Origin of the sequence: Mesorhizobium sp. AR02, from assembly GCF_024746835.1 — a bacterium.
In the GTDB taxonomy this organism is placed as follows: domain Bacteria; phylum Pseudomonadota; class Alphaproteobacteria; order Rhizobiales; family Rhizobiaceae; genus Mesorhizobium.
Map to the genome: position 1 here is coordinate 5,472,688 of NZ_CP080531.1, position 52,255 is coordinate 5,524,942.

The 52,255-nt window shown below is 62.9% G+C and carries 66 protein-coding genes, 1 tRNA gene, 1 pseudogene and 1 riboswitch (2 of these 69 running past the window's edge); of the genes and pseudogenes, 41 read left to right on the forward strand and 27 right to left on the reverse strand.

The annotated features are described in order from the left end of the window. Nucleotides 1–104, forward strand: partial view of a LuxR C-terminal-related transcriptional regulator gene (locus tag DBIPINDM_RS30645; RefSeq protein WP_258582708.1) — the 3' portion only. 1,324 nt of this gene lie to the left of the window's left edge; 104 of the gene's 1,428 nt are visible here — the last part of the coding sequence; its start codon lies beyond the left edge, outside the window; it ends in the stop codon at nt 102–104. Nucleotides 105–145: 41 nt separating this feature from the next. Here the strand turns inward: DBIPINDM_RS30645 and DBIPINDM_RS30650 are convergent, their stop codons facing one another. Beyond that, nucleotides 146–1,558 (reverse strand): PLP-dependent aminotransferase family protein, encoded by a 1,413-nt coding sequence (locus DBIPINDM_RS30650; RefSeq protein ID WP_258582709.1) that lies wholly within the window; start codon nt 1,556–1,558, stop codon nt 146–148. Nucleotides 1,559–1,617: 59 nt separating this feature from the next. Here DBIPINDM_RS30650 and DBIPINDM_RS30655 point away from each other — a divergent pair, with 59 nt between their 5' ends. The 3 genes from DBIPINDM_RS30655 to DBIPINDM_RS30665 all read left to right on the forward strand — a co-directional run bounded on the left by DBIPINDM_RS30655 (nt 1,618) and on the right by DBIPINDM_RS30665 (nt 4,437). Then, nucleotides 1,618–2,346 carry a pyridoxamine 5'-phosphate oxidase family protein gene (locus DBIPINDM_RS30655; RefSeq protein ID WP_258582710.1) on the forward strand — a complete coding sequence of 243 codons (729 nt, stop codon included), beginning with the start codon at nt 1,618–1,620 and terminating at the stop codon, nt 2,344–2,346. Between the two features lie 306 nt (nt 2,347–2,652). Further along, nucleotides 2,653–3,105: a GNAT family N-acetyltransferase gene (locus DBIPINDM_RS30660; protein WP_258589384.1), complete on the forward strand. Its 453-nt coding sequence runs from the start codon at nt 2,653–2,655 to the stop codon at nt 3,103–3,105. 132 nt (nt 3,106–3,237) lie between these two features. Next, on the forward strand, nt 3,238–4,437 hold the full coding sequence (locus tag DBIPINDM_RS30665) for a PLP-dependent aminotransferase family protein (RefSeq protein WP_258589385.1): 1,200 nt from the start codon (nt 3,238–3,240) through the stop codon (nt 4,435–4,437). Nucleotides 4,438–4,455: 18 nt separating this feature from the next. Here DBIPINDM_RS30665 and DBIPINDM_RS30670 read toward each other — a convergent pair whose 3' ends face one another. Both DBIPINDM_RS30670 and DBIPINDM_RS30675 read right to left on the reverse strand, forming a co-directional pair. Continuing rightward, nucleotides 4,456–5,349 carry a protein-L-isoaspartate O-methyltransferase family protein gene (locus DBIPINDM_RS30670; RefSeq protein WP_258582711.1) on the reverse strand — a complete coding sequence of 298 codons (894 nt, stop codon included), beginning with the start codon at nt 5,347–5,349 and terminating at the stop codon, nt 4,456–4,458. 268 nt (nt 5,350–5,617) lie between these two features. Then, nucleotides 5,618–5,890: a hypothetical protein gene (locus DBIPINDM_RS30675; protein WP_258582712.1), complete on the reverse strand. Its 273-nt coding sequence runs from the start codon at nt 5,888–5,890 to the stop codon at nt 5,618–5,620. Between the two features lie 424 nt (nt 5,891–6,314). Between DBIPINDM_RS30675 and DBIPINDM_RS30680 the strand changes: the two genes are divergently transcribed. From DBIPINDM_RS30680 to DBIPINDM_RS30705, 6 genes are all read left to right on the forward strand, one after another. After that, nucleotides 6,315–6,830, forward strand: a complete 516-nt coding sequence (locus tag DBIPINDM_RS30680) for a hypothetical protein (RefSeq protein WP_258582713.1) — start codon at nt 6,315–6,317, stop codon at nt 6,828–6,830. Nucleotides 6,831–7,282: 452 nt separating this feature from the next. Next, a complete protein-coding gene (locus tag DBIPINDM_RS30685; RefSeq protein WP_258582714.1) occupies nt 7,283–7,900 on the forward strand; it encodes a C39 family peptidase in 618 nt (205 codons plus the stop codon). 14 nt (nt 7,901–7,914) lie between these two features. Then, nucleotides 7,915–9,033 (forward strand): D-alanine--D-alanine ligase family protein, encoded by a 1,119-nt coding sequence (locus tag DBIPINDM_RS30690; protein ID WP_258582715.1) that lies wholly within the window; start codon nt 7,915–7,917, stop codon nt 9,031–9,033. After that, on the forward strand, nt 9,030–9,419 hold the full coding sequence (locus tag DBIPINDM_RS30695) for a DUF4279 domain-containing protein (RefSeq protein ID WP_258582716.1): 390 nt from the start codon (nt 9,030–9,032) through the stop codon (nt 9,417–9,419). Before DBIPINDM_RS30690 ends, DBIPINDM_RS30695 begins: the two co-directional genes overlap by 4 nt. A 229-nt stretch (nt 9,420–9,648) precedes the next feature. After that, nucleotides 9,649–10,140, forward strand: a complete 492-nt coding sequence (locus DBIPINDM_RS43700; RefSeq protein WP_258582717.1) for a helix-turn-helix transcriptional regulator — start codon at nt 9,649–9,651, stop codon at nt 10,138–10,140. After that, complete coding sequence (locus DBIPINDM_RS30705; RefSeq protein ID WP_258582718.1) at nt 10,140–11,492, forward strand: HipA domain-containing protein; 1,353 nt, start codon at nt 10,140–10,142, stop codon at nt 11,490–11,492. The genes DBIPINDM_RS43700 and DBIPINDM_RS30705 overlap by 1 nt, the downstream gene beginning before the upstream one ends. A gap of 37 nt (nt 11,493–11,529) precedes the next feature. Here the strand turns inward: DBIPINDM_RS30705 and DBIPINDM_RS30710 are convergent, their stop codons facing one another. The 3 genes from DBIPINDM_RS30710 to DBIPINDM_RS30720 all read right to left on the reverse strand — a co-directional run bounded on the left by DBIPINDM_RS30710 (nt 11,530) and on the right by DBIPINDM_RS30720 (nt 14,029). Beyond that, on the reverse strand, nt 11,530–12,477 hold the full coding sequence (locus DBIPINDM_RS30710) for an SDR family oxidoreductase (protein WP_258582719.1): 948 nt from the start codon (nt 12,475–12,477) through the stop codon (nt 11,530–11,532). Beyond that, complete coding sequence (locus tag DBIPINDM_RS30715) at nt 12,474–13,343, reverse strand: oxidoreductase (protein WP_258582720.1); 870 nt, start codon at nt 13,341–13,343, stop codon at nt 12,474–12,476. Before DBIPINDM_RS30715 ends, DBIPINDM_RS30710 begins: the two co-directional genes overlap by 4 nt. A gap of 116 nt (nt 13,344–13,459) precedes the next feature. Beyond that, nucleotides 13,460–14,029 carry a TetR/AcrR family transcriptional regulator gene (locus DBIPINDM_RS30720; RefSeq protein ID WP_258582721.1) on the reverse strand — a complete coding sequence of 190 codons (570 nt, stop codon included), beginning with the start codon at nt 14,027–14,029 and terminating at the stop codon, nt 13,460–13,462. A 172-nt stretch (nt 14,030–14,201) separates the two neighbouring features. Between DBIPINDM_RS30720 and DBIPINDM_RS30725 the strand changes: the two genes are divergently transcribed. The 9 genes from DBIPINDM_RS30725 to DBIPINDM_RS30770 all read left to right on the forward strand — a co-directional run bounded on the left by DBIPINDM_RS30725 (nt 14,202) and on the right by DBIPINDM_RS30770 (nt 23,607). After that, entirely contained in the window at nt 14,202–16,190 is a 1,989-nt protein-coding gene (locus tag DBIPINDM_RS30725) for an AI-2E family transporter (protein WP_258589386.1), read from the forward strand. Nucleotides 16,191–16,310: 120 nt separating this feature from the next. Continuing rightward, nucleotides 16,311–16,694, forward strand: a complete 384-nt coding sequence (locus tag DBIPINDM_RS30730; protein WP_258582722.1) for a VOC family protein — start codon at nt 16,311–16,313, stop codon at nt 16,692–16,694. 195 nt (nt 16,695–16,889) lie between these two features. Further along, complete coding sequence (locus DBIPINDM_RS30735; protein ID WP_258582723.1) at nt 16,890–17,420, forward strand: dihydrofolate reductase family protein; 531 nt, start codon at nt 16,890–16,892, stop codon at nt 17,418–17,420. 333 nt (nt 17,421–17,753) lie between these two features. Continuing rightward, on the forward strand, nt 17,754–18,659 hold the full coding sequence (locus DBIPINDM_RS30745; RefSeq protein ID WP_258582725.1) for a tyrosine-type recombinase/integrase: 906 nt from the start codon (nt 17,754–17,756) through the stop codon (nt 18,657–18,659). A 3-nt stretch (nt 18,660–18,662) separates the two neighbouring features. Beyond that, nucleotides 18,663–19,856 carry an IS91 family transposase gene (locus tag DBIPINDM_RS30750; RefSeq protein ID WP_258582558.1) on the forward strand — a complete coding sequence of 398 codons (1,194 nt, stop codon included), beginning with the start codon at nt 18,663–18,665 and terminating at the stop codon, nt 19,854–19,856. A gap of 693 nt (nt 19,857–20,549) precedes the next feature. Next, nucleotides 20,550–20,906, forward strand: coding sequence for a nuclear transport factor 2 family protein (locus tag DBIPINDM_RS30755; RefSeq protein WP_258582726.1), 357 nt, complete (start codon nt 20,550–20,552; stop codon nt 20,904–20,906). A 135-nt stretch (nt 20,907–21,041) separates the two neighbouring features. Continuing rightward, nucleotides 21,042–21,917 (forward strand): SDR family oxidoreductase, encoded by an 876-nt coding sequence (locus DBIPINDM_RS30760; protein WP_258582727.1) that lies wholly within the window; start codon nt 21,042–21,044, stop codon nt 21,915–21,917. Further along, the gene (locus tag DBIPINDM_RS30765; RefSeq protein ID WP_258582728.1) at nt 21,914–22,846 is read left to right on the forward strand and encodes an NAD(P)-dependent alcohol dehydrogenase; all 933 of its coding nucleotides are present in this window, start codon (nt 21,914–21,916) and stop codon (nt 22,844–22,846) included. Before DBIPINDM_RS30760 ends, DBIPINDM_RS30765 begins: the two co-directional genes overlap by 4 nt. Nucleotides 22,847–22,890: 44 nt before the next feature. Beyond that, nucleotides 22,891–23,607: a helix-turn-helix transcriptional regulator gene (locus DBIPINDM_RS30770; RefSeq protein ID WP_258582729.1), complete on the forward strand. Its 717-nt coding sequence runs from the start codon at nt 22,891–22,893 to the stop codon at nt 23,605–23,607. 376 nt (nt 23,608–23,983) lie between these two features. On the opposite strand, the gene DBIPINDM_RS30775 is transcribed toward DBIPINDM_RS30770, so the two are convergent. Together DBIPINDM_RS30775 and DBIPINDM_RS30780 are read right to left on the reverse strand one after the other, a co-directional pair. Next, the gene (locus DBIPINDM_RS30775) at nt 23,984–24,985 is read right to left on the reverse strand and encodes an aldo/keto reductase (protein WP_258582730.1); all 1,002 of its coding nucleotides are present in this window, start codon (nt 24,983–24,985) and stop codon (nt 23,984–23,986) included. 192 nt (nt 24,986–25,177) lie between these two features. Then, nucleotides 25,178–25,483, reverse strand: a complete 306-nt coding sequence (locus tag DBIPINDM_RS30780; protein WP_258582731.1) for a hypothetical protein — start codon at nt 25,481–25,483, stop codon at nt 25,178–25,180. Between the two features lie 273 nt (nt 25,484–25,756). On the opposite strand from DBIPINDM_RS30780, the gene DBIPINDM_RS30785 reads away from it, so the two are divergent. From DBIPINDM_RS30785 to DBIPINDM_RS30795, 3 genes are all read left to right on the forward strand, one after another. Further along, nucleotides 25,757–25,996, forward strand: a complete 240-nt coding sequence (locus DBIPINDM_RS30785; RefSeq protein ID WP_258582732.1) for a hypothetical protein — start codon at nt 25,757–25,759, stop codon at nt 25,994–25,996. A 96-nt stretch (nt 25,997–26,092) separates the two neighbouring features. Next, nucleotides 26,093–26,524: a PAS domain-containing protein gene (locus DBIPINDM_RS30790; RefSeq protein ID WP_258582733.1), complete on the forward strand. Its 432-nt coding sequence runs from the start codon at nt 26,093–26,095 to the stop codon at nt 26,522–26,524. Next, nucleotides 26,524–27,213 carry a sensor histidine kinase gene (locus tag DBIPINDM_RS30795; RefSeq protein ID WP_258582734.1) on the forward strand — a complete coding sequence of 230 codons (690 nt, stop codon included), beginning with the start codon at nt 26,524–26,526 and terminating at the stop codon, nt 27,211–27,213. The genes DBIPINDM_RS30790 and DBIPINDM_RS30795 overlap by 1 nt, the downstream gene beginning before the upstream one ends. 47 nt (nt 27,214–27,260) lie before the next feature. Here DBIPINDM_RS30795 and DBIPINDM_RS30800 read toward each other — a convergent pair whose 3' ends face one another. The 4 genes from DBIPINDM_RS30800 to DBIPINDM_RS30815 form a co-directional block, all read right to left on the reverse strand. Continuing rightward, nucleotides 27,261–27,494 (reverse strand): DUF378 domain-containing protein, encoded by a 234-nt coding sequence (locus DBIPINDM_RS30800; RefSeq protein ID WP_258582735.1) that lies wholly within the window; start codon nt 27,492–27,494, stop codon nt 27,261–27,263. Between the two features lie 119 nt (nt 27,495–27,613). Beyond that, nucleotides 27,614–27,859 carry a DUF982 domain-containing protein gene (locus DBIPINDM_RS30805; protein ID WP_258582736.1) on the reverse strand — a complete coding sequence of 82 codons (246 nt, stop codon included), beginning with the start codon at nt 27,857–27,859 and terminating at the stop codon, nt 27,614–27,616. Between the two features lie 682 nt (nt 27,860–28,541). Continuing rightward, a tRNA-Gln gene (locus DBIPINDM_RS30810) sits at nt 28,542–28,615 on the reverse strand. Between the two features lie 34 nt (nt 28,616–28,649). Next, nucleotides 28,650–28,946, reverse strand: a complete 297-nt coding sequence (locus DBIPINDM_RS30815; RefSeq protein ID WP_258582737.1) for a hypothetical protein — start codon at nt 28,944–28,946, stop codon at nt 28,650–28,652. A 593-nt stretch (nt 28,947–29,539) separates the two neighbouring features. Here DBIPINDM_RS30815 and DBIPINDM_RS30820 point away from each other — a divergent pair. Next, nucleotides 29,540–29,833 carry a hypothetical protein gene (locus DBIPINDM_RS30820; RefSeq protein WP_258582738.1) on the forward strand — a complete coding sequence of 98 codons (294 nt, stop codon included), beginning with the start codon at nt 29,540–29,542 and terminating at the stop codon, nt 29,831–29,833. Between the two features lie 90 nt (nt 29,834–29,923). Continuing rightward, nucleotides 29,924–30,058 (forward strand): hypothetical protein, encoded by a 135-nt coding sequence (locus DBIPINDM_RS30825; RefSeq protein ID WP_258582739.1) that lies wholly within the window; start codon nt 29,924–29,926, stop codon nt 30,056–30,058. An 83-nt stretch (nt 30,059–30,141) separates the two neighbouring features. On the opposite strand, the gene DBIPINDM_RS30830 is transcribed toward DBIPINDM_RS30825, so the two are convergent. From DBIPINDM_RS30830 to DBIPINDM_RS30855, 6 genes are all read right to left on the reverse strand, one after another. Then, entirely contained in the window at nt 30,142–30,387 is a 246-nt protein-coding gene (locus DBIPINDM_RS30830) for a DUF982 domain-containing protein (protein WP_258582740.1), read from the reverse strand. Between the two features lie 28 nt (nt 30,388–30,415). Then, nucleotides 30,416–30,652 carry a DUF982 domain-containing protein gene (locus DBIPINDM_RS30835; protein ID WP_258582741.1) on the reverse strand — a complete coding sequence of 79 codons (237 nt, stop codon included), beginning with the start codon at nt 30,650–30,652 and terminating at the stop codon, nt 30,416–30,418. Between the two features lie 119 nt (nt 30,653–30,771). Next, nucleotides 30,772–31,227: a GFA family protein gene (locus DBIPINDM_RS30840; protein WP_258582742.1), complete on the reverse strand. Its 456-nt coding sequence runs from the start codon at nt 31,225–31,227 to the stop codon at nt 30,772–30,774. A 216-nt stretch (nt 31,228–31,443) separates the two neighbouring features. Next, nucleotides 31,444–31,623 (reverse strand): DUF3606 domain-containing protein, encoded by a 180-nt coding sequence (locus DBIPINDM_RS30845; RefSeq protein WP_258582743.1) that lies wholly within the window; start codon nt 31,621–31,623, stop codon nt 31,444–31,446. Between the two features lie 519 nt (nt 31,624–32,142). Beyond that, entirely contained in the window at nt 32,143–32,328 is a 186-nt protein-coding gene (locus DBIPINDM_RS30850; RefSeq protein WP_258582744.1) for a hypothetical protein, read from the reverse strand. A gap of 143 nt (nt 32,329–32,471) precedes the next feature. Further along, complete coding sequence (locus DBIPINDM_RS30855) at nt 32,472–32,840, reverse strand: VOC family protein (RefSeq protein WP_258582745.1); 369 nt, start codon at nt 32,838–32,840, stop codon at nt 32,472–32,474. A 228-nt stretch (nt 32,841–33,068) separates the two neighbouring features. On the opposite strand from DBIPINDM_RS30855, the gene DBIPINDM_RS30860 reads away from it, so the two are divergent. Beyond that, nucleotides 33,069–33,494: a DoxX family protein gene (locus DBIPINDM_RS30860; protein ID WP_258582746.1), complete on the forward strand. Its 426-nt coding sequence runs from the start codon at nt 33,069–33,071 to the stop codon at nt 33,492–33,494. Between the two features lie 7 nt (nt 33,495–33,501). On the opposite strand, the gene DBIPINDM_RS30865 is transcribed toward DBIPINDM_RS30860, so the two are convergent. The 5 genes and pseudogenes from DBIPINDM_RS30865 to DBIPINDM_RS30885 form a co-directional block, all read right to left on the reverse strand. Further along, the gene (locus DBIPINDM_RS30865; RefSeq protein WP_258582747.1) at nt 33,502–34,098 is read right to left on the reverse strand and encodes a TMEM175 family protein; all 597 of its coding nucleotides are present in this window, start codon (nt 34,096–34,098) and stop codon (nt 33,502–33,504) included. 97 nt (nt 34,099–34,195) lie between these two features. Next, nucleotides 34,196–34,501 carry a hypothetical protein gene (locus DBIPINDM_RS30870; protein WP_258582748.1) on the reverse strand — a complete coding sequence of 102 codons (306 nt, stop codon included), beginning with the start codon at nt 34,499–34,501 and terminating at the stop codon, nt 34,196–34,198. Nucleotides 34,502–34,622: 121 nt separating this feature from the next. Next, the gene (locus DBIPINDM_RS30875) at nt 34,623–34,892 is read right to left on the reverse strand and encodes a hypothetical protein (protein ID WP_258582749.1); all 270 of its coding nucleotides are present in this window, start codon (nt 34,890–34,892) and stop codon (nt 34,623–34,625) included. A gap of 608 nt (nt 34,893–35,500) precedes the next feature. After that, nucleotides 35,501–36,118 carry a hypothetical protein gene (locus tag DBIPINDM_RS30880; protein ID WP_258582750.1) on the reverse strand — a complete coding sequence of 206 codons (618 nt, stop codon included), beginning with the start codon at nt 36,116–36,118 and terminating at the stop codon, nt 35,501–35,503. 468 nt (nt 36,119–36,586) lie between these two features. Beyond that, nucleotides 36,587–36,767 (reverse strand): annotated as a pseudogene (locus tag DBIPINDM_RS30885) (IS1595 family transposase); the annotation flags it as partial. Between the two features lie 22 nt (nt 36,768–36,789). On the opposite strand from DBIPINDM_RS30885, the gene DBIPINDM_RS30890 reads away from it, so the two are divergent. The 3 genes from DBIPINDM_RS30890 (at nt 36,790) to DBIPINDM_RS30900 (ending at nt 38,157) form a co-directional block, all read left to right on the forward strand. Continuing rightward, nucleotides 36,790–37,191 (forward strand): hypothetical protein, encoded by a 402-nt coding sequence (locus DBIPINDM_RS30890; RefSeq protein ID WP_258582751.1) that lies wholly within the window; start codon nt 36,790–36,792, stop codon nt 37,189–37,191. Continuing rightward, entirely contained in the window at nt 37,184–37,516 is a 333-nt protein-coding gene (locus DBIPINDM_RS30895) for a hypothetical protein (protein WP_258582752.1), read from the forward strand. The genes DBIPINDM_RS30890 and DBIPINDM_RS30895 overlap by 8 nt, the downstream gene beginning before the upstream one ends. A 170-nt stretch (nt 37,517–37,686) precedes the next feature. Continuing rightward, nucleotides 37,687–38,157, forward strand: coding sequence for a GNAT family N-acetyltransferase (locus tag DBIPINDM_RS30900; protein ID WP_258582753.1), 471 nt, complete (start codon nt 37,687–37,689; stop codon nt 38,155–38,157). A 99-nt stretch (nt 38,158–38,256) separates the two neighbouring features. On the opposite strand, the gene DBIPINDM_RS30905 is transcribed toward DBIPINDM_RS30900, so the two are convergent. Then, on the reverse strand, nt 38,257–38,964 hold the full coding sequence (locus DBIPINDM_RS30905) for a hypothetical protein (RefSeq protein ID WP_258582754.1): 708 nt from the start codon (nt 38,962–38,964) through the stop codon (nt 38,257–38,259). 198 nt (nt 38,965–39,162) lie between these two features. On the opposite strand from DBIPINDM_RS30905, the gene DBIPINDM_RS30910 reads away from it, so the two are divergent. From DBIPINDM_RS30910 to DBIPINDM_RS30970, 13 genes are all read left to right on the forward strand, one after another. Then, the gene (locus DBIPINDM_RS30910; protein WP_258582755.1) at nt 39,163–40,710 is read left to right on the forward strand and encodes a glycosyltransferase family 39 protein; all 1,548 of its coding nucleotides are present in this window, start codon (nt 39,163–39,165) and stop codon (nt 40,708–40,710) included. 171 nt (nt 40,711–40,881) lie between these two features. Further along, nucleotides 40,882–41,400 carry a peptide-methionine (S)-S-oxide reductase MsrA gene (msrA, locus tag DBIPINDM_RS30915; RefSeq protein WP_258582756.1) on the forward strand — a complete coding sequence of 173 codons (519 nt, stop codon included), beginning with the start codon at nt 40,882–40,884 and terminating at the stop codon, nt 41,398–41,400. A gap of 385 nt (nt 41,401–41,785) precedes the next feature. Then, a complete protein-coding gene (locus tag DBIPINDM_RS30920) occupies nt 41,786–42,763 on the forward strand; it encodes a formyltransferase family protein (protein ID WP_258582757.1) in 978 nt (325 codons plus the stop codon). A gap of 60 nt (nt 42,764–42,823) precedes the next feature. Further along, a riboswitch (TPP riboswitch) is annotated at nt 42,824–42,937 on the forward strand. Further along, entirely contained in the window at nt 42,928–43,536 is a 609-nt protein-coding gene (locus DBIPINDM_RS30925; protein WP_258582758.1) for a Ykof family thiamine-binding protein, read from the forward strand. It overlaps the preceding riboswitch by 10 nt. Nucleotides 43,537–43,579: 43 nt before the next feature. Beyond that, nucleotides 43,580–44,398 carry an ABC transporter permease gene (locus tag DBIPINDM_RS30930; protein ID WP_258582759.1) on the forward strand — a complete coding sequence of 273 codons (819 nt, stop codon included), beginning with the start codon at nt 43,580–43,582 and terminating at the stop codon, nt 44,396–44,398. Beyond that, entirely contained in the window at nt 44,395–45,162 is a 768-nt protein-coding gene (locus DBIPINDM_RS30935) for an ABC transporter ATP-binding protein (RefSeq protein WP_258582760.1), read from the forward strand. The genes DBIPINDM_RS30930 and DBIPINDM_RS30935 overlap by 4 nt, the downstream gene beginning before the upstream one ends. Next, complete coding sequence (locus DBIPINDM_RS30940) at nt 45,155–46,171, forward strand: ABC transporter substrate-binding protein (protein WP_258582761.1); 1,017 nt, start codon at nt 45,155–45,157, stop codon at nt 46,169–46,171. The genes DBIPINDM_RS30935 and DBIPINDM_RS30940 overlap by 8 nt, the downstream gene beginning before the upstream one ends. Before the next feature lie 172 nt (nt 46,172–46,343). Further along, nucleotides 46,344–47,039 (forward strand): methyltransferase family protein, encoded by a 696-nt coding sequence (locus DBIPINDM_RS30945; RefSeq protein WP_258582762.1) that lies wholly within the window; start codon nt 46,344–46,346, stop codon nt 47,037–47,039. Nucleotides 47,040–47,431: 392 nt separating this feature from the next. Then, entirely contained in the window at nt 47,432–48,061 is a 630-nt protein-coding gene (locus DBIPINDM_RS30950; RefSeq protein ID WP_258582763.1) for a hypothetical protein, read from the forward strand. Between the two features lie 350 nt (nt 48,062–48,411). Then, the gene (locus tag DBIPINDM_RS30955) at nt 48,412–48,960 is read left to right on the forward strand and encodes a hypothetical protein (protein ID WP_258582764.1); all 549 of its coding nucleotides are present in this window, start codon (nt 48,412–48,414) and stop codon (nt 48,958–48,960) included. Nucleotides 48,961–49,151: 191 nt separating this feature from the next. Continuing rightward, the gene (locus DBIPINDM_RS30960) at nt 49,152–49,316 is read left to right on the forward strand and encodes a DUF3309 family protein (RefSeq protein ID WP_095203871.1); all 165 of its coding nucleotides are present in this window, start codon (nt 49,152–49,154) and stop codon (nt 49,314–49,316) included. A 261-nt stretch (nt 49,317–49,577) separates the two neighbouring features. Beyond that, a complete protein-coding gene (locus DBIPINDM_RS30965; RefSeq protein ID WP_258582765.1) occupies nt 49,578–49,751 on the forward strand; it encodes a hypothetical protein in 174 nt (57 codons plus the stop codon). A 17-nt stretch (nt 49,752–49,768) separates the two neighbouring features. Continuing rightward, on the forward strand, nt 49,769–50,254 hold the full coding sequence (locus DBIPINDM_RS30970; RefSeq protein ID WP_258582766.1) for a pyridoxamine 5'-phosphate oxidase family protein: 486 nt from the start codon (nt 49,769–49,771) through the stop codon (nt 50,252–50,254). A 6-nt stretch (nt 50,255–50,260) separates the two neighbouring features. Here the strand turns inward: DBIPINDM_RS30970 and DBIPINDM_RS30975 are convergent, their stop codons facing one another. The 3 genes from DBIPINDM_RS30975 to DBIPINDM_RS30985 all read right to left on the reverse strand — a co-directional run. Next, on the reverse strand, nt 50,261–51,331 hold the full coding sequence (locus DBIPINDM_RS30975) for a sensor histidine kinase (protein ID WP_258582767.1): 1,071 nt from the start codon (nt 51,329–51,331) through the stop codon (nt 50,261–50,263). A gap of 185 nt (nt 51,332–51,516) precedes the next feature. Further along, nucleotides 51,517–51,810 (reverse strand): hypothetical protein, encoded by a 294-nt coding sequence (locus tag DBIPINDM_RS30980; RefSeq protein WP_258582768.1) that lies wholly within the window; start codon nt 51,808–51,810, stop codon nt 51,517–51,519. Between the two features lie 206 nt (nt 51,811–52,016). Continuing rightward, nucleotides 52,017–52,255, reverse strand: the 3' portion of a protein-coding gene (locus DBIPINDM_RS30985; RefSeq protein ID WP_258582769.1) for a hypothetical protein. 19 nt of this gene lie beyond the right edge of the window; only the last 239 of its 258 coding nucleotides appear in the window; its start codon lies off the right edge, out of view; it ends in the stop codon at nt 52,017–52,019.

Consider the following 52,255-nt stretch of genomic DNA (forward strand, 5'->3'; position numbering starts at 1 on the left):
TTCCGGGCTTTTCGGTCGAACGCTTCATCACCTGCTATCCGGTGACGAACCCGGATGCCGTGCTGGCCATTCGCCACGCCGCAAAGCTGGCGAAGCTTGCCTGAGCTCGATCGGCTCCTTCATAGGCTCCGACGATCGCCCGTTGCTACCACATCATCCGGCCCAGCCTGACGGTGGCCGCCATCAACTCTTCGTCCGAAAACCCTGAAAAACCCAGCACCAGCCCGTGGCGTAGCGGGCCGTCGATGAACATCGAAGACAAAGCGCGGGCGCCGACGCCCGCTGCTTTCGCGGCTTCGACGATCGCGGTGTCCGGCCTCGATCCCTTCACCATCGCCATCAGATGCAGCCCCTGTTCGGGAACGGTCACGTCGAGCATATCGCCGCAATGCGCCTCGAGCCCGGCGACCAGCACGTCGCGCGCGGCTTGCACGCGGCGGCGCACGCGCCTGAGATGGGCGGCGAAATGGCCTTCGTTCAAGAGATCGGTCAGCGCGCCTTCGGCCAGTGTCGAGGGGTAGCGGTCGGAGCGTGCCCGGACCGCCATGACGGCATCGAGCAGCGGCTCCGGCACCACGACATAGCCGATGCGCAGGCCGGGGAAGAGCACCTTTGAGAACGTGCCGAGATAGGCGACGCGGTTCGCGCCATCCATGCCTTGCAGCGAGGTCAGCGGCGGGCCGGCATAGCGGAACTCGCTGTCGTAATCGTCCTCGATGATCCAGGCATCGTTGCGCCGCGCCCAGTCGAGCAGGGCGAGGCGGCGGCGCATCGTCATCGTCACGCCGAGCGGATATTGATGCGAGGGCGTGACATAGGCCGCGCGTGCCTTTGGGCACAGGCTTTCGCCGATCTCGGGATCGAGCCCTTCGGCGTCGACCGGCACGCCAACCACCCTGGCGCCACTACCGGCCAGCGCTGCATGCGCCATGGGATAGCAGGGGTTTTCGATCCAGACAGCATCACCGGGGCGAAGAGCCGTTCGCACCAGGAGGTCGAGCCCTTGCTGTGTCCCCGAGGTCAGCACGATCTGGCCGGCGTCGCAGCGCACGCCGCGCGCGGTTCGCAGATACGTGGCAATCGCGGTGCGCAGCGGCAGGCCGCCGCGCGGATCGCCATAGCGGAAATGCTCCGGCCCGGGGCGGGCGAGGTGGCGCGACAGCAGGATGCGGAACAGGTTGAGCGTGCGCGGGTCGGACACCGCCACGCCGAGGCCGCAAGGCAGCGACGTGGCGGCATCGATCTCCGGCGGGCGCGGCTTGATCAGCGTCACCTGCAGATGCGGCACGTCGGGCGCGACGAAGGTGCCTGCGCCGACCTTGGCCACGGCAAAACCTTCCGAGATGAGCATTTCGAAACAGGCGACCGCCGCCGAGCGCGACAGGCCGAAACGCCCTGCAAGGTCGCGGGTGGTCGGCAATTTGGCGCCGGCGGGCAGCGCGCCGGTCTCGATCAGCCGCCTGAGCGCCGCATAGAGCTCGCGGCTGCGCGGGCCGTCGCCCGGCAGAACCGGGATCAGCGCCGACCAATCCGGCATATTGGTCTGATTTTTATCCACTGGATTGGTCCTTTTCTCGACCAATATCACAGGGCATCGTTGGCAGGCCAGAGACAAGGATGCAAGCCGTGAACGACGTCGCCGCCAGCTTTCCGACCACCAGCCGCAACCGGGTGAAGCGCCTGCATGAGCGCGGCAGCTACGACCATGCGGCGGTGTTCGCGGTGCTGGATGCCGGGCTGCTGTGCCACGTCGCCTACACGTTCGACGGCCATCCCTATTGCACGCCGACCATCCATTGGCGCGAGGGCGAGATGCTTTACTGGCACGGCTCGTCGGCCAGCCGCATGCTGCGCCAACTGCGCGGCGGCACGCCGGCCTGTCTCACCGTGTCGCATCTCGACGGGCTGGTGCTGGCGCGCACCGGCTTCAACCATTCTGCCAACTACCGCTCGGCAATGTGCTTCGGCACCGCCCGGATCGTCGATGACCCGGAAGAGAAGCTGAAGGCGCTGGCCGGCGTCGTCGACCGCTTCTATCCCGGCCGCAGCGAGACCTTGCGGCCGATCTCGGCTCAGGAAGCCAAGGCGACAATGGTGATCGGCATGCGGATAGAGGAGGCATCGGCCAAGGTGCGCGCCAAGGGTGTCGCCGACGACGAGGAGGACTACGGCCACCCGGTCTGGGCGGGCGTCATCCCTGTGCGCGTGGTGATCGGCGCGGCCGAGCCATGCCCGAGGCTGCTGCCTGGGATAGATCGGCCGCAGAACCTGGCTGGATATGCCGAGGGCGAGAGGCTGGACCGGGCGCTGACGCAGGCGCAGATGACTTATGAGGGCTCGATATAACCTGCAAAGTTGGCGCCGCCCCTCATTGTCCTGCCCGTCCTCCGCAGCAGCTGCGCTGCAGCTGCGGAGGGTGGACCGGACATTTCTCCCCGTAAACGGGGCGAAAGGGGCTGGCCGCAACGCCGGCGCCTTCTTTGCGACGCCGGCGATTGGCGAAATCGGCGACAAGAGCGTCCTTCTACCCGTCACTATACGGGGAGAAGATGCCGGCAGGCAGATGAGGGGCAGCGCCCACCTTTGCCAATTCTTCGAGGCTCTGTCCCATAGAATATTGCCGTGATCGTCGCCTCGCGCTATCCCGGCGCCATGGTCACCTTCCGCAAAGCGCAAGCCTCCGATCTTCCCGCCATCGTTGCCATGCTGGCCGACGATCCGCTGGGCGCTGCCCGCGAGGATGCCTCGTTGCCGCTGGCGCAAGGCTATGTCGATGCCTTCAACGCCATCGACGCCGATCCGAACCAGTTGCTGGCGGTGGCCGTTGATGGCGGCGAGATGATCGGCACGTTGCAGATCACCTTCCTCGCCGGGCTGTCGCGCAAGGGCGCCTGGCGCGGGCAGATCGAGGCGGTTCGCGTTGCCGGCCATCGGCGCTCGGGCGGCATTGGCCGGCTGATGTTCGAATGGGCGATCTATCAATGCCGGGCGCGCGGCTGCAGTCTCGTCCAGCTCACCACCGACAAGGGGCGGGCGGACGCGCACCGCTTCTATGACAATCTCGGCTTCATCGGCAGCCATATTGGTTACAAGAAAGCACTGTAGCGTTCCGCCCCTGCAGCGACTGGCGTATAGCGGAAGGCTTTCAGGCACTATTCAAATTGCCTGACAAAGCGGATATAGGTCAGCCAGGTTGACCTATATGAAAATCGTCGCGGGAGGCGTGACTTGACCCTTATGAACCTCTTGGCTTCGCGTTCGTCGCGCATGAAAGCCTCCGAAATCCGCGAGCTCTTGAAGCTGCTCGACCAGCCGGACATCATCTCGTTCGCCGGTGGCATTCCCGATCCGGCACTGTTTCCGGCCGATGCGATCCGCGATGCCTATGCCGAGGTGCTGGGCGGCGCGGAGGCGGGGGCTGCGCTGCAGTACCAGGTCTCGGAAGGCTATCTGCCGCTGCGGCGCTGGCTCGCCGGGCAGATGGGCAAGCTCGGCGTTGCCTGCGACGAGGCCAACATCTTCATCACTTCCGGCTCGCAGCAGGCGCTGGATTATCTCGGCAAGCTGTTCCTGTCGCCCAATGACACCGCGCTGGTGACATGGCCGACCTACCTTGGCGCGCTGCAGGCGTTCAACGCCTATGAGCCGCGCTATGACCGGCTGCGGCCGGAAGGCGGCAACATGACGCCCGACGCCTACCGCGCGGCGGCCACTGCCAATGGCGGCAAGGTCAAGTTCGCCTATCTGGTGCCCGACTTCGCCAACCCGACCGGCAACACGCTGGACCGCAAGCAGCGCGAAGCAGTTCTCGACCTTGCCGGCGAACTCGACATCGCCGTCATCGAGGACGCCGCCTATCGGGCGCTGCGCTATGACGGCGATGGCGTGCCGCCGATCCTGGCGCTCGATTGCGCGCGCTCCGGCGGCATCGACAAGGCGCGCACGCTCTATTGCGGCTCGTTCTCGAAAATCCTGTCGCCGGGCATGCGCGTTGGCTGGGTGTGTGCGCCGCGCCACGTGGTGGAAAAACTGGTGCTGATGAAGCAGGCGTCCGACCTGCACAGCCCGTCAATCAACCAGCTGGTCATGCACCGCGTCGCCGAATCCGTGTTCGACGGCCAGGTCGACAAACTGATCGGCGCCTATCGCGAACGCCGCGACGGCCTGCTGGGCGCGCTCGAAGCCAACATGCCCGATGGTGTGACCTGGAGCCGTCCGGAAGGCGGCATGTTCGTCTGGGTGACGCTGCCGGAAGGCTCCGACGCCACCGAACTCCTGGCACGCTCGGTGAAGGAGGCGCGCGTCGCCTTCGTGCCCGGCAACGCTTTTTACGCCGACGGCACCGGGCGCAACACGCTGCGGCTGTCCTTTACACTGGCCGACCGCCGCGCTGTGACCGAGGGCATCCCACGGCTGGCGGCGCTGTTTAAGGGATAAGTCCCGCCGCCCCAGGGGTCAGGGGCCGTTGTGCGTGCCCTTGATGGCGTCGCCTTCGAGCTTGGTGAAGGGCACGAAGGACAGCGTGCCGCCATTGTAGATGTCGGCGCGCGTGACCTGGAACGTCCCGTCCGCTTCTTGGTGCTTGGTGACCTTCAGCACATGCTGGGCGCCGGGCGGGCCGACCGGTATGACCATCATGCCGTTCGGTTTCAGCTGCTGCAGCAGCGGCGGCGGGATGTGGTCGATGCCGCAGGTGACGATGACCTTGTCGAACGGCGCTTCTTCCTGCCAGCCATAATAGCCGTCGGCGTTGCGGGTGTGGATCGCCTTGTACTCGGAATAGCCCTCGGCAATCAGCGCGTCGTAGAGCGCGCGTGTCCTTGCCGCCAGCGGCTTGATGATCTCGATCGAGAACACCTTGTCGGTTAGGTTCGACAGATAGGCCGACTGGTAGCCCGAGCCGGTGCCGATCTCGAGCACCTTGTCGCCGGGCTTTATCTCCAGCGAATTCGTCATGCGCGCGACGCTGTGCGGGCCGGTGATCGTCACGCCATAACCGATATCGAGATAGTGCCATTCATAGGCGCGGCTCAGATTGGCCTTGGTGACGAACTCCTCGCGCGGCGTCATCAGATAGGCGCGCTTGTCGCGCTGGTCCCAGACATCCTTGTGGGCGAGTAGGGCCTGGAAGCGGTCCCAGCGCTGGCCGAGGAAGCCGGCATCCTCGCCCCGGTTCTTCTTCATCCAGTCGATGAAGCCGGCGCGGCTGTCCATCACCGGCATGGCGTTGGGATCATAGGCTGTCGGCACATTGGCCATGGCGGGTCTGGCCAGCAGCGTGCCGGCGATGCCGAGCAGGACTTGCCGGCGGTCGACGCGCAAGCGCTTGCTCCTGACCTCGATGCGCATCTGTCGATCCTTCATGGCAGCGTACCGCGCTGCTGACAGGCTCTGCCGAGCATCGTCCCGATCCGATGGTTTGACAATTGGGCGATCCATACAATTCGGTAAGATCACCGAAAGGCGGGGTTCAACGGCCATGATCAACCCTTGCTATGCTGGGCGCAAAACGCTGCGGTTGTCCTTCACGCCGGCCGACCGCCGCGCGGTGAGCGAGGGCATTCCACGGCTGGCGGCCCCTATTGAAGGGATAAGCTGGCTGCCGGACGTCGACAGCCTACGCCGCCAGGTTGATCAGGTGCTGGAGATTCGAAAGTCGGGTACGAGCCAGATTGCCCAGTGATTTCTGGAACCCTGCTGCGCCAGTTTCAACGACGAAGACCAAAGTCTTGAAGTCCAGCATGAACTCATCGATCGCTGCTGTGACCACCTCGGACCTGCCCTTGAACCGGCGCAGCAAATCGTCTGCTTCTGCGATACCGCTGATGCCGGCGCTATCGACCAGCGCTTCGAGCCTTTGAAAACTGTCCAATTCGATTCCCTCAGCCACGCCACGAAACCCGGTTGGCAGCGGAACGTTCCATCTGGAAGGGGGCCCGCAGAAAGAAAGTTGCCTCGACCGTTTGAATTCCGTGGATTTGAACGAGCCGCTGGCATTCTTTTGTTTCGGGTGGAACCTCCGCGGTCAATAAAGGTTGTCACCACGTCTGATCCCCCGTCAGACATCTGAAAGCTTTTTATCAGCTTTCCAAAAGCCCGCCGGATCCCCCCTCCCGGCGGGCTTTCGTTTGCAAGGTGAGACTCCGGCGGCCGGACTTGCGGTGGATGGTGCTTTGCGTTGCCAGATTGGTAGGCCCAATGCTAACCCGTGCAAAATGGCGTCGGGAATCGGCATCGAGGCAACGCGCGCCAAAAATTGCTCAATAGAACTCCCAAACTGACATCCATTACCCTGCCGTCGAGGAATAATTTTTATGCAAAACCCAACCAGAGCGATCTGTGCGGCCGCGCTTCTACTTGCGGTCGGGGCCACGGGTCTGCCTAACATATCATCTGTTTCTTATATTTCGTCTGCGCGAGCTCAGGAGGAATATCTTCCGACCGAGAAGGACTTTGTCGGCAAATGGAAACTCAGCGGCTCCGCCATCCGGCCGCCTCGCGACATGACCGATGCGCCGACGCCGGAACAGGAAGCGGCGGCCACTGAATTCCAGCAGACGGTGACCGCGTTCTACGGCGCGTTCGACTATCTCGAGATCACGGCGGACGGCCGCTACAATTTCCATCAGCCCGGTGACCCGGCGTCGGGCGCTTGCGTCTGGTGCGGAACCTGGTCCTTCAGCAAGAGTTCGCTGTGGCTCAAGCTGGATACGGCGCCCAGGCTCGATATCTACGCCAAGGACGGCGATATCCAGATGACCTACACCGCTGAACCCGACGAAAAATCGAAATACGCCTGGCTGGTTTTCGGCTGGACGAAGGCCGAGTAGGCGGGTGGCGCGCGGCGTGCGGCGCACCAGTGGCGTGTTGCACTGGGGATTGGATTGGTTGGTGGCCTATTTCGCGGTTCGCCTCGTGGAGCATCGTTCGGGCTTGGCCGAAGCCTCCTAAGGTCGTCATCCACGGGCGGAGCAGCCGCGCAGCGGCGTCGCGGAGACCCCTGGAGCTGCTCCGCAGCCCAAGGGATCCATGCCGCGACCTTGCTGACGGTTGCAGCGGAGCAGAATTCTGCACCGCGGCAACGCTCCGGAGTCCCGGCATGGATCCTCGGGTCTGCGCCGCGTCGCTGCGCTCCTTGCTCCGCCGGTGGATGACGAAATGGTGGATGTCTCCGCTCATCGCGGAGGTACGCTGGGAGCGAATTTCGAAATAGGCCCCAAGCGGCTTTTCATCAATCTCGTATTCTCGTATACGAGATTGATGCGAGCAGCCCGAGAACCCTATGAACCCGTTGCCTGAAACCGTGCCGTTTTTCAGCCAGTGGGAAACGCCTGACATGACGCTGGCCGTGCTGGCCGATGGCGCCGAGGCAGCACTCAGGCGCGATCCGTTGTGGCAGGGGTCGGGCGCGGAGAGCCTCGACGAATACGCAGTCTGGGCCGCCAACATCTGCGGCATGGCGTGCCTGAAAATGATCCTGGCGACGCGCGGCGAGATCGTGCCGACGATCGAGCTGGCGAGACGATGCACTGGATATGGCGGCTATGTCGTCAATGAAGGCTCGATCAAGGGCCTGATCTACGCGCCCTTCGTCACCTTCGTGCAGGCGGAATTCGGCGTGCAGGCGCAGGTGATGACCAATGTCACGACATCGGACATTCCGGCGATCATGCAGCGGTCGCGGTTCTTCATCGCTTCGGTCAGCAGCGCGATCCGCTGGCCCGAGCGCGAGCCGCCGTCAAAGGGTGGCCACCTGGTACTGGTCACGGCAGCATCGGATGACGGTTTTCGCTTTCACAACCCCTCCGGCCATACCAGCGCCACTCAAGAAAACGCAGTGTTGGCGCCAGCCGATTTCGACCGCTTCTTTGCCAATCGCGGCATTGCCGTCACCATTTGATTTCGAGGGATTTCATGAAGGACAAGATCAGGGTTGCCATCCTCTATGGCGGGCGTTCGGCCGAGCATGACGTGTCGCGCTTGTCGGCGGCCAATGTGCTGAAGGCGATCGACCGGACGCGCTACGAGGTGGTCCCGATCGCCATCAACAGGGACGGCAAATGGCTGCTGCAACATTCGTCCGAGGCCGGCGGCGGCGGGGCAGGGGCTCCAGTGTCGGAGGATGGCGTGGAGGTCGCCTTGCTGCCCGGCGGCAAGGGCCGGCTGGTGGCTGTCACCAAGGGTGGCGAACAGCCTGACCCTGTCGATGTCGTCTTTCCCGTGCTGCATGGGCCGTTCGGCGAGGATGGCTCGGTGCAGGGCTATGCCGAGGTCGCCGATGTCGCCTATGTCGGCTGCGGCATCCTGGCTTCCGCCGCCGCCATGGACAAGGATGCCGCCAAGCGGCTGATGCGCGAGGCCGGCCTGGCCGTTGCCCGCTCGGTCACCTTGCGGCGGGGCGAGCACGTGGCCTTCGAGGACATCGCGGCACGGCTCGGCCTGCCTGTCTTCGTCAAGCCGGCGCGCCAGGGCTCGTCCTTCGGGGTGAGCAAGGCGGCCGACAGCGCCGGCTTCGACGCTGCCGTTGAGGCGGCGTTCCGGCACGACAGCAAGCTGTTGGTGGAGGAATTCGTCGCCGGCCGCGAGATCGAGTGCTCGGTGCTGGAGCGGGCCGACGGCTCACTCACCGTGTCGCCGCCCGGCGAGATCATCCCGGCCGACAAACATGGCTTCTACACCTACGAGGCGAAGTATTTCGACGCCGACGGCGCGGTGGTGAAGGCGCCCGCCGATGTCCCGGCTGATGTCGTCGCCAGGACGAAGCAGATGGCCACGCAGGCTTTCCGGGCTCTCGGCTGCGAGGCCATGGCGCGCGTCGACTTCTTCCTGCGCGCGGACGGTTCGTTGCTGGTCAACGAGGTCAACACGCTGCCTGGCTTCACCGACATTTCCATGTACGCCAAGGCGCTGGCGGCAATCGGCATCGGCTACAGCCAAGTCATAGACGTGCTGATCGAGCACGCGCTGGCCAGGCATGGGCGCGCTGAGCCACGGTGTGCTATCCAGTGTCATGCCAAGGTTAGATCCCGATGAGCCGCATAACCTCGTTTCTGTCCATCACCTCGAATGACCTGTCCGCCGCCGAGATTTCCAGGCTGCTGGCGATGGAGCCGGACGATGCGGTTTCGAAAGGGAGCCTGCGCAACCCGCCTCGGGTAACGCCCCGCAGGCATGGCTGGTACCTGGAGTGCAGGTTCGAAGGCGAGGTCGACCTCGATTTCGCCGTGGCGAGCGTTCTCAAGCGGATAGAAGGCCTCGCTTCCACGATAAGCAGCCTCAGCCAACAAGGGGCCGTTGAGGTCTCGGTCAAGCTGGCTATTGCTGAATCGAATGAAGTGCTTCCGATGTTTTTCGAAAGCGGCACGATAAAGACCATCGGCGATCTGGGCGCCACTTTCGACATCGAGTATTTCGAGTAGGTGGCTCGCGCTTCGCTGCCATGGAGGGGATGTGCTTGCGTGTATGTCCTGCCACGCTCTGATACCGTTCGGGAGCAAGGCGATCAATGTGGGTGCTTGTTGGGCCGTTTGTTCCCGTACGGTGTCGAATTGCTGACCTCTTGATCCCGATCGGGAGCAATCCTGCTTGAATTTCGATCTTCGGCTTGCTATGTTCCCGCTCGGGATCAAAAATATGCCGAAGACCACCATGTCCATACCGACGACCGCGCCTCTGAGCGCGATAGAAATCGCGCGCCGCGCCGCGCGATCCGGAAACGCCGATATCGGCACGCCGGGTGGCTTTGCCGAACAAGGCGGCGTGCCGCTGGCGCCGGTTCCGGGCGGGCGAGATGTTGTCGTCCCTGTGACAGGGGTGGAGATCAGGGCCTTTTCGCCGGACGTTCGGGTAACGCTGCCTCGCATGCTCGAATCCGATGGTAAGGAGCCGGCAACGACGCAAGGCAGAGCCAAAGCCGCCGAGACCGAAACCACCACCATCGCATCCCCGGCGGATCTCGGCAGGCTGGTGCGCAAGGTGCGTGAGGGGCGGGGGCTTTCGCAGCAGGAATTCGCCGATCTCGCCGGCGTCGGCCGGCGTTTCCTGTCCGAGCTTGAGAACGGCAAGCCGACGCTGGAACTGGGCAAGGTGCTGAAGGTTGCCAATGCCGCCGGCATCTCCCTATTCGCCCGGGAACGCTGATGGACACACTGGCGCTCGATGTCCGGCTCGACGGGTTCGCCGAGCCGATAGGCGTTCTGGCGCGAGACGGCAATGGCGCGGTCGCCTATGCCTATCGGCCGGACTATGTCGCCAATCCCGACGCCGTCGCGCTGTCGCTGTCGCTGCCGTTGACCGACGAGCCCTATGGCGATGTTGCGGCCAGGCCGTTCTTCGACAACCTGCTGCAGGAGCGTGACGCGGCACTGGCCGATATCATGGCCCGCGAGGGGCTCGCCCGTGACGACATTGCCGGCCTGCTGTTCCATCTCGGCAAGGACTGCGCCGGCGCCCTGTCGGTGCTGCCGGCGGGTGCGCCCCCGGTCAAGGTACCCGGTGACTATAGCCGTGACTACATACCGGTCGGCGCGGAGCGGATGGAGCGGATCGTCGATGCGCTGCATCGGCGCCGTCGTCTGCCCGATGGCACTGCCGATCCGTCGCCGCTGGCCGGCGTTCAGAGCAAGATCGCGCTGACCATCCTGCCCGACGGCTCCTTTGGCGAGCCGCGGCCGGGTTCGGGCGCGCCGACCACGCACATATTGAAGGTCTCCGATCAGGGCCATGTCCACGATGCGCGCGACGAGGCCGAGGCACTCGCGCTGTCGCGGGCGCTTGGCTTCGAGACGACCGATGCCGTGGTCGTGCCTTTCGACGCGGTCGCAGCTCTACTGATCACTCGCTTCGACCGCGCTCGTACCCGCGACGGCCGGATCGTGCGCATCCATCAGGAGGATTTCGCGCAGGCACTCGGCTTGCCGGCGGCGTTGAAATACGAGCGGCGTGGAACGCCTGGCCGGCGCTTCGACGCGCCTGCCATCCGCCGTGTGCTGGAAGCGACGGCGGACCCGTCGGACGCCAAGGAGATCTTCGTCAGAGCCACCCTGTTCGACCTGATGATCGGCAACACCGATGGCCACGCCAAGAATTTCGCACTGCTTCACGAGGCAGGCGGGCGCATCCGCGTGGCGCCACGCTACGACCTCCTGCCGACGCGGCTCGATGCCAACCTGACCGATGAGCTTGCCTTCAGGATCGGGTCGGCGGACCGGCTGGAAGCAATTTCCGCCGACGACTTTTCAGCCTTCCTGCAGGCGCTCGGCATCGATAGTGCCGCCGCGCGCCAGCGTATGCGAGCGGGCTACACGGCCGAAATGGCAGGGGCGTTGGCGCGGCAATTGGCCGGCCTCGACAAGCGAAACATGAAGCGCTTCGCCGATCTCATCGCATCGAACATCGCAATGCTGACAGCGGCGTTCGATCTCGCCACGCCAGCGGCGGCCGGGCAGCGCGACGCGTTCCTCGACCGGGCCGGAGGCTGGCTCGTGAGTTGAGCCGCGCCTTGCGGCGCGTCCTCAGCGGGCCCTTGCATCAGGCCCCGCTTGGCCACCTCACGCCCGTCAACTCCTGCGACACATCCCACAGCCGCGCGGCGACGGCGGTGTCGCGCGCGTGCTTGCCGATCCTTGCTTCGCCGACCGCGCCCTTCAGTTCGAACGGGCCTTGCGGGCCGTAGTAGCCGCCCGGTTTTGCATCGGGGGCGGTCGCGGCGAACAGCGTCGGCAGCGCGCCTTCGGCGGCGGATTGGGACAGAACCGGCGCCAGCAGCACGCCAAGCCAGTCGAACGGCGACGACCGACCGTCACGGCCCAGGCGCGGACCGCTGGTCTGCAGGTCGGTGAGGGCGTAGCCCGGATGTGCGGCGTTGCTCAGCAAACCCCAGCCATTGGCATCGCTGCAGCGCTGCAGTTCGAAGGCGAACAGGATCATGGCGAGCTTGGATTGCGCGTAGGCCGCCCAAGGCCGGTAGCGCTTGTGCCATTGTAGATCGTCGAAATGGATCGCCGCCTGGATGCGGTGGGCGCCGCTGCTGAGATTGACGACGCGCGTCTTCTGCCCCTTGCGCAGTATCGGCAGCAAGCGTCCGGTCAAGGCGAAGTGGCCGAGATAATTGGTGCCGAACTGCAATTCGAAGCCGTCGACGGTTTCGTGACGCGTCGGCGGCGTCATCACGCCGGCATTGTTGACCAGCAGGTCGATCGCCTCCCATTCGCCGGCAAGCTGGCTGGCGAAGGCTTCGACCGAGGCGAGGTCGGCAAGGTCGAGGTGGGCATAGCGCACGGTGGCACCGGGAATGGCGGCCCGCACGCGACCCAGCGCGTCCTTGCCCTTGGCTTCGTTGCGTCCGGTCATCAGCACGTCCGCGCCGGCCTTCGCGAGCGCCAGCGCTGTCTCGTAACCGAGGCCGCCTGTGGCGCCGGTGATCACCACCTTGCGTCCCTGCTGGGGCGGGATGTCGTGCGTGGTCCAGGTGCTCATGACTGGCTCCCTCGCGACAGGAACGACAGGTCGACGCCTTCGATATCGATGGAGGTGCTGACCGGCGCCCATTCCTTCGCCGCCTGCTGGCGCGCCGCTTCCGCCTGGGCAAAGACATGCAAGGCATCGCTGCCAAGGATCAGGTGAGCGGGCAAGCTGTCACGCTTGGTGAGATCGACGACGACGTCAGCCACCTTTTTCGGATCACCGATGGCGTTGCCGGCATAGGCCTTGAGCATGCCGAGGATGGCGCCGACGGTTGGCTCATAGTCGGGCAGCAAGGCCGGGGCGTTGGCCATGGCGGTTGCTCCCCAGTCGGTGCGCATGCCGCCCGGCTCGACCGCGATTATCTTGACGCCGAACGGGGCAAGCTCCAGCGCCAGGACTTCAGTGAAGCCGCCAACCGCCCATTTGGCCGCCTGATAGGCGCTCAGCCCCGCCGTGCCGACGCGGCCGCCGACCGAGGAAATGTTGATGATGTGGCCCGAGCGCCGGGCGCGCATGGCCGGGATCGCGGCGCGGGTGAGATTGACGACGCCGTAGAGATTGGTGTCGATCTGCGCCCGGAAATCCGCCTCTTCGGTCTGCTCGAAGGGGCTGATATGGCCGAAGCCGGCATTGTTGACGAGCACGTCCAGGCGGCCGAACGTCTCCAGGGCAAAGTCCACCGCGGCCTGCGCGGCGGTGGCGTCGGTAACGTCGAGCGCAAAGCCGCGCAACTGCCCGGGGTAGCGGCTTTCGAGATCGGCGAGGCGACCGACATCGCGGGCCGTCGCCACGACGCTGTTGCCTGCGGCAAGGGCCGCCTCGGTAATATCGCGCCCGAGTCCGCGGGCGCTGCCGGTAATCAGCCAGACTTTCGACATTGTCTTGTTCCTTCAGGGGTTTGCCGTATAAAAGAGTGAGTAGGCACTCATTTTTGCGAGTGAATTGATGCTGTCTTTCGGTGACCTGCTTCGGTGCCGATTGAGACTGTGGCTCGCTACTTCGAGATGCCGTTCCAGAAAAACGCGAAGCCGGCCTCCTTGTACTGTTCGCGTTGCCGGGGATCGCGGGCGATGAATTCGAGCGTTGTCTCCGCCAGCGCCTCGAAAATGCCTCCGGCAAAAGCCATCGAGCAGCCCTTCGGGCCGCCGTCGGCAAGGCTTTCCTCGATCATGGTGTTGATGTCGCCGAACCCCGCGTTGCCCTGTTGCCTGCTCTGTTCCGTGATCCGCTCGGAGACGCTGAGCTGGCGCATGGCCTTGCGCTTCATCTGGTATTTCGCTCCCCAGTCGATGAAGTTATTCCAGACGTGACGGCAGCGCTCGCGCAAGCTGGCCTGCGACGGATAGGCTGTCAGCAGGGCCTTGCCGAGATCGGCCTTGATCTCGAGGTAGAGCTGGTTGAGCAGCTCATCCTTGCTGGCGAAGTAATTGAAGAGCGTGCCTTCGGAGAGGCCGGCATCCCTGGCGATCTTTGCCGTGGCCGCGCCGGTGCCGAGCGTCGCCACCAGGGTGGCGGCCGATGCCAGGATTGCGTCGCGCTTTTCTTCGCTGAGGGGGCGGGCCATGTTGGAGCCGGATTGAGTGAGTGGTCACTCATTTATTGAGGCACGCACAAAATGTCAAGGGCGGGGGAGCCATCCGGATTGTTGCCCGTTGGTATCAGCGCCTTGCCGTCGGCGAAGGTTGCACGCCGGCTCAATATATCAGACCATGGCTGTTGGCAGGGAGAGACATCAAATAGTGGCCAATCGTCGAAACGGCACGGCGTCGGCGCCTCAAGGGCTGGACGACATTCTTGCGGCCGCCGCGCCCCATCCGCGAACCTCGTTGCCCAATGTGGCGACCACCGTCACGACGGTGGCGGCGCTCTATTTCGGGCGCGAGGTTTTCCTGCCGATCGCCATCGCGCTGCTTTTGACCTTCGCGCTGGCGCCGCTTGTCTCGGCGCTCAAACGGGTCGGCATTCCCCGGATTGCCGCTGTCATTGCCTGCGTGCTCGGCGCTTTCGCGGCACTGGCCCTGTTCAGCTTCATCGTCGCCACGCAGGTCAGCGAACTGGCGCAGAACATCCCGGTCTACCAAACCAACATCCTGGCCAAGATCCGGTCGCTCAAGGAAACCGGCGTCGGGGGCGGGATCATCACCAGATTGAGCAGCGTGGTCGAGCGTGTCGGCCAGGAGATCAACCGGCAGGATGCGTCGCTACCGGCCGCCACCCCCGACAAGCCGCCGCGTGAGCCGGTGCCGGTCGAGATCGTCTCGCGCGAGAGGCCGCTCGAAGTCCTGCAGAACATCGTCGGCCCGCTGATCAGCCCGCTCGGATCGGCGGGGCTGATCATCGTCGTCGTCATCTTCATGCTGCTCGAGCGGGAGGATCTGCGCGACCGCTTCATCCGGCTTGTCGGTTACGGCGACCTTCACCGCACCACAGAGGCGCTTCGCGATGCGGGAAAAAGGGTCGGCCGCTATCTGCTGATGCAGTTGGTCGTCAACATCGTCTACGCCATACCGATTACGGTCGGGCTGTGGATCCTCGGCATTCCCAATGCCCTGCTTTGGGGGCTGCTGGCGCTGGCGCTGCGTTTCGTTCCCTATATCGGCCCGGTCATCGGCGCGCTGCTGCCGTTGTTCCTGGCGCTGGCCGTGGCGCCCGGCTGGTCGCTTGTCCTGTGGACGGCCGCCCTGTTCGTGGTGATGGAACTGGTCACCGGCAACGTCGTCGAACCCTGGCTTTACGGGTCGCGAACCGGACTGTCGCCGCTGGCGATCATCGTTGCGGCGATCTTCTGGACGTGGCTCTGGGGGCCGCTCGGGCTGGTGCTGTCGACGCCGCTCACCGTCTGCCTGGTGGTGCTGGGCAGGCACGTGCCGCAGTTTGAATTCCTCGACGTGCTGTTTGGCAACGAGCCGGTGCTCGAACCGCATGCGCGACTTTACCAACGTCTGTTGGCCGGTGATCCGGAGGAGGCCACCGACCATGCCGAGGAGATGCTCGAGGAAAAATATCTGGTCGAATTCTACGACAAGGTCGCCATTCCGGCCCTTCTGCTGGGCGAGCGGGACCGTGTGCGCGGCGTCATGGGCGACCTGCAAAGACGGCAAGTGGCGGCCAGTGCGCTCGCGCTGGTGGCCAATCTCGAAGACGATGCGAAAGAGGAAGCAGCCGAGGACGAAAGCCCGCACGTGGCCGGAGAAGCCGGCGACCATGCCGATGCCACCGACGAGGACGAGGCCGACCTGCCCGACGGCACCGGTATGTCGGTGCTTTGCGCCGGCGGGCGAGGGGAACTCGACGATGCAGCCGCGGCGATGCTGGCGCAGGTGCTGGAAGTCCAGGGGGCGACCGCGCCGAAGGCGGGCTTTGCCGACATGGAACCGGCAAGCATCCGCGGCCTCGCGCTCGAAACCATCGACACCGTGGTGGTCGGCTTCCTGAACCGCGATTCCGTCAAGCACGCCCGCTTCCTGGTTCGGCGGCTGAAGCGGGCGAAGGCAGCGCTTCGGGTAGGCATCGTGTTCTGGTCGGAGGCCGGCAACGACGACAAGGAGTCCGCCGCCAAGCTCGCCCATGACATCAACGCGGACTTCGTCGCGCACGGCATGGTCGACGCGGTGACGGGCGCGCTGTCGAACGAGCCGCCGGTGGCGCTCAAGCTGGTTGCCAAACGGCGCGCGAGACGGCAGCGGGCGGCGCCTAGGAAGGTGGCGGCGGCTGCAGCGGGTTAGGGGCAAAACCCACGTTCACCCTCGGCCGGCGGCTAACATGGACGAAGGGCGACATCAACAAAGTGCCCCGTACCGATGGTGACCTTGGCCTCAAATCCAAGCTTCGCTAGAGTTCGCAGCATGCTGAACGCCATTCACCACGTCGCGCTGATCTGCACCGACTACGACCGGTCGCGACGGTTCTACATAGAACTCCTCGGACTCGATTTGATCCGGGAGGTCTATCGGGAGGAGCGGCAGTCATGGAAGGCGGATTTGCGGATCGGGCCCGTCCAGCTGGAATTGTTCTCCTTCCCTGCACCGGCAATGCGGCCGTCCCATCCAGAGGCGACAGGCCTGAGACATCTGGCATTTGCCGTGGCGAATCTTGATCCCGTAATTATGCGCCTGGAAGCCGCCGGCGTTGCCGTTGAGCCAATCCGGATCGACCCATACACAGACCAACGGTTTACCTTTTTCAGCGACCCAGATGGATTGCCGCTGGAACTCTACGAAGCGCCGTAAGGAACGGTTCGCTTTCGCGACCACGGCATCCACATCTACCCTTGCAGGTTCGAGGCGACACCGTTGTCGCTTACCAAAATTCGGGCGCTGTGCCCATGTCAAAACCGATTGCGAAGATCAGCAGGTTTGCTTACAACCGATTGCATAACGCAATCAGATTCGCTCGGATACGGCGCGCAAGGAAAGGAAGTGGGCATGGCCAGGCTTGTGTTCGGAATGAACCAGTCGCTGGACGGTTACGTCGACCATACGGGATTCGCGCCAGGCCCTGCGCTGTTTCGCCACTTCATCGAGGAGGCGGAGCGACAGGCGGGCAGTGTGTACGGTCGCCAAATTTATGAGATCATGCGTTACTGGGACGATGATCGTCCCGAATGGAATGCGGATGAGCACGCCTTCGCGGCGGCGTGGCGCAAGCAGCCGAAATGGGTCGTCTCGCGCACGTTGAAATCGGTCGGCCCTAACGCGCGGCTTGTCGAGGGTGATCTGGAGAGCGCGATCCGCGCGCTCAAGGCCGAGCGCGACGGGGAGATCGAAGTTGCCGGCCCGGGCCTGGCGCGAAGCCTCACAGACCTTGGCCTGATCGACGAGTATCGGATCTATCTGCACCCCGTCGTGCTTGGTGGCGGCAAGCCATATTTCGCCGGACCCCGGCCGCCGCTCCGTCTCACTGCTCATGATCGGATGGGCGGGGACGTGATCAGGTTGACTTACGTTCCTGCTTGATCCCGTGACCCGTCGGACGGAGCCGGATTCCGGTTTTCGGGATCAAGCGCCGGTCGTCTACCGATCCACCATCGCCATGCCGCGCTCGCCATAGCGCGGGCCGGAGATTTTCCTGGCGCCAGTGCCTCGTCCAGCGCGGCCATTTCGGCGGCGTCGAGCTTCAGCGCAGCGGCGGCGACATTCTCCTCCAGATATTTTCTCCGCTTTGCGCCTCATGCACGAACCCGCTTCGCGGGAGGGTCGCCTCGACCTGAGATGGCGCGACAGGCATTTGACTTGAGCGGGTAGAGGCGTCGATCTGACCATGGAGTTCCCTTCAACGAGGAACTCGCCATGGCTACCCTGTCGACCGATGCACCAATCTCTCCGCTTCGCCAGCGCATGCAGCACGACATGCTCATGCGTGGCCTGGGCTCCCATACCCAGCAGGACTACGTTCGTCACGTCCGGCGCTTCGCTGTGTTCCTTGGCCGCTCGCCGGACACTGCGACGGCTGAGGACATCCGCCGATTCCAGCTGCATCAGCATGAGAGCGGCGTCGGCCCTGCGACGATCAATGGCGCGGTCTCGGCATTGCGGTTCCTGTTCCTCGTGACGCTGAAGCGGCGGGATCTGGCGCGCGCGCTGGTGATTATGAGGTATCAGCGCAAGCTGCCCGACGTGCTGAGCGTGGAGGAAGCGGCGCGGCTGCTCGAAGCGGCGCCAGGCATCAAGTACAAGGCCGCGCTCGGTGTCGCCTATGGCGCTGGTCTGCGCGTGTCCGAGGTCGCGCACCTCAAGGTCGACGACATCGATAGCACACGCATGCTGATCCGCGTTGAACAGGGCAAGGGACGCAGGGACCGCAACGCCATGCTCTCGCCGCAACTTCTGGAACTGCTGCGGCTGTGGTGGCGCGAAGGCAGGCGGCGCGGGGTGATGCTCCCGCATGGCTGGCTGCTCCCAGGGCGCAGCTGCACGGCGCCGATCTCGTCGCGGCAACTGCATCGCGCGGTCCAGGAAGCAGCCGAAGTCGCCGGCATCCGCAAGCGCGTCAGCCCGCACACGCTGCGCCACAGCTTCGCCACTCATCTGCTCGAACAGGATGTCGACATCCGCGTCATCCAGGTGCTGCTTGGCCACAGCAAGCTCGATACCACCGCGCTCTACACCAAGGTCTCGACGCGGACGATCCATGCGGTCGCAGGGCCGCTCGACCGGCTGATGGCGCTGATGGAACACAAGACGCCGCCCGGCTGAGCCGTGCGCACCTCTGTCGAGGTCGCCGACATCTTCCGTGCTGCCGGCCCCGCCTATCGGGCCGCCCATGCAGGTCACCTGAGCCTCATCCAGCTCAAGGTGATGTCGGCGATCGAGCATTGCCGCACCGCGGCGCTCGGCGGTCACGTCGAGGCCTGCGAGGACTGCGGCCAATGGCGGATCGCCTATAACAGCTGCCGCAACCGGCACTGTCCCAGGTGCCAGGGCGCGGCCGCGCGTACATGGCTCGCCGAGCGCGAAGCCGACCTGCTGCCAGTCGGCTACTTCCACGTCGTGTTCACGCTGCCCGCCGAGGTCGCCGTCATCGCGTTCCACAACAAGGCGCTGGTCTATGACCTGCTGTTCAAGGCGGCATCGGAGACGATGCTGGCGATCGCGGCGGATCCCAAGCACCTCGGCGCGCGCATCGGCATCACCGCCGTGCTCCACACATGGGGCTCGGCAATGACGCACCATCCTCATGTCCACATGATCGTGCCGGGCGGCGGCATCACGCCGGACGCGTCACGCTGGATATCGTCGCGGCCGGCCTTCCTTCTCCCAGTCAGAGTGCTGGGCAAGCTGTTCCGCCGTCTGTTCCTGACCCGACTGGTCGCGCTGCACGACGCCGGTCGGCTCGCCTTCTTCGGATCGGCGGCGCACCTCGCCGATCGTCGGGCCTTCCTACGCCACCTGGCTCCCGTCAAGAAGAAGCGCTGGGTGGTCTACGCCAAGCCGCCCTTCGCCGGTCCCGGGGCGGTGCTCGCCTATCTGTCGCGCTATACCCACCGGGTTGCGATCTCGAACCGCCGCCTGATCGCCTTCGAAGAGGCTGGGGTCACCTTCCGCTACAAGGATTATCGCCGCGACGGCACCGACCGGCAGCAGGTCATGACGCTCGCCACAGATGAGTTCATCCGCCGCTTCCTGCTCCACGTCCTGCCGCGCGGCTTCCATCGCATCCGACATTATGGCCTGCTCGCCGGCTCCGCCCACAAGGCCAGCCTCGCACGCGCCCGCGAACTGCTGGGCGTCGCTGCCCCGTCCGATGACCACACACCCGAACCAGAGGACTTCCGGCCGCCATGCTCCTGCTGTGGCGGACGCATGATCGTCATCGAGGTGTTCGAACGGTGGAGGAGGCAGCCGCGCGGACCTCCGAACGCATCGGCACCGATCCGGGAGACCGCTCCATGACCCGGCATGGTCTGATTCAGCCTCCAGCCACAGGCGCTCAACCTGCGGCGACGGACCCACGCGCGCCCATGGTGCTCAGCGAGGCCCGCAGGGCCCCGTCCGCCTGCGCGCAGAGGCTACAAGGCTGTGCGGAGGCTTCACTGAGCGGTCCGTCCGTGTCCACCGCGTCGCCTAACGGGGGCGGTCACGCCGTCGCCGACATCAGCCGCAAACTAAAATCCCCATAGCCATCAACTGTGGCCCGCGGGTTCCTGCATGAGAGGCTTTCGTACGCCTCTCGGCACCCGAAACCCTTCAGCATATCGGCTGTTGCAGTCCTCTCCGTCGTCACCTCAAATCTCGATCTTGTCACTATGCGCCTGGAGGCCGCCGGCGTTGCCGCCGAACCAATCAGGATGGACCCATACACGGATCAACGGTTTACCTTTTTCTGCGACCCGGATGGATGGCCATCGCCTTGGGCAATGAGAGCGGCATGTACGGACGCGCGATCTAACGGCGATCAGCTTCCTCGCTGCTGCTGGACCCGCATGTGCGAAGAGGGCCTCCTCGTCGAGGTCGGCTATGGTCTGTATAGCCCAGCTGCTCGCTGGGAAGTTTGGGCGATGCTACCGTCGACTCGCATCCTGCTGACAGAATCTGTCACTGCCCTGCTCTATATCTGTTTCATCCACTCAACAAAGGAGAAACACTATGAGCAATAACACCAGCCCCGCACTCCAGGTCGCTTTGGCCTATCACAACGCTTGGAAGAATCTCGACCATGCGACAGCCATGAAGGTTGTCGCTGACAACGTGGTCTCCGAAACGCCATTCGGTCCCGTTGAAGGGGGCGAGGCACTGCACAAAGGTGAATCTGAGTTCGCGCACATCCTCAAAGGAGCGACGATGATCTCCGCTTTCGGCGACGAGAACACGGCGCTCCTGATGTACTACACCCACACCATTCCCGTCCCCAGCGTCCTCTCCGCGAAGCACTTCAAGGTCGAGAACGGGAAAATCACCGAGATCAAGGCGCTCTTCGACAAGAGCCAGTTCCCGGCTCAGTAAGCTATGGCGTCGAAGGTCGCGGAAGCGTGGCGGTAAGGAGCCGCGACCTTCGGCGCGAGTACGACGCCACGGTGTTCCTCGAAATAGATGAAGACGATTCAGCCGCACTGAGGTGCGGCAAGGAGTATCCCCCACATGATTACCATCACTGCAGCAACGGGCCGCTACGGGCGGCTCGTTGTCGACGCTCTGTTGCGTCGTGGCGTTCCCGTCAATGAGATCGTGGCCGCTGTGCGCAGCCCGGAAAAAGTGACTGACCTCGCCGCCAAAGGCGTGCAGGTTCGCGAGGCGGACTATGATCGTCCCGAAACCCTGAAGGCAGCCTTCGCCGGCGCCGACAAGCTCCTGCTGATCCCGTCGGCCGACTTCGACGAGCGATATCCGCAGATGGCGCGCGCTGTCGAAGCCGCAATCGGGGCCGGCGTTGGCCTCGTCGCCTATGCGAGTTTCGTCAATACCGACACCAGCACGCTGCGGCTGGGCGAAGCGCACAAGCTGACCGAGGCCTTCATTCGCGACTCTGGGCTGCCTTACGTGATGCTGCGCAACGGGGCTTATATCGAGGTCTACGCCGGCGATCTGGGCGGTATGGACTATGCCCTGAGCACCGGCGTGCTTATCGGCTCGGCGGGCACGGGGAAGATCTCCGGTGCGAGCCGTGACGATCTGGCCGAAGCGGCTGCCGTCGTACTGACAAGCGAGCATCAAGCCGGAAAAGTGTACGAGCTGGGCGGGACGGCATGGACGAAAGCCGATCTGGCTGCGGCAGTTTCACAACTCACGGGCAAGCCGCTCGTGTACCAGGACTTGCCTGTTGAGGCTTACGTTCAGGCACTCACGGGAAGCGGCCTCCCGAAGTTTCTAGCGGAGATCATTGCTGACGCGGGCTTCGCTACGACGCGCGGCGACTGGTACACTGACAGTACTGACTTGCCGCGTCTTCTGGGACGGCCGAGCACGCCGCTGATCGATGTCGTCGCCGCCACGCTCAAAAGGAACGGCCGGCTATGAAACGGATTCAGTATCATCAATATGGCGGCCCGGAGACTATGAAGCTCGAGGATTTCGAGCTTCGCGCGCCGGGCAAGGGCGAGGTTGCCGTGAAGGTCAATTTCGCCGCCGTCAATCCAATCGACTGGAAAGTACGCAACGGTCACTTGAAGATGGTGACCGGGAAGAAATTTCCCCGCGCCTTTGGCAGCGATTTTTCGGGTACGGTGATTTCGGTTGGTCCGGACATTACCCGCTTCCAGGTGGGTGACGCCGTGTTCGGGTCCGCCCAAATCAAGGATGGTGGCGCGCTCGGCGAGGCCGTGATCGCGCCAGAGACCTTTCTCGCCAGGAAGCCGGCCTCCGTCTCCTTCGAGGAAGCTGCGTGCCTCGGGACCCCCGGAATAACGGCGTGGAATGGTCTGGTTGACAAGGCGCAGCTGCAGGCAGGCGCTCAGGTCTTCATCAACGGCTGCACCGGCGGGGTCGGCGAATCCGCCGTCCAGCTCGCGCGGATGCTTGGGGCCAAGGTCTCGGGAAGCTGCGGTGCGCAGCAGATGCGACGTGCCCAGGAGATGGGGCTGTCCCGCATTTACGACTACCGAACGACCGATCTCTCGAAGATCAACGAGCGGTTCGACGTTGTGTATGACACCGCCGGAACCATGACGGTCGCGACAGGGCTCGGCCTGCTCCGCAAGGGTGGGGTGTATCTGGACATCAATCCGACGCTGGGCAAGTTTATTCGCGCGATCTTCAACCGAAGGCTCAAGCCCATCGTCTGTACCGCAAGGGCGGACATACTGGACGGCCTTGCCCGCGCGGCAGCCGAGGGCGCGCTTCGGCTCCCGATCGCCGAGACCGTGCCGCTCAAGGATGCAATCGCGCTGGTCACCGCCTTGGAAAAGGGGCGCAAGCTGAACGGCAAAGCTATCGTGTCGATGCCTTGAGCAAGCCCCTGCCAAAATTTGGCATTGGCATGTAGAATAGTCTGATGTCCAAGAGCAATCGGCTTTTCGATCTGATGCAGATGTTGCGCCGGCACAATGGTCCTGTGCCGGGTAGCGAACTTGCGCGTGAGGCCGGCGTTTCCTTGAGAACCGTCTATCGCGATATCGCCACCCTGCAGGCGATGGGAGCAGATATCGAGGGAGAGCCAGGCTTCGGCTACGTGCTGAAGCCTGGCTTTCTGCTTCCGCCGCTCATGTTCTCTCAGGAAGAGCTTCACGCGCTGACGCTCGGTGCGCAGTGGGTCGGTCGCCAGACAGACGACGGCTTGGCCTTCGCCGCTCAGAACTTGATCGCAAAGATTGGTGCGGTGCTGCCAACAGAATTGCGGCACCTACTGACCGACAACGCTTTTCATATCGGCCGCAACAGGCCCAAGACACCGGCCGTAGATCTGGGGGTCGTCCGTCAGGCCATGCGCGAACAGTTTAAGCTTCAGATTGCCTATCGCGATCCAAAGGGCGATGAGACGTTGCGTGTCATCTGGCCGATCATGTTGGGCTTCATCGAGTCGAAGCGCTTCGTGGCCGGCTGGTGCGAGCTTCGGGAGGATTTTCGGACGTTCCGAGCGGATCGGATCGAGCGCGCTGAACTCCTTGAACAGCGCTATCCGGGTCGGCGACGTGATCTCGCCAAGCGGTGGCGAGCGCAAGTCGCCGAGGAAGCCGCAAGATCGCCAAGCGTAGCTAAGCCGGTGGGCTAACATGTGGCCTTTCGCAAGGAACGACGTTGGATCAAGGTGGAAAAAATCGCTCGCTGGCGCGCTGCATCGCAAAGCGTGTCGCGTCTGAACGGATTCAGGCAACCCGCTTTAGGTCTTTGTTTTATGCATGTCGTTCTCCCAAAACCGAGTTCACTTTTGGGCGACATGCATTAGCGTAGAAAGGCGTCAGCTTTCGGGGACTGGCAAGGAGCCAGTCGGCGACTGGCATTGGGTCGTTTGCTGGATGTCGGCTTCAGCCAACTGTGTTTCGAAAGCGCACAGCCCCTCCGGCCCGATCGAGACGTCGAGAGCTTTGCAGCAAAGCGCCGCTTCCGGCGCTCATTGCTCGTTGCGATGAATGGAACGAACTAGAGGGCTACCGATCCACCATCGCCATGCCGCGCTCGCCATAGCGCGGGCCGGAGATTTTTCCTGGCGCCAGCGCTTCATCTAGCGCTGCCATTTCGGCGGCATCGAGCTTGATCGCCGCCGCGGCGATGTTCTCCTCCAGATATTGTCGCCGCTTGGTGCCGGGGATCGGCACGATATCCATATCGAAGCCAATGCCCTTGCCGAGCAGCCAGGCCAGCGCGATCTGGCCAGGCTTGACGCCTCGGGCCGTCGCGATGTCGCGCACCTTGGCGGCCGCTTCGACATTGGCGTCGTAGTTTTCGCCCTGGTAGCGCGGGTCGTTGCGGCGGTAGTCGCTCTCGGGATACTCCTCGGCGCGCTTGACGTCGCCGGTGAGAAAGCCACGGCCGAGCGGCGAGAACGGCACCAGGCCGATGCCGAGCTTTTGGAGCAGCGGGATGATCTCGGGCTCCAGATTGCGCTCCCAGAGCGAATATTCGCTCTGCACCGCTGACACCGGAAAGACGGCATGCGCCCGGCTTATGTTGGCGGCGCCGGCCTCCGACAGGCCGAAGAAGCGCACCTTGCCCTCGGCGACAAGCCTGCCGACCGCGCCGGCGACATCCGCCATCGGCACATCAGGGTCGACGCGGTGCTGGTAGAGCAGGTCGATATGGTCGGTGGCGAGCCGGCCGAGCGAGGCTTCCACAACCTCGCGGATGTGTTGCGGCCGGCTGTCGACGCCGACCTGCTTGTCGTTTTCGATGCGGAAGCCGAATTTGGTGGCGATGGTCACCTGGTCGCGTCTGCCCTTCAGCGCCCGGCCGAGCAGTGCCTCGTTGGTGTGCGGGCCATAGACCTCGGCGGTGTCGAGGAAAGTGCAGCCAAGTTCGATGGCGCGATGCAACGTGGCGATGGATTCGGCCTCGTCGGCCGGGCCGTAGGACTGGCTCATGCCCATGCAGCCGAGGCCAATGGCCGAGACCTGCAGTCCCTGGCTGCCGAGTTTGTGTGTGGCGAGGGTCATGGCCGCGGTTCTCCGGTTGGGGTTTTGCAGCACCATATAGAGCGCGCGCTCAATTCCCAAAGCTGTTCGGCGCTGTCTCAACCGACTGTGATCCAAGGCGCGAGGCACCGCGCCGTCCAGGCCGGGAAGCCGTCCGTTCATTCACATGCTGGAAGCGGCGCCGCGACCGGAGGACGCCTCGTCAGAGCGACATTATTGGATCGAGGCCGGCTGCGAAAAAACGAGGGGGCTGATCGCTGGCTCGTCACCATCGACAACGTCGTTTCCAGACAGCACCAACCCATTGCCCAAGGCGTCGAATTCGATTGCCGCGCCAAGCAGTTGGGCAGCCTGCAGCACCAGGTGTTCAATGTCCTCGAGGGCGACATTCTCGGCCAGATTCCTGATCCTGACCTGCTCGGCCGTCACCGTGATGTTGACGATGCCTGCCGTCTTGAATGCCCTCTGGACCGCTGAATTGACATCATCGCGCAGGCGCGTGGAGTAATCGTACCGCATCGAAACCTCCCAAAGGGAACGGTTTTCTGTTCAGATTGAAGCATGCGCCCGGCGCGCCGGCCTGGCAAGCGAAACCTTAAAAAATATCCAAATAAAATCAGTTAGTTAGGATAGTTACAGGAATGTGTATCAGGTGTTCGATGCGCATCATGAGTTTGATGTGTGGAGCGCTCACTGGCCGGTCTTGACGCGTAATGAGGTTACCATAATTATAAGCCGAATGAGCTAGATACTAACTCACTGTATTTTTAGTCCTGAGCGAGGAGCGCGCACATGGCTGAACTGGAACGCCCGGAACGACTGCAGATCATGCTCACCACCGACGAATTGGCGGCGCTGGAAAACTGGCGCTTCGAAAAGCGCATGCCAAGCCGCTCGGCCGCGGTCAGGGAGCTGTTGCGGCGCGGCCTGGCCTCGGACGGGTTCCTGATGGCCGAGCAGGGCGTCAAATCGCAGGAGTTCGGTGTGCTGCCTGACGGTGGAGGCAAGACGAACGATCGGCCTTCGGAGTGAAGCCGGCTTCGGCTGCGACGCGCCGCCCGTGCGAATTGCGCGGGGGGAGATTGCCTTGATCCGCTTGCGCGCTACCTCATGCAAATGAGCGACATCGTGGCGGCGACAGCTGACATCGCAACAAGCAACCCAAAACAGAGCGCGACCGCCGACGCACGCCTCGCGGCCATCGTCGATTCCTCCTTCGATGCCATCATCAGCAAGGACCTCAACAGCATCATCACCAGCTGGAACCTGGCGGCCGAACGCATGTTCGGCTACAGCGCCGAGGAAGCGGTCGGCCAGTCGATCCTCATGCTCATCCCTGATCACCTCAAGAGCGAGGAGACCGAGATCATCGGAAGGGTTCGCGGGGGCCACAGCGTGGCGAGCTATGAGACGACACGAAAGCGCAAGGACGGCGCTTTCGTCGCCGTTTCGCTGACGGTCTCACCGATCAAGAACGCCGATGGCGAGATCGTCGGGGCCTCGAAATCGCCCGCGACATTTCCGCCGCCAAGGAGAGCGAGCGCCGGATCAGGCTCTTGATGCGGGAGGTCAACCATCGCGTCAAGAACCAGTTCGCGGTCATCCTGTCGATGGTCAGGGAGACGAGCAAGCGCTCGAGCGATCCGCAGGAATTCGAGGAACTGATCCGTGCCCGCATCATGGCGCTGTCGCGTTCGCACGATCTGCTTGTCACCTCGGAGTGGGCCGGCGCCAGCCTGTTCGACTTGATCCAGGAACATTTGAAGCCGTTCGGCCGCGAGGAGCAGATCCTGCTTTCCGGCCCGGTCCTGACGCTGCAGTCGAATGCGGTGCAGAATCTCGGCATGGCTTTCCACGAACTCGGCACCAACTCGTCCAAATATGGCGCGCTGGGCAGGGAAGGCGGCCGGGTCGAGATCACCTGGACAATCGGCTCGGCTGCTCAGGGGTTGGGTGCCCAGGGGTCGGGCGCCAAAAGTGCCGGTGCTTCGGGCGGGCGCGAGTTCCAGCTGCTCTGGACCGAGACATCCACGCCCCGTCCCGGCGAAAGGTGCGACGACGACGCGCGCAAAGGGTTCGGCACCGTCGTCCTGCAGCGTGTGGCGCCGCAGTCGCTGGGTGGCTCAGCCGAACTGGAGCGCTCGCCCGGACATCTCAACTGGCGCCTCAGCGCGCCGCTGGCATCGATCATCGTGCCGCAAGCCGGCGTCGAATCCGATGCCGGTGCCGCGCTGGGCTTCGGCATCTGAATGCCCCCGTGGGGCGGCAGGCTTTTCCGCCGCCCCCGGCTTGCCAGTCACCGATGATGAGGAAGATGCCTTTCGGCATCGACTTCTCCAAGGGTGAAGCTCTGGAAGCCCGGCATGAGCTGCCATATGGCTGCAAGGCCTATGATCAGATAGGCCAGGCGGGCCAGCATGGCGCCCCCAAGGACCGTGCCGATTACGTCATAGCCGATTACACCCATGGACAGCCAGTTGAGACCGCCAAGGATGATGAGGGCGAGCGTGACGAGGTTCATGATGCGCATAAACGCCTCCTGATGTTGCCTGACAAAAAGACGCCTGCAAAAAAACGCTTGTCGTTTCAGGAGGTTCCATCGATCACGAGATTGTGAATGACGGCTGCAATCCGTGAATGCGGCTCGGCCTATTCGACCAATATGTGCGCCTCGCGCGCGGCCTCGATGAAAGCCTCCCTGGCGATATCGGGAGACACGTCGCCGCTTGTCGCCTGGCGGCAGCCGCGCAGCGCTGATTGATGTTTGAGGCTGCCGGCGTCGCGCCAATGTGTCGTGAGCAATTCGATGGCCTGCTGTGTATTGGACAGGTTGCGGGTGGCACCGGCAACGCCGACCGAAACCACCACGGGCTTGGAGAACCACGCAGTTTGCATTGGAACCTCGACAAGGTTGCTACGCTAAAGCGCGTCGCGTTGCGCCGCGCTTTAGGTCTTTGTTTTTATGCATGTCGTTCTCCCAAAACCGGGGCCACTTTTGGGCGACATGCATAAAACGCTTGTGGCGGCGGCAGGTTTCATCCCAGCCAATCACTGTGTCGTGAGGCCGCCTGCTTCAGACGATGTTGGTCGTCACCTCGACGATGATCGCGGCACCGTCCAATGTGCCCGTCGGGGACATGCACGACGCGCGAGACCCGCATGTCCTGGGGACTTCCGTCGACCGACAGCGAACGCTTTCCCCAATGCGTGGCACTGTCTGGAAAATGGCGTCGGTGGCGTCCGGCCCGACAAGTCCCGTGATCCCTGGGAGCGCCCGCCGTTGCCGTGAATGGGGTGAGGGCACCCAAGACCTTGGTCCCCATCGGAAAAGCCCGCCACAGGAGCGACCTGCAGCGGGCTTTCTAAGTGGCTACATCCCTAAGGAATCGACCGCTTGTGGCTGTACTCTGAACTACGTGACCGCCTTAGCCTATGGTGTGATCGCGGAAGCCGGGCGTTGGCGGCAACAGCCCAAACCCTGCGTTTCGACACCAGTCTCTACAGGCAAATTCGCAGCGGTTTGTTCGGCGGATATTCGACGGAAAGGAAGATTTAGAAGCTAACTGTCTGATTTTTCTGGTTCCCGCTCATGGGCTCGAACCACGATTCACGCCTTCAAAGGGCGCTGTCCTACCATTAGACGAAGCGGGAGCTGGGACGGTTATGGAGCCGGCACGGCGTGCCGTCAATTCGGGAAGTTTATTGCCGGGTCGTCGCAGCGGTAAACCGGGCAGTGCCCGTCGCGCGCCGGGATATAGGCCGACATCGGAATTTCGGGCCAGTCGCATTCATTGCCGAACTGCCTGACATAGCGGTCATAGGTGTTCGGGCCGGTGGTCAGCACCACGGCGCGATGGCTCTGGATCATGGCCTGGATCCCGGCGCAGCTCATGCTGCGGCTGTCGGGCCGCGCCTCGGCCAGCCCGGTCGCCGCAAGCACGGCGCCCAAGCTCATCGACAGGATAAGAAGGCGAGCAGACATCACATGTTCTCCCTGTCTTGTTCTCTTTGTCTTGGCGCAATTCCCTAGGGAAAGCGCTACGCGCTTTTCCCGAGGAAACCGATTCACTTTTTCTGGAACTGCTCCCAGCAGGCGTGCGTCGTCCACAAAGCCCATTACCTCTCCGCTGGTTCCATGACAGGGCGTCGAATGCGCGTGGCGTGACGCAGCGCGGGCCGCCGCGCAACCAAATCACGCGTCGCGCATTGCTGGGCATGGACAGCAGGAAACCTTACGAAACACCGCAATGGTGGCCTGGAAACGAAGGCCGCGAAGCCATGTGCTGTTCCTTCTGCGGCAGCCGCGACCACCGCTACGAGGAGTGCCCGCAAAGGACCGATCCGCCTATAGCGCCGGCCGACGAGGGCGAGGGGACACCTCGCTGACGGAGGCACTAGCCCGTTAGGAAGGTTTCCACGGCGTGCCTTGCTGCACATAACGGCCGGAGGCCAGAGACGGCCATGCCGCCGAGAGAAAGCGGCCGTCCTTTTTGACCGCCACCTTTTGGGCAGTCGGGCGTTGTCCCTGCGAAGGGGAGGCCGCCCCGGGTGGTCGTGGAAGAAAAGGAGGCCGAGATGAAACCTCTCGCCATCGCGTCGCTGATGCTGGCCCTGGCCGTGCCGGCAGCGGCCCAGACGGATCAGCAGCAGAACCCGGCGCAGCAGGCAGACAAATGCCTGGCACAGACGGATCAAAGCGGCAAGCAGCAGTCCGGCGGCGGCAATCTGAGTGAAAAGCTCAACGCTTGCGGCGGGGTGCTGAAGCCGCCGGCCACCGGCGATCGGGGCATGGCCGCGCCGGCGCCCGACGAAGGCAAGACACCGGTGATCAAGCCCGGCGAAGTGCCGGCCCAGCCGCCAGTTCAATAGAAGGCGGACCGTCAGCATTGTTTCCGCAAAACGGAACCTCATACGGCAGGAAACGTTTCTTTCGAGAGTTTAACTTGAAAGGACAGGGTCTTGAAGGGTATTGCCGGAACGGCCACGATTATTGCCTCCATCGCCATAGTGATCGTTCTGATGTTGATGGCGCCGAAGGGTTTCGGGTTTGAAACTTCCCATCCGATCGTCGATGGCGATCTGCCCGCGGAATAATCAGGACTCGGTTCCGCAAAAGAGCAGGCGAGGGCATCGCCTGCTTTTTTGTTGGAGGGGAACTGCTGGCTCCCCGGAATTATCTAGCGAACCAGCACGCCGGCGTGATCGCACAGGGCCGTGAAGGCCTCCTGCGCCTGCGCCGCGCCGTCCTTGTTTTCCAGCGCCGCCTCGATCTTTTCGCGCGCCGCCTGGTAGAAAGGACCGCGGCTGGCATGCGGCCAGTCGATCAGGATTTCACTGGCGTCCTGAAGCGTCGCCACCTCGCGGATCGTGTCGGCGCCATGCGGCTTGACCCGCATCGGTGTCGACAGCATCACATCGGCCATTGTCTTTCCCGCTTCTGGGTTTTTCCCGCTATTGGAGGATGTGGGCTTCGCGTGCGGCGTCGATCATCGCCCGCATCGCCTTTTCCGGCGGTGTCCAGCCGTCGAGCGCGTCGCGGCAGCTGCGCAATGCTGCCCGGTATTGCCGGCCCTGGCCGGCGGGCCAGTCGCCGAGGCATTCCAGACCCTCCCAGGCGCTGCGCACCACGCGCTCTCGCTCGGAGGCGAATTTCAGGCGGATCGGTCGGGGAAAAATCTTGTCGTTCAACTGAAGTCTCCATGGCATGTCGCCCAACAGTGAACAGCGGTTGTGAAACAACGGCACTCACAAGGGGCGCCGGATAACGCCACCGGCAGGGGAGGGTTCCAGGCCCGAAAGATCAATTTTCAATCGTGCGCGACGGCGTCCGACAAAGGTCTCGGCGCCGGCTGATCGGCATCTTCCGGCGTTTGCCGGTCATCGGGCCGGTCATGCTCGAATTGTCCGGTGCCGGGCAAGGCATGCAGCCACGTCTCTCGGCGGGTGATCCACAATTCGTATTGCGGCTCCAGGTCGGTCGGCGCGACGTCGAGGCTGCCGAGCATCACCTCGACCTCGCTGTCGCCGACCCAGGCGACACGGCTGCCGCAGGTCGGGCAGAAGCTGCGCGTGCCGTAGCTGGCGACTTCGCCCGATGTGTCGAAAGCGTCGCGCGGCCAGATGGCGAAGGCCGAATAGACCGAGCCGCCCGCCTTGCGGCAGTCCTTGCAGTGGCAAAGACCGACCCGCGTCGGCTGGCCGGTGACGACGAAATGCACGCCGCCGCACAGGCAACTGCCGGTCCTGCGTATGGTGTCGGACATGGTCGCGGCCTCCCTCAGCCTGGCTTTCGTCAGTCTGGCACGCCACGGGCCGGGCGGGACAGGGGCCCGTCGGCCATTTCGTTGGCCAGAAACCGGGAAAAAGACATCCTGGTCACCGTATCGCCGGCCCGGTTGGTGCCTCCAAACCCGGACGCGGCCCGCAGCATCCTTCAACGCCATGCCGGCGAAATGGTTGCGGCTCGCGGCCGCCACCTTCTATCCGCGCGCGGCCATGTGGTTGTCGAGCTTCTTGCGCGAAGGGCCGTAGCGTTTGATGATGGTCTGGGCCTCGCTCTGCGGGATGCCGTATTTGCGCGCGAAGGCGGCGACCTCATAGGTCTCCTCGCTCGAAACCAGCTTGCGGTCCTGTTTGATCTTCAATTTGTCGTCGGGCATGGCGTGCCTCACTTTCTGTCAGCCGCACGGTCGCGCGGACATCGGTATATGGGATGCCGCGGTCAGACATAACAGAGATCGGCGCTGCCGGTTCCATGGCAGGCGGCGGACAGGCCGGACAAGGCCTGGATGGCAAGCTGCCGATTCAGGCCGATGCAGGGGCCTAGTCGGCGCCGTGGTGGTCGGTGGCGGCGCAATCGGCGCAAGGCGCGCTGGCGCCGGGACAGCCGCGCTGATGCGTGCCCGCGGGACAGCAAAGGCCGTTCGAGCTTGTCCAGCGCGGGCATTGGAAAACCTGCCCGGTGCCGCCGCAGCCGTTGCACTCAAGGACCGGTGACCGGACCAGATAGGACTTCGTCCCGAACCTGACGCTCGCGCCCAAAACTCAACCCACCCAAATAGCTGCACAGGACAGACCTGTGCATTAGCCCCAGCTAACGATACCACGTTGCTGGTTACGGACAAGTTTCAGGATCATTAATTGTTCGTGAACGCCGGCGCCAAGGCCATGCCTTGACCTCAGGCCGGCGTCAGCCGCCTGGCGGCGAGATACATGAGCGCCGAGGCGGCCTGGCCGCGATCCCAGCCGGCAGCCTCGGCCTTGTCGAGCAGCGCGTCGAGATGGGGGATCAGCATCTCCCGGCGTTCATAGGCGGCGCTCAGTGCCGGATGCTGCGGCGCGCCGATGGTCAAGGCCTTGGCCATGCTTGATTCCCTCCCCTTGGGCGAGGACGATCATACCATCAGCCGGCAAACCGAAATAATCCGATTTCAGTGGCGCGGAAGGCCGAGGCCCTCCACATCATGGCAATCTTGCCGCCATGATCCCGAACGGACTTCGGGAGGGATCATGCTCTTGGTTCAAAAAGCTCGACGACGTTGCCGGACGGGTCCTCGCAAAGGATCTGGCGGCCGCCCGGGCCGTCGACAATCTCGTTGCGGAACGGCACGCCGGCCTCGCGCATCCGGGCGGCGAGCCCCGGCAGGTCCTGGACTTCCAGCACGATGCGGTTCCAGCCGCCCGGTTCCGGCGTGCGGCCATCCGGCATTGGTCTTGCCGCCGACGCCATCGGGCCGGCAAGCCAGAAGGTGAGGTCGTCGCGCTTCAGGATGGCCATCGCCGGACCAAACTGCTGCTGCAGCACGAAACCCAGATGCCTGGTGTAAAATGCTATCGCCAACTCGACATCGCTGACGAGATACCGGACCGTCGCCATCCGCTGGCTCTCCTCACAGACTGATCAAGCACCCCTTGCGAGGAATAGCCTCCGGGGCAGGCCGCGGCAAGGTTGGAGCCCCAGCACGGCGTCCTGTCCGCGCTTCGCCAGACCGGTGCCGATATCCGGCGCGGCAGCGCTTGCGGACAAAAATGTCTGGCCGGTGTCGGAACTGCACGGCGTCGCTCGTCCTTGGGTCGACATCCATCGCAAACCTGGAGAGACAGCATGTCGGACCTCACTCAATCGCCGTGGCAGACCGCCGCCCTTCTCATCGCCCGCCTGATCTTTGCCGCCGTCTTCCTGATGGCGGTGACCTTCAAGTTCATGGGCATGGGCGCCACCGCGGGCTATATCGCCGCCGCCGGCTTTCCGTTCCCGCTCTTCCTCGCCTGGTGCGCGGCGATCCTGGAGGTGGCGCTGGTGCTGTGTTTGCTGAGCGGGGCCTTCTTCACCCAGGCGGCCTTGGTCGCGGCGGCCTATGTGCTGTTCCTGGCCTTTGCCTTCCACGGCCCCAGCCACTGGGCCGGCAACCAGGCCGAGTTCGGCTTCTTCGTCGACCATTTTTCCTTCCTGGCCGGCCTGCTGTTCGCCGCGGTGCACGGGCCGGGCAGGGTGCTGGCGCTGAACCTCGGCTGGCCGGGCAGGGCGTAAGGCTGCGCTATCGTGACCTCAGCCGGTTGGCGAGCAGCGTCAGCGGCCAGATCAGCAGATAGGCGAGCGACGCCTCGGTCGGTCGCCAGAAGGCAAGCGCGACGCTGGCCAGTGCGCTGAGGCCGATGATCAGGGCGGGCCGCCAGCCGATCTCGTGGCCCTCGGCCTTGCCGTCGACAAACAGCTCCGGGTGCGCTTTCAGGTGCAGGTCGCGCAGCACGGCCACCAGCTGGATGGCGATGATGTTGACGGCGTAGACGATGTGCGATTGCAGGAGCTCGTCATGTTCGCCGATCAGTGTCGTGGTGAACGGCACAACGCTGGTCACCAGCAGCCAGAGCACGACCAGCCGGAACAGCCGTCCGTCGACATGCCCGACCTGGCGGAAGTCGATGACATGGCGCTGCCAGCACAGCGCCAGGATGAGGAAGGAGACCACCCAGGAGACGATCTTCGGCCGCAGCTCGCCGAGCGCGCCGAACAGATTGCCATGGATATCGTCGGGCAGCGGGAGCCCGAAGACGAGCAGCGTCATGGTGATGGCGAGGATGCCGTCGACCAACGCGTCCAGGCGATTGCGGGGGAGTTGGGATGTTGCCGGCATTCGGCTGTTATAGGCGAAAGCGCATGAAAATGGATAGACGCGACAAGCCCAGCCGCGGGCAGGCCGGCGTTAAAGGCGCGAAAACTGCGTCCTGGTCTCAGACCTGGTCGTTGTAGGGTTCCTTCATCTGGCCAACCAGGCGGGCCAGCTTCGAGAAGGACGGCATGTCCGCCTCGGGCTGGCACTGGTTGGCGAGTTCCAGCAGCCGGATCGGGAAATTGACGGCGTCGCGGCTCGACGCCGACATGCCGCCGGATCGCTCCTCACCGGTTTCGCTGGCTTCGGCCTTGCGGAGCGCAATGTCGATCTCCTGCGATGTCAGCACCCCCTTTCGGACCAGGACGTGGTTGATCGATGCGACGGCCATCAGCAGGCCTTCGAGTTGCAGATTGGCGACGTTCATGGCGATTTTTCCCTCCATTGACCATAGGTGAAACGCGCCAGCGGCGTTTCCGATCCGAAGCCAGGCGCGGAGCCGGTTTTGGCTGGGGATGCCGGGCAGAGCGCTGGCCCGGGAGCCCGGCCTATTCCTGCGTCAGCCGCTCGCCATATTCGCGCCATACCGCCTTGACCTCCAGGCTGCCGAGGCGTGGGATCGAAGGGTCGCCACAGGTGATGGCGACGGCGCTGATATCGTAGTGGGGATAGGCGTTGGCGACGAAGCGGATCGCGTCGCCGAGCGAGTTCACGCGGACCACAGGATCGGCCTGGCCCTGCCCGGTGCTGCGCACACCGGAAACCGAGGCTGGAGCATGCCGCATCCTGAACACGGATGCCATGGCTGGTCTGTCCATCGTCCTCTCCCACAAAGGCCGTGACGGGAATCATTCCATGAGCTTTGCCTAATGATTCCACAGCTGCCGGCCGATGAAAAGCCGGCTAGCCAATGCAGGTTTCGGATGGCCGGTCGTCGCCGATCCGATTGTCGGGTGAGGGCAGTTGTGCTATGATTTTGCCCATGGTGCTGATTTGCGCCGATGACCCGCCGCGAGGCGGGTTTTGTTTTTTCGGCTGCCCCCCGAGCAATGCGCTCGCGTCCTCGCCTTGGCGTAGAAAATAAGAAATAGGAATTTTTTCTTATAAACTGTTGACCGGGTGAGGGCAGCCATGCTACATATTTGTCCATGGTGCTGATTTGCGCCAACGACCCGCCGCCGAGGCGGGTTTTGTGTTTCTGGCGATCCTTCAACACTGCCGGTTACGTCTTTCGGTGTGAAGCCAAAGGACGTAGCGGGATTTTTTCCCATTCATCTGCTTGGCGTACTAATGGCCGACTTGATAAAGCAGCCGGGACAGGCCGGCACTGAAAACGAACTTTCGCCGGAGATGGTTGATGCTGGGGAACTGGTATTGCTGGACTTGATCGACCCACCGCTATCGATCCGGCTTTCCAGAGAGGTGGCTATTCGGGTTTACCTCGCAATGAGGCAGCGAACGCATCCCGACGTTTAACCATCTCATCATACCGCTCTCGTCGGAGCCGGCTAGCTGGCCCATGCGGAAATTCAAAATCTAGTGCGTTTTGTAGTTCGTGTCGAAGTTGGACCATCTCAGAGAGGATGCCATCCAATCTGGTCACGGTGTGCACATGATTTTGAAGGTAGCCGCCGCCCTTTTGGGAACCGGACATTATCTCGTTGAGGTGTGTTGACGTCAGCCCGGACCAAAAGCGTGCAGGCTCCCCATCGAGGGTGCCCCAACTCGCGTGAATGACTTTGTTCCGTTTTATACTTAGTGTTTTGACGGACGATAAGAGCCCTGAAAAGGCCTCTCGCTGGTCTGCACGGGGAAGAAAACCCGCCAATCCAATCAACATTTCAATTTGTTCTTTGTTGCCGACTGTGTCGAAAACTACGGTAGCTGCATCCAAGTGCAAATCGGTGAGTTTGCGGAAGAGAAAATTGCAGGTCACTTCTATCTGGCCCCAAGCGGTCATGAGCCTGCCAAGAACTAAATTTGGCCGCTCGTCCAAAATGTCGCTTTCTGGGAACGGAAGATTATTTAGAACAACGCCCACCATGACGGAACCCCATAAAGACAAGGACCAGGAAAAGCGCGACGAGGTTTTGCGCCGCCTTACTGAAAACCCCACCTGATCCGGGCATAAGGTTCGCGCAAGCGAGTCAGATCAGAAAAGGAAACCGGGCGGTAATCCCGCGAAGAACGACCGCCCGGCAAAGGGACAACGGCTAGCCGTTATTTCCTTTTGATCGTCTCGACGACGTGTGTGTTGGGCTTGTTTACGGCAGTTTTCACTGTTGTAAACTGGCCCGACACGGCGCTTCGACCAATCTTGATCTTGCTCATGCGTATCACCTCCTTCCTCGGGCAGTGGCCCGCCATTAGAGGCGTGCCCGTGAGGTGTGGTGACGGCCGAATCACAAGACCGGGAAAATAATGATGAAACATTTATTCGGTGTCGAGTCGGTGTTTCTTTCGCAAGTGGAGAGATTCGCGCCTTCTGCTTAGGAGTAACAGGCTTCACCAAGATCTGCCGATAGGTGATTCGCGTATCGCGAGCCACGCGAAGCAAATTGTCAGCGCGTTCTGCATCCGAGATTTTCAGGACGGCGCGGCGGTTATAAACAAAATTCGAACTCGACCAAGTAGCGGTGCAAATGAGCTCCGCCGCAATGCTGATTGACGTCGATCATCCCACGCTTGACTATACCAGCCTTCAAGAGACGAGCCATGCCACGATACGCCACCATCATCACCGACGATGACGGCCGCGAAGTCGTCAGCGCCATTGGCGCGTTCGAGGGCGCCGCACCCCAGCCGCGTCTCGGCCGGATCGAGCCGGTTGCGCCGGGCGTGCTGATCGGCATGGTGCGGGATGCGGGTGGGGGCTTCTGTTTCCCACAGCCAACCATCGACAGCCAATCCGTCGGCCTCGTCATGGCACGCCTCAGAGCGCGGACCGGCGCGGCAAGGCCCGCCGGTGCGGCGAAGCCTGCAGGGGTGACGAAGCCGAAGCGCACCAAGAGGGCCAGGAAGAAAACCGCTCGCTCGAAGAAGCCGGCCAGATCGGCGCTGCCGAAGGCGGCGGCTTCCGTTGGCGATGCAGACGCCCCGGGTCGCGACAATGGTTGATGAAGCCGCCGCCGGGCCGGCACGTCGCACGGCAAGGCCGGCAAGGCGCAAGCCCGCCCGCGAGGCGGTTGCGCAAAAACCCCGTCCGAAGCGGACGAAAAAGACGCTGGGCGATGATTTCCTCGCCGCCGTACGCGCCGATTTCCGGGCGCATGGCGCCGGCGTCATCGCCGAGGTGCGGGCCGACAAGCCGGACCAGTATCTGAAGATCGTGCTTTCGGTGCTGCCCAAGGATTTTGATGTTTCCATCAACCAACTGGACGCCTTTTCGGATATTCTGTTCGAGGTGATCGTGCGGAAGTTCAGGGCAGCTTCCGAGGAATAGCTCCGAGCCTTGCCCTGCGTCCGCGCGCCTGACGGCTCGATCGAGCCAAAGCCCGCCTCGGCTCACGCCGGGCGGGCTTTTTTGCGTTTGTGGCTCCTGACCGGCCGCTGCTATATCCCGGAGCAAGGCTGCCGAACTCGCGGCGGCATTGATCCAGCCTGGGCTTGCAGATGCAGATTGAACGATATGACGGGGACCGCGACGTATTGCTGCCGCTGTTTACCCTTGCCGACGATTCTCCCATGCAGGTTTCCAGCTATATCGATGAGGGCGAGGTGCTGGTCGCGCGCGATGGCAACAGGATCGTTGGCCATGTGCAGCTCATCGAGACAGGCGAGGGCGGGGTCTTCGAACTCAAGAGCCTGGCGGTCCGTCCGGCAAGGCAGAGCGAGGGGTTGGGGCGTGCCCTTGTCGCGGCGGCAATCACCCGCTGTCGCGAGCGCTACGGCCGGCGCCTGATCGTTTCGACCGCGGCGGCCGATATCGGCAATCTGCGATTTTACCAGAGACAGGGCTTTCGGATGTATCGCATCGTGCAGGATGCGTTCGGGCCATCGACCGGTTATCCCGAAGGCTCGGCTGTGAATGGCATTCCGCTGCGCGACCAGGTGGTCTTCGAACGCGACCTCGGCGCGGATTGAGGGTGAGGATCGTCCGCCCGCGCTCCAGCTTCGGGACAGTCGCAGACTATCCAATAGCCCGCTCCGGCTCGCCGGGCGGGCTATTTTGCGTTTCTAGGCCTAGGCCAGGATGTTGACGGCGCGGGCCGCGACCAGTGCGATCGTCAGCAGCGAGATCATCGCTTCGGCCATCATCAAAAGCTTGGCGCGCTGGGAGAGCGGCAAGGTGTCGGTCGGCGAAAACGCCGTCGCATTGGTGAAAGCGAGGAAGAAATAGTCGACGAAGCCAGGCAGCCAGTCGCGGATCTCGCGGTCGTTCAAAGTCATTTGCGGGAACAGGAAATCGGATTGGGCTCGTTTGACGAGGCCGCAGGTCGGCGGCCCGCCGCGGTCGGTGCTCCAGAACCACAAGGCAAAGACGATGACATTGGTGACCCAGATGTTGAGCGCGTCGATCAGCAACGTCTCGCCGCTGGAGCCGGCATGGCCCGCCAGCAAGGCGCGCACCAGGAACACCAGCGATCCGCAATTCATGATGCTGACGACGCCGGTCATCACCAGCGCCGTCCTGCGGATCATGACGCGAAACCGGCCGACCAGGTACCAGTGCTCTTCCTCGACCGCTTTCTGGGTGGCGACCTGCGTCCAGGCGGTGGCGACGGACAGAGGCACGAGCAGGGCAGCCTCCAGCGCCGGCGCCAGCCAGCGGGGGCCGAACGAAAGATCGTTGATCACCAGGAGCTGCAAACAGATGATGACGAGGACAGCCGCACGCGCCAGCCAGAAGTCGAGCGCGCGGTGGTGGATGACGGCATGCTGGTGACGCATCGAATATCCGGGATGTTCAGACAGGATCAGATGTGCGGGTTGTTCTGCCGGGGGAGGGCAACGGAGCGTCGAAATTCCCGCTCAATCTTGGTCTTGCAATGGCCTGCAAGTATACTTTTTCGTAAGCTTTGACGTTGGGGCTGTTCGGCAAACCGGACGATGTGGTTTAAGCGCCGCATGGTCGGAATAGATGACTCCATGGATCGTTGGGTGCCGGCGGGGCTGCCTGCCAGCCGCCTCGACCCGTCATCTGTCTGGTCCAGCCTGCTTCGTCATCCCTGGCATTTGCTGGCGCTTTTGTGCCTGGTGCAGATCCTTTGCTGGACGATGGTGCCGGCACTTGTCGATACGGCACCGCCCGGCGATGTCGTGGAAGGCTTCATGTGGGGCCGCGAATGGGTGCTGTTGACCTACAAGCATCCGCAACTCCCCGGTTGGCTGCTCGAGACCAGCCATCTTCTGACCGGATCGTTTCGCTGGCCGCAATATCTGCTGGCCCAGCTGACGATCTCGGCGACCTTCGTCCTGGTCTATCTGCTCGCCCGTGACATGCTCGGGCAACGCCGTGCGCTGGCTGCCGTGCTTTTGATGCCGTCTGTCTATTTCTTCGGCTGGCCGACCCCGCAATTCAATCATGATTATGCGCAGATGCCGTTCTGGGCGGCGATTTGCTGGCTGCTCTGGCGCGCCGGCCGGGGTGGTGGGCCGGGCTGGTGGCTGGCGCTCGGATTGGTGTCGGGCGTCGGGCTCTACGCCAAGTTCTCCACCGGCCTGCTGCTTGTCTTCGGCGCTCTCTGGCTGTTGTCCGATTCACGTGCACGCAGCCGGCTGGCGACGCCTTGGCCGTGGCTTGGCTTTGCCGTTTTTCTAGCGGTGGCTGCGCCGCTGGCCGTTCAGCTCTACCGCATCGACTTCCTGCCGCTGACCTATTTTGCCGACCGCGACGCGTGGGTGACCGAACACCGGGCGCGCCTTTACTACATCGGTGTCCAACTGGCCGGGCTCTCCGGCTTCCTATTGGTGCTGGCGATATCAGGGCTGCTGCGGCGCTCGCCCGCTCCCGAAGCACCTGTCGAACGCGGCATTCTGGTCTATCTCGTGTGGATGGGGCTCGGGCCGGCGATCCTGATCATGGTGGCCTCGTTGTTCACCGGCACCGGCGAAGCCTGGGGCGCGCCGATGTACAATCTTGTCGGCGTCGTCGTGCTTGCCTTGCTCGGTCATCGGCTCGGCGCCGTCGAGATGCGAAGGCTGGCGATCTGTGCCTTCATCTGCATCGTTACCATGTCAGGCGCCTATGCGGCTATCCGCTGGACAGACTGCAATGTGTGGGGGCGCATGGGCCCCGTCTGCTGGCCGGCGCGGCCTATCTCGGACGAGGCCGAGGCGGTCTGGCACGCGGCGGCGCCTGGCCGGCTCGACATTGTCGGCGGCGATACCCAATTGGCGATGCTGGCGGGCCTCAATGCCTATGACATGCCGTCGATCTTCACCGACCTCGATATGCGGTTCGCGCCCTGGATCACCAGGCAGCGGTTGCGTGACCATGGCATGCTGATGGTTTGGTCGGGCCATGGCGTGCCGCCGCAGCTGCGGGCATGGCTGGGCAACCTCCCGGTCAAGACCGTTCTTTTCAACTGGTCGCGCAAGGCGCCGCCTGTGCCAATCAGCTTTGCCGCCATTCCGCCCGGCACCCGGTATCTGCCGCTTGCCGCCGACAGCCGGACCCGGCATCCGCGCAACTGAAGCGGTTCGATCCCTTAGCCGCGTCGTGATATCTTTCGCGTATGGCCGCGTTTACACGCGACTGGACGAAGCGGACGACAATGCCCATTTATTGGGAAATCCAATTTTGTCTGCGCAATTCCGGACGGGAAACCGCTCCATAGCTGGAATTGCCTTTTGAGGAGACGTGACATGGCGACTTCGACCGAACGCGCAGTGCTTGCCGGTGGCTGTTTCTGGGGCATGCAGGATCTGATACGGCGCTATCCCGGCGTCATCTCCACCCGTGTCGGCTATAGCGGCGGCGACGTACCCAACGCCACCTACCGCAACCACGGCACCCATGCCGAAGCCATCGAGATCAATTTCGATCCGGCCGTGATCAGCTATCGCACTCTGCTGGAGCGCTTTTTCCAGATCCACGATCCGACGACGCGCAACCGCCAGGGCAACGATGTCGGGATGAGCTACCGTTCGGCGATCTACTATACCAGCGACGAGCAAAGGCGCGTCGCCGAAGACACCATCGCCGATGTCGATGCCTCCGGCCTGTGGCCCGGCAAGGTCGTCACCGAGGTTGCGCCGGCCGGTGCCTTCTGGGAAGCCGAGCCCGAGCATCAGGATTATCTGGAGAAATATCCCAACGGCTATACCTGCCATTTCGTCAGGCCGGGCTGGAAACTGCCGGTTCGCGAGAAGGCCGTCTCATAAGGTTTGCGGATCATTTTCGAGAAGCAAGGCGGCATAATTCCTGTGACTGCGTGAATACCAACTGTCAGCCGCCGCCTGGCGATTGACAGTTGATGGCGTTGCTGGCCAACTGCACATGCTGATTTGCTTCAGGAGATACGCATGAAGAAAATCTATGAGAAGCCACTTCTGGTGAAAGGCGGACGGCTTTCCGATGTCACCGCCACGGTGCCGTCTTCAATTGTCAAGGCTCCCTGACCGACGGACTTACTTTGCAAACCCTGTCAGGCCCGCCCGATGAGGCTGGCTTGCCGTCTGAACGCCCCCCGATGGGGATCGGCTTGATGTGCGCCTTGAACGGCCGGCGCTTTTGAGCCCGCAGACCGGGTCGGGCCGGCTTTCCGCCGTGTTCGTGCTCGACATCACCCATTACACCGGGCCGCTGCTGTCAGGATGGCTTGAAGCAGGCCATCTCATCCACGCGATTGTCGTGCCGGCGTTCCGTCAACGCGAGAAACATTTCAGCACCGGCAATTTTCGCCGAAGACTGAGACGCAGATTGCTGCTCAAACGCTATATCGGCAACACGCCGGCAAGGCTGATCGAATTTGGCCGGCCCTATGATTGGGGCACACTCGGCAGCCAGTTGTCGGAGGGCAAAGCCGATGTGTTGATCTGCTTTGCGTTTCCGGCCCTTATTCCACCGGACTTGCTCGGTGCTTTCCCGAAAGGCGGGCTCAATCTTCATCCAGCGTTGTTGCCCAACTATCGGGGCCCGCACCCTATCCATCGCCTGGCCGTGGACGGCCAGCACGCCGTTCATGGTGGTGTGACGCTGCACAAGATGTCCGCCAGTTTCGATGATGGCGACATTCTCGGGCAGGTGTCGTTTTCGGAGGCGGACTGGGTATCGCTGCGGGCCTTGATCGACAGCGTCGCGAGCGCGATGCGCACGCTGGTGAGCGAGGCGGCGCCCGCCTACTGCAAAGGCGGCCTTTCGGGGATGCGGCAGCCGGCCGGTGATTTCGTCTGGGCGCGGCTTGAGCCGGCCCACACAATGATCTCGTCGGCCATGTCAATCAAGCATGTTGCCCTGATGTGGCATGTGCTGGGCACTCTTCCAGGCATCTATCTGGATGTCGCTGGGTGCAAGGTCAGGCTGGGGTTCCAGATCAGGCGGCTGGGTCCGCCGACCGGACAAGTGCCAGTCAGACGATGGGGGAGCGTGGAGTTCGATCTTGCCGATGGCAGGGTCCGGTATCTCACCTATAGCCGCCTGCTCAAACGGCTCGTGAAAGTGCACGCCACGTTTGCGCGCTCTCCAGTTAGAAAGTCGTCCCCTGAAATGCGGCTTTTCGGCAAGGTGGAAGATGGGCAGATTTGAGAGCTGGCGCAGTGCGCTGAAAAAACGGCTTCCCCTTCGGTTCGAATGATGCTTTAACGCGCCCATCCACAGGGGTGCTCCGTACGGTCGGGGCTGAGACGGGGGCGGCAAGCCCACAGACCCTAGAAGCTGATCTGGGTAATACCAGCGGAGCGAGGCGGGCGATGTTTTCAGGCGCACAGATTTCCCTATATCCCATGGCCGACGATTTCGTCGGCGTCATCCTGGGCGCGCTTGGCGCGCTCGATCCCTACCGGGACAGGCTGAGGATCGAGACCGACGACATCTCGACCTTGCTGGTCGGGCCACCCGAAGTGTTGTTCCCGGCGCTGCGCGACCTGTTCGTGGCGGCGGCGCAGAGCGGCAAGCATTGCGTGCTGTCGGCGGCCATTTCGCGCGGCTGCCCGGGCGAGCCGGACGATCCGATCTGCCGCTCCGACGCGTTTGGCGGACCTGTCGGGCCGCTCGGCCCACGCAAGGAAGCCGCCATCACCGCAGTACGCAATGCTGCTGCCACCGGCCAGCCGGCGGCGGCGCAATTCTCGCTCTACGTGATGGGCACCGGCAACCATATGGACGAGATCTATGGCTGCATCGATTTCCTGAAACAGTCCGGCGTCTACGATCGCTCCAAGAACTTCTGCACCAAACTGCGCGGCGATACCGGCGCGATCTTTTCGGCGCTGAACGAAGCCTTCTGCCGCTTCGGCCCGGGCGCCGGCCACGTAACCCTTGACGTCACGGTTTCCGCCAACAGCCCCACCGCTGTCTGAACAGAACGCGTTTTCCATACGCGGCCGTCAAGGTTGTCCTCTCGTGGTCTCATCGTCATCCAGCCGCCCGCGCCAGCTCGCGGGCCTCTTCGCCAAGGCGGCACCGGCCGTGTTGTCGGTTGGGCTACTGCTCGCGGCCTGGGAACTCTACGCAAATCATTCCGGCATCAAGCCGACGGTTCTGCCGGCGCCCTCACGCGTTTTCGAGCAGGCGATGCTCAATCGTGAGGCGCTGATCGACAACGCCATCCCCACCATCCGCGCCACGCTGATCGGCTTTGCCTGCTCGCTCGGTGCCGCCTTCGCGCTGTCGATGCTGGTCGACTTTTTCCAGCCGTTGCGACGTGCGCTGTTTCCCGTCTTCATCGTCAGCCAGACCTTGCCGCTGGTGGCGATCGCGCCGCTGGTGGTGCTGTGGTTCGGCTTCGGGCTGGCCCCCAAGATCATGCTGGTGGCACTGGTCACCTTCTTCCCGATGCTGGTGGCTCTGGTGCAGGGCTACGAGGCGACCGAGGCCGAGATCGGCCAGATGCTGCGCGCCATGGGGGCAGGGCGCTGGCGCGTCTTCGTGCTGGCGCGGCTGCCTTCGGCACTGCCCTATTTCTTCGCCGGTCTGCGGATCTCCATCACCTATGCCGTGGTCGGCGCCATCTTCGCCGAATATGCCGGCGCGGCCAAAGGGTTGGGCATCTACATGCTCAACGCCAAGAACAATTTCCGCTCCGATCTGGTGCTGGCCGCCGTCGGTGTCAGTGCCGCACTCACTCTCGTCCTGTTCGGGCTGACGGTGCTCTTGCAGCGCCTCGCCATGCCCTGGGAGCGGGCCGACCGGCAGCTGGCAGGGAAGGCGGCGCGGCAATGAGCCGGCTCGAGTTGCGGCATGTGCGCAAGGCGTTTGGCGGGCTCGACGTGCTCGCCGACATTTCGCTCAGCGTCAGCGCAGGCGAATTCGTCTCGATCCTCGGACCTTCGGGCGCCGGCAAGTCGACGCTGTTCCAGCTTTTGACGGGGGCGGAGCACGGCGAAGGCAAGATGTTCTTCGACGGCGTGCCGCTCGACGATCATGGCAGGCATTTTGCGTTCATGCCGCAACGCGACGCACTGATGCCGTGGCGGCGCATCCTCGACAACGCGACGCTCGGGCTCGAGGTGCAAGGCGTCAGGCGCAAGGCGGCGCGGGCGCGCGTCGCGCCGCTGTTTGCCGAGTTCGGGCTTGCCGGTTTCGAGCGGCATTTTCCGGCCCAGCTTTCAGGCGGTATGCGCCAGCGCGCGGCGCTTTTGCGCACGGTGGTGCAGGAGCGCGACATGCTTTTGCTCGACGAGCCGTTCGGCGCGCTCGACGCGCTGACCCGCGCGGCCATGCAGCGCTGGCTCGAACAGATGTGGCGGTATCATCGCTGGACGGCGCTGCTGATCACGCATGATGTGCGCGAGGCCGTGTTCCTGTCCGACCGCATCTACGTTCTGTCGGCGCGCCCGGCCCGTGTCTTGCGGGAAATCAGGGTGCCGTTGCCGCGCCCGCGCGATCCGACCGGCGCTGCCGCGCAGCAGGCCAGCGCACTCGAGGCCGAGATCCTCGACATCTTGCTCAACCCTCAACCATCCAAAGGACATGACCATGACTGACTTGACGCGCCGGCAGGCCTTGCTGCTCACCCTTGCCAGCGGCCTTCCGCTGGTTGTCGGATCGAGCCGCTCCTTCGCAGCAACGCAAAAAGTCACCGTCGCGCTGGACTGGACGGTCAATACCAACCACATCGGGCTGTTCGTCGCGCGCGACAAGGGGTTTTATCGCGAGGCCGGCCTCGAGGTCGACATTCTGCCCTACAGCGATACCGGCGCTGGCACGCTGGTCGCCAACCGCGTCGCCGATTTCGGCATCAACGGCACCATCAGCCTGTTCACCCAGAAGACCGCCGGTGCCGATTTGAAGGCCGTCTATGCCGTGGTGCAGTCCGAAACCGGCCGCGTGGTCTTCAACGCGGCGCGCAGCGAGATCAAAAGCCCGAGGGACCTTGACGGCCTGACCTATGGCGGTTTCGGCAGCGCCTGGGAAAACGCGCTGATCTCGACCATCATCCGCCACGACGGCGGCAAGGGCAATTTCGAAACAGTGACGCTCGGCACCTCCGCCTATGAAGCGCTGGCCAACGGCTCGGTCGACTTCACGCTCGAGGTTGCGACCTGGGAGGGCATCGAGGCCGAACTCAAAGGCGTCAAGCAGCGCAGCTTCGTCTATGCCGACTACGGCGTGCCCGACGAGCACACGACGCTGATCTCGTCGAGCGAAGCCTATCTCCAGGCAAACCCGGCACTGGCGTCGGCCTTCGTCCAGGCAACGCGGCGCGGCTATCAGTTCACCGTCGATCATCCCAGGGAAGCCGCCGCGCTGTTGATCGCCGCCAACAAGGATGCCTTGACCAATCCGGCATTGATCGAGGCGTCGCTGAAAGCGCTGATCGACGGGCACTATCTGCGCGCGGAAAACGGCGCCATCGGCACGATGGATCCGGCCAAGATGGACGCGATCGGCGACTATCTCTTCACCGCCGGCATTTTGCGCGATGCCGACGGCGAAGTCCTGACGCAACGCCCTGATTTCTCGAGGTATTTCGCAAATCTGAACTTGGGATGAGGCTGGATGCGCATGGGCCGGTGGTAGACGGTGCGCTAGATTGAGTCGGCATCCGGGGCGCGTCCTGCCCCGCATGCTTTCCGAGCCGTTACCCCGTTTGGTGCCGATCCGATCTTGCCGGTTAACGGCCCGGCAATGGTTGCATGCAATGGTCCCTTGAGGGATCATCGGGGTGCTTGCCTTGCTCACGTCAAAAAGTGAAGCGTTTTCGCATAACAATGAGGGCGGATTTTTCTCCGCCGCGCGAAGGCGCGACACGCTGGTCGACCTGCGTGAAGGCTTCTTTCGCGCCTGTGCGCTGGCCTGCGCGGGGCTGTTCGTCTATCGCGGCGTCTATCAGGTCGTGGAGGATCCGACCCGGCTCAACGTCGCGCTGGTGGCGATTTCCGAGATACTCACTTTCACTTGGCTGCTTCTGTCGCGGCGTCCGGTGACGCGTGACTGGAATCCGCTTACGGTCATCGTCTCCGTGACCGCCAGTTTCGGGGTTGCGTTGATCAGCCTCCAGCCTGGCATGGTGCTTGTTCCTGTCTATGTCGCCGCGCCGCTGCAGTTCGTTGCGCTGTTGTTTGTCATCTGGGGCAAGATATCGCTGGGCCGTTCCTTCGCCATCCTGCCCGCCAATCGCGGCGTGATGACAGGCGGGGCCTACCGGCTTGTGCGGCATCCGATCTATGCCGGCTACCTTGCCGGCCATGTGCTCTATCTGCTCTCGGCCTTTTCCTTCCACAACCTCGCGGTCTATGCGGTCATCACCTATCTGCAGCTGTATCGTATCCTGCGCGAGGAAGCCCTGCTGGCCGCTGAGCCGGAGTATCGCGCTTACGTGGAACGTGTGCGCTACAGGCTGTTCTACCGCATATTCTGAGGGCGGGACTGTCTCCAGGTTGCTGATAGGCACGGCGATGGGTGTTTGATGGCCATCGCGATCTGGCGGCCTTTGACGGCCGCTGATGTCCGATCTTCACGCCGTGAATCAAGCGGAGATGTCTGTCAGCAATGACGGGCGTAGAGATTTCTTGGGAAATCGTTTTTAGTTCTCGATGAGCGACTATATCTATAATGTACGCTATCGGTATGAAATATTTTTTACATGTGTAATATATTTTTATTACTCTTATATTCTCTGCGTTTCAACAATAAATACCATCGTCTTCATAAGTATGCTCTGAGCTGAAACTGCGTCTCACCTGTCACGTAGCTGGATTCGCAATCGGCTGTACGCCGACTGCCTTAGCGCAACGACAACAGGAGAGTGTTATGGCTTTTACCATCAAAACAGTCGCCAGTGTGTTGGCAGGTAGTGCAATAGTCCTCGTTCTTTCCATGCCGGCAAGCGCAGCTGGGCTCGGCGTCGGTGCCTCGGTGGGTGGCAGCGGCGGCATCAATGCCGGTGTCGGCGCTTCGGTCGGCGGTAGCGGAGGCGTCAACGCTGGCGTCGGCGCTTCTGTCGGTGGTAGCGGTGGCATCAATGCCGGAGCCGGTGCCAATGTCGGCGGCTCCAGCGGTGTCAGCGCCGGACTCGGCGCTTCCGTCGGCGGCAGCAACGGCATCAATGCCGGCGCCGGCGCCAATATTGGTGGTTCGGGCGGCGTCACTGCAGGGCTCGGCGCCAATGTCGGCGGCACGGGTGGCATCGGCGTCGGTGTCGGCGTGGGCATCGGTAGCGGAACCAATCCCAGCAATCCGTCAAATCCGTCCAACCCGAGCAATCCCTCGAACCCCAGCGATCCGAGCAATCCCAGCCATCCGAGCCTGCCGGGTGTCGTGGCTCAGATGTCCGACAGCCAGGTAGCGCGGATGAAGAGGCGCTGCGTCGACGTGCTCGGCAGCGAGGGCACCTATGACCGGGATCTGCGTCAGCTCTGCCTGCTGATCGCCCGCCGCTGAGGGCCAGGGCCGCCAGGAACGGAAGTGCAGAACCAGCCGTGAGGCTTTGACAGCACTCTCCTGGCCTCCGGCCGGTCGGAAAGCCCGCCATGTCGGCGGGCTTTCTGCTGTGGAGCGTGTTCGTAACTTCGGCGCTCAAAGCCGGTTCTCAGGCTTCCAGGCGAAGAACGTCTCCGCCAATTTCCGAGCGACATCTCCCCAATGGGTCCAGTTGTCTTGAACTGGCCGGTACGCGAGTAACTATACCATGGGTTGTCCATCATATTTTAGCAACCAATGATAGAGGCTCGGGTTGGTGATACAGCCGGTTTTTGAAGTCCGGTTTGTTCGGGACAACCAAGGAGAGAGCCATGTTTGGTATTGCAAAAAGACTTTCCACAATCCTCGCGGGCAGCGCAGTCGTGGCCGTTCTATGCATGCCGGCCCACGCCGCTGGAATCGGCGTTGGCGCCGGCGCTTCGGTCGGCGGCAGTGGCGGTGTCAATGCCGGTGCCGGTGCTTCAGTCGGCGGTGGTGGTGGCATCAATGCTGGTGCTGGTGCCTCGATCGGTGGCGGCACAGGTGTCAATGCAGGCGCAGGCGCCAGCGTCGGCGGCAACAACGGCGTCACTGCAGGACTTGGCGCTGTGGTAGGTGGCCAAACTGGTGTTGGCGTCGGCGCGGGTGTCGGTATCGGTAGTGGCATCGGTGCGGGTGTTGGTATCGGCGTTGGCGAAACAAACTCAAGCACTCCAAGCAATCCGTCCAATCTCAGCAAGCCTAGCCTGCCAGGCGTCGTCGCCGACATGTCGGACAGCCAGGTGGCGCGGATGAAGAAGCGCTGCGTCGATGTGCTGGCCAGTTCAGGCAGCTACGACCGCGACCTGCGGCAGCTGTGCCTGCTGATCTCGCGCCGCTGAGGCGGCAAACGTCATGAGGCCCGCTGCCGCGAGGTGGCGGGCCCTTTTTCATTTTGCCGGCGAATATTCTCCGTGCGCCCATCTCATTATGATCCGGCGGAACGGTAAGGCCGCTCGAACGTTCTCGTCTTCGAAACACCGCATGTGACGGTGCTAAAACCGGCGCATCAGCGCCTACGGGAGCGGGAACCATGAGCTTAGGCACCATACTCATCATCATTCTTGTCATTGCGCTGCTTGGCGGCTTCAGCGGGCTCGGCGGCGGACCATTCTATGGAACGGGCTACTATGGTGGCGGCGGGCTCGGGCTTGTGCTGCTGATCCTCATCGTCCTTGTCGTGCTAGGGCGTATCTAACTGCCTGCAATCGCAATCTCGTGACCGCTTCGAGGCCGCAGCGCACCGGATTGTGATACAAGCAAGCCGGCTTGTGATCCGCCATTTCGTGGGACTCACGTATGGTGATTTCGGTCCACACCCCCCGTGGAAACAAGAGGAGAGGGTCCCACCCCTTCATCCTCCTCCAAGGCCCGCCCCGGTATGCCGGAGCGGGCTTTTGCGTTGGAGCCGAGGGAACCGGCTTGCGTCGAGACAGTTGAGTTTGCGGAAGGCTGCCCAATGCCCGCAACACTCAGAATGACACTATGCGAAATTCGCGATGATCTTCACATCCTGCGGCGGATGGTGGCGGCTCGCGGCCATATCGAGACCATCCAGGGCATAGATGCGTTGATCGGCATAGCTGAAGCAGAGGCTATCAAGGTCATACGCCGCATCGATCGCGCGGCCTGAACAGGAAGAAGGATTGGATGAACATCAAGGAGATGACGCGGCAGGACTGCGTCGCCCTTTTGAAGACGCAACGCCTTGGTCGCCTGGCCTGCGTGCGTGACCAGAAACCCTATGTGGTGCCGGTCCATTTCGCCTTTGGCGAGAATTCCATTTTCAGTTTCTCGCTTCCCGGCAGGAAAGTCGACTGGATGCGGGCCAATCCCCATGTCTGCCTTCAGGTCGACGATGTCGGCGGTGTCAATGGCTGGAAGAGCGTCGTGGTGGAAGGCCTTTTCGAGGAATTGCCCAAGGCGCCTGATCCGGATGCCGGCATGACCGGCGTCGAAAGGATGACCGCTTCGGCCGATAGCGACCGCCGGCTTGCCTGGTCGCTTCTTGCCACCCACGCGAATTGGTGGGAGCCGGGAGCCCTGAAGCCTGGCGATGCCCTCGCGCCCTCGGGCAGCCATCTCTTCTATCAGATCAGGATCGAGGCGATGTCGGGAAGGCAGGCCTCGTGGTAGCGGTTCTTACGCCGCGCGCGGCACTCGTGAGGTAAACGTTGCCCGGGTGACCGAGACGCTTGTGCCGTCGTTGTCGCTGATGACTTCCACCTTGGCTTCGAGCTGTTTCACCAGCGCCTCCACGATGGCTGTTCCAAGGCCAGTGGCCGGCACGTCGTTGGCGACCTTGCCGACGCCATTGTCCGAAACCGTCAGTTTCCAGTCGCTGCCGGCGGTCTCGTAGCTCACCTGGATCCGAGCACCGTCCTTTTCCTTGGGGAAGGCATATTTGATGGCGTTGAGCACCAGTTCGGTGACGATCAGTCCGAGGCTGACTGCCTTTTGCGAATCCATCCTGCCGCCTTCGGTCGTAACGGTGACTTCGATCGGCTGGGCCTCGCCAACCATCGAAGTGGCGAGGCTGCCGCACAGTTTCGAAAGGTAGGAGCCGACATCGATCTCGTCGATGCCGACCGAGGTGTGGAGATGGCGCTGCACTTCGGCCACGGATAGGACGCGCTGATGGGCGTCCTTGAGATGCTGGCGCGTTTCTTCCGAGGTGACCGAGCGCGCCTTCAGCAGCAGGATGCTGGCGATGATTTGCAGGCTGTTGGCAACCCGGTGCTCCATTTCGCGCAACAGCACGTCTTTCTGGTTGAGCAGATCTTCGGTGCGCTTGAGCAGCTCCTCCTTCTCTCTCTCGATCACCCGACGGGCGGTGATATCGTTGAAGGCGAGAAGGATGGTGATCGCTGAACTGTGGTCGTAAAGCACCTTGCGGGCATTGAGCAGCATGGTGCGGCGGCCGATGCGCGGGAAATCATGCTCGACCTCGAAGCCGTCCATGGCGGTCTTCTCGGGAATGATCGTCTCCAGCAGCAGGCGAAGTGCCGGAATATCCCACTGGCCGTCGCCGAGCGCGTAGAGCAGCGAGCCCTGGGTCTGCGCGGGGTCGACTTCGAATGTCTTGTAGAAGGAGCGGCTGGCAGCCAGCACGCGAAATTTCTCGTCGAGGACCAGGAACGGCTCGGTGATCGTGTTGACGATCGCCTGCGCCAGCGTCTGCGCATCCTCGATATTCGCAATGGGTTGAAACATGGGCACAAAGCCAGACAAACGGCGTTCTGCCGCTTCAAGGATTGACGCTACACCTTTGCTGCGCCGTTGTCGCGAATTGAATCCGCCAGCGGCTGCGTCGCAGGCTTATCGCCGAAAGGATAAGACGGGCACCGGGCCCGCCTTATCCAAATGGTCAATCAGACGTTCGCCCAAATCGCGGTGCGTCAGTTCGCGCCGCCGAGCTGCTTGGTCATCTTGCAGAAATTGTCATGCGCCTTGGCAATCGCCTTGTCACCGCATTCCTTCGTCATGCCTGCGCGGTCTTCTTCCTTCATGGCCAGCCAGGCTGCCTTGAATTCCTTCTCGGACTTCATCGTCTTCATGCCGGAGTCCGTATAGAAAGGCGTCATCTTGTCCGGATTGTCGAGCGCTGAGGTGTTACCGCCAGAGGCGGCTAGCGCCGAGCCGGTCATCATTGCAAGCGCCATCGCGCCCATCGTGAGCATCTTGAAGTTCATCTGGGTATTCCTCTCTGTGGAGGTCATTGGAATAAACGACCTGCGGACAAACGGGATCGAGAGAAAACAGTTCCCTCAGACGAATATATATTAAAATGACATTTTACTTCTCTGGCTCTGCCTGGGACATGCAATTGGAGCTCTAGCGATATTTCCTACCCAGGTCTGCGACGTCGAGCGCGGGCCAGAATCCTGGCGCCGGCTGATTACTCCATGTCCGGCACTTCGCCACTGACGTAGAGGGTATTCGGCGGGCCGTAGTCGCCCAGCATCGGGTCGGCATCGCGGCTCCAGGCGATGACGCCGACATGTTTTGCCGCTAGCGCCCTGGCGGTGCGTATGGCGCGGTCTTCGCTCTGCTGGTCGGCTGGGCCGAAGGCTGGAAACAATTCACCGTCCTCGCCGCGATCGAAGGCGACCACGACGATCAGCTTGGGATTTTTAG

Excerpts from the sequence above, each read along its gene's own strand:
- DBIPINDM_RS30655 (WP_258582710.1), top strand. The coding sequence starts at position 1,618 with ATGCAAGCCGTGAACGACGTCGCCGCCAGCTTTCCGACCACCAGCCGC.
- DBIPINDM_RS30660 (WP_258589384.1), top strand. The coding sequence starts at position 2,653 with ATGGTCACCTTCCGCAAAGCGCAAGCCTCCGATCTTCCCGCCATCGTT.
- DBIPINDM_RS30665 (WP_258589385.1), top strand. The coding sequence starts at position 3,238 with ATGAACCTCTTGGCTTCGCGTTCGTCGCGCATGAAAGCCTCCGAAATC.
- DBIPINDM_RS30670 (WP_258582711.1), bottom strand. The coding sequence starts at position 5,349 with ATGCGCATCGAGGTCAGGAGCAAGCGCTTGCGCGTCGACCGCCGGCAA.
- DBIPINDM_RS30680 (WP_258582713.1), top strand. The coding sequence starts at position 6,315 with ATGCAAAACCCAACCAGAGCGATCTGTGCGGCCGCGCTTCTACTTGCG.
- DBIPINDM_RS30685 (WP_258582714.1), top strand. The coding sequence starts at position 7,283 with ATGAACCCGTTGCCTGAAACCGTGCCGTTTTTCAGCCAGTGGGAAACG.
- DBIPINDM_RS30690 (WP_258582715.1), top strand. The coding sequence starts at position 7,915 with ATGAAGGACAAGATCAGGGTTGCCATCCTCTATGGCGGGCGTTCGGCC.
- DBIPINDM_RS30695 (WP_258582716.1), top strand. The coding sequence starts at position 9,030 with ATGAGCCGCATAACCTCGTTTCTGTCCATCACCTCGAATGACCTGTCC.
- DBIPINDM_RS43700 (WP_258582717.1), top strand. The coding sequence starts at position 9,649 with ATGTCCATACCGACGACCGCGCCTCTGAGCGCGATAGAAATCGCGCGC.
- DBIPINDM_RS30705 (WP_258582718.1), top strand. The coding sequence starts at position 10,140 with ATGGACACACTGGCGCTCGATGTCCGGCTCGACGGGTTCGCCGAGCCG.
- DBIPINDM_RS30710 (WP_258582719.1), bottom strand. The coding sequence starts at position 12,477 with ATGAGCACCTGGACCACGCACGACATCCCGCCCCAGCAGGGACGCAAG.
- DBIPINDM_RS30715 (WP_258582720.1), bottom strand. The coding sequence starts at position 13,343 with ATGTCGAAAGTCTGGCTGATTACCGGCAGCGCCCGCGGACTCGGGCGC.
- DBIPINDM_RS30720 (WP_258582721.1), bottom strand. The coding sequence starts at position 14,029 with ATGGCCCGCCCCCTCAGCGAAGAAAAGCGCGACGCAATCCTGGCATCG.
- DBIPINDM_RS30730 (WP_258582722.1), top strand. The coding sequence starts at position 16,311 with ATGCTGAACGCCATTCACCACGTCGCGCTGATCTGCACCGACTACGAC.
- DBIPINDM_RS30735 (WP_258582723.1), top strand. The coding sequence starts at position 16,890 with ATGGCCAGGCTTGTGTTCGGAATGAACCAGTCGCTGGACGGTTACGTC.
- DBIPINDM_RS30745 (WP_258582725.1), top strand. The coding sequence starts at position 17,754 with ATGGCTACCCTGTCGACCGATGCACCAATCTCTCCGCTTCGCCAGCGC.
- DBIPINDM_RS30755 (WP_258582726.1), top strand. The coding sequence starts at position 20,550 with ATGAGCAATAACACCAGCCCCGCACTCCAGGTCGCTTTGGCCTATCAC.
- DBIPINDM_RS30760 (WP_258582727.1), top strand. The coding sequence starts at position 21,042 with ATGATTACCATCACTGCAGCAACGGGCCGCTACGGGCGGCTCGTTGTC.
- DBIPINDM_RS30765 (WP_258582728.1), top strand. The coding sequence starts at position 21,914 with ATGAAACGGATTCAGTATCATCAATATGGCGGCCCGGAGACTATGAAG.
- DBIPINDM_RS30770 (WP_258582729.1), top strand. The coding sequence starts at position 22,891 with ATGTCCAAGAGCAATCGGCTTTTCGATCTGATGCAGATGTTGCGCCGG.
- DBIPINDM_RS30775 (WP_258582730.1), bottom strand. The coding sequence starts at position 24,985 with ATGACCCTCGCCACACACAAACTCGGCAGCCAGGGACTGCAGGTCTCG.
- DBIPINDM_RS30780 (WP_258582731.1), bottom strand. The coding sequence starts at position 25,483 with ATGCGGTACGATTACTCCACGCGCCTGCGCGATGATGTCAATTCAGCG.
- DBIPINDM_RS30785 (WP_258582732.1), top strand. The coding sequence starts at position 25,757 with ATGGCTGAACTGGAACGCCCGGAACGACTGCAGATCATGCTCACCACC.
- DBIPINDM_RS30795 (WP_258582734.1), top strand. The coding sequence starts at position 26,524 with ATGCGGGAGGTCAACCATCGCGTCAAGAACCAGTTCGCGGTCATCCTG.
- DBIPINDM_RS30800 (WP_258582735.1), bottom strand. The coding sequence starts at position 27,494 with ATGCGCATCATGAACCTCGTCACGCTCGCCCTCATCATCCTTGGCGGT.
- DBIPINDM_RS30805 (WP_258582736.1), bottom strand. The coding sequence starts at position 27,859 with ATGCAAACTGCGTGGTTCTCCAAGCCCGTGGTGGTTTCGGTCGGCGTT.
- DBIPINDM_RS30815 (WP_258582737.1), bottom strand. The coding sequence starts at position 28,946 with ATGTCTGCTCGCCTTCTTATCCTGTCGATGAGCTTGGGCGCCGTGCTT.
- DBIPINDM_RS30820 (WP_258582738.1), top strand. The coding sequence starts at position 29,540 with ATGAAACCTCTCGCCATCGCGTCGCTGATGCTGGCCCTGGCCGTGCCG.
- DBIPINDM_RS30830 (WP_258582740.1), bottom strand. The coding sequence starts at position 30,387 with ATGGCCGATGTGATGCTGTCGACACCGATGCGGGTCAAGCCGCATGGC.
- DBIPINDM_RS30840 (WP_258582742.1), bottom strand. The coding sequence starts at position 31,227 with ATGTCCGACACCATACGCAGGACCGGCAGTTGCCTGTGCGGCGGCGTG.
- DBIPINDM_RS30845 (WP_258582743.1), bottom strand. The coding sequence starts at position 31,623 with ATGCCCGACGACAAATTGAAGATCAAACAGGACCGCAAGCTGGTTTCG.
- DBIPINDM_RS30850 (WP_258582744.1), bottom strand. The coding sequence starts at position 32,328 with ATGGCCAAGGCCTTGACCATCGGCGCGCCGCAGCATCCGGCACTGAGC.
- DBIPINDM_RS30855 (WP_258582745.1), bottom strand. The coding sequence starts at position 32,840 with ATGGCGACGGTCCGGTATCTCGTCAGCGATGTCGAGTTGGCGATAGCA.
- DBIPINDM_RS30860 (WP_258582746.1), top strand. The coding sequence starts at position 33,069 with ATGTCGGACCTCACTCAATCGCCGTGGCAGACCGCCGCCCTTCTCATC.
- DBIPINDM_RS30865 (WP_258582747.1), bottom strand. The coding sequence starts at position 34,098 with ATGCCGGCAACATCCCAACTCCCCCGCAATCGCCTGGACGCGTTGGTC.
- DBIPINDM_RS30870 (WP_258582748.1), bottom strand. The coding sequence starts at position 34,501 with ATGAACGTCGCCAATCTGCAACTCGAAGGCCTGCTGATGGCCGTCGCA.
- DBIPINDM_RS30875 (WP_258582749.1), bottom strand. The coding sequence starts at position 34,892 with ATGGACAGACCAGCCATGGCATCCGTGTTCAGGATGCGGCATGCTCCA.
- DBIPINDM_RS30880 (WP_258582750.1), bottom strand. The coding sequence starts at position 36,118 with ATGGTGGGCGTTGTTCTAAATAATCTTCCGTTCCCAGAAAGCGACATT.
- DBIPINDM_RS30890 (WP_258582751.1), top strand. The coding sequence starts at position 36,790 with ATGCCACGATACGCCACCATCATCACCGACGATGACGGCCGCGAAGTC.
- DBIPINDM_RS30895 (WP_258582752.1), top strand. The coding sequence starts at position 37,184 with ATGGTTGATGAAGCCGCCGCCGGGCCGGCACGTCGCACGGCAAGGCCG.
- DBIPINDM_RS30900 (WP_258582753.1), top strand. The coding sequence starts at position 37,687 with ATGCAGATTGAACGATATGACGGGGACCGCGACGTATTGCTGCCGCTG.
- DBIPINDM_RS30905 (WP_258582754.1), bottom strand. The coding sequence starts at position 38,964 with ATGCGTCACCAGCATGCCGTCATCCACCACCGCGCGCTCGACTTCTGG.
- DBIPINDM_RS30910 (WP_258582755.1), top strand. The coding sequence starts at position 39,163 with ATGGATCGTTGGGTGCCGGCGGGGCTGCCTGCCAGCCGCCTCGACCCG.
- msrA (WP_258582756.1), top strand. The coding sequence starts at position 40,882 with ATGGCGACTTCGACCGAACGCGCAGTGCTTGCCGGTGGCTGTTTCTGG.
- DBIPINDM_RS30925 (WP_258582758.1), top strand. The coding sequence starts at position 42,928 with ATGTTTTCAGGCGCACAGATTTCCCTATATCCCATGGCCGACGATTTC.
- DBIPINDM_RS30935 (WP_258582760.1), top strand. The coding sequence starts at position 44,395 with ATGAGCCGGCTCGAGTTGCGGCATGTGCGCAAGGCGTTTGGCGGGCTC.
- DBIPINDM_RS30940 (WP_258582761.1), top strand. The coding sequence starts at position 45,155 with ATGACTGACTTGACGCGCCGGCAGGCCTTGCTGCTCACCCTTGCCAGC.
- DBIPINDM_RS30950 (WP_258582763.1), top strand. The coding sequence starts at position 47,432 with ATGGCTTTTACCATCAAAACAGTCGCCAGTGTGTTGGCAGGTAGTGCA.
- DBIPINDM_RS30955 (WP_258582764.1), top strand. The coding sequence starts at position 48,412 with ATGTTTGGTATTGCAAAAAGACTTTCCACAATCCTCGCGGGCAGCGCA.
- DBIPINDM_RS30960 (WP_095203871.1), top strand. The coding sequence starts at position 49,152 with ATGAGCTTAGGCACCATACTCATCATCATTCTTGTCATTGCGCTGCTT.
- DBIPINDM_RS30965 (WP_258582765.1), top strand. The coding sequence starts at position 49,578 with ATGCCCGCAACACTCAGAATGACACTATGCGAAATTCGCGATGATCTT.
- DBIPINDM_RS30970 (WP_258582766.1), top strand. The coding sequence starts at position 49,769 with ATGAACATCAAGGAGATGACGCGGCAGGACTGCGTCGCCCTTTTGAAG.
- DBIPINDM_RS30975 (WP_258582767.1), bottom strand. The coding sequence starts at position 51,331 with ATGTTTCAACCCATTGCGAATATCGAGGATGCGCAGACGCTGGCGCAG.
- DBIPINDM_RS30980 (WP_258582768.1), bottom strand. The coding sequence starts at position 51,810 with ATGAACTTCAAGATGCTCACGATGGGCGCGATGGCGCTTGCAATGATG.